The organism is Streptomyces sp. 2P-4 (genome assembly GCF_030167965.1).
Taxonomy (GTDB): domain Bacteria; phylum Actinomycetota; class Actinomycetes; order Streptomycetales; family Streptomycetaceae; genus Streptomyces; species Streptomyces globosus_A.
This window is the reverse complement of record NZ_CP095011.1, coordinates 6,137,756-6,194,126: the sequence shown is the minus strand read 5'-3', so window position 1 is coordinate 6,194,126 and position 56,371 is coordinate 6,137,756. Positions and strand designations below refer to the sequence as shown.

Sequence of the window (56,371 nt, the reverse complement as noted above, 5' to 3'; positions counted from 1 at the left end):
CGGTCATCACCGCGTGCAGCAGCCCCGGCCTGGCCTCGAACGCCGTCAGCATCCGCCGGCCGACGCCCATCTCCACGCCCAGCCCGGACTTGACGGCGAAGGCGTAGTTCAGCGCCTGCCGCCGCGCGTCCACGGCGTCCTGCGCCTCGGCGATCTTCGCCGCCCACTCCCCCGCGAGGCGGCCGGAGCGGAGCGCGAAGGAGATGCCCTCGCGGGTCCACGGCTCCAGCAGCCCGGCCGCGTCGCCCGCGACGAGGACCCGGCCGCGCGACAGCGGCGAGTCGGGCTTCCGGCAGCGCGTCAGGTGCCCGGAGGAGACGGCCGGTTCGAAGCCGGACAGGCCGAGGCGGGCGATGAAGTCCTCCAGGTACCGCTTGGTGGCCGCCCCGTCGCCCTTCGCGGAGATGACGCCGACCGTCAGGGTGTCGCCCTTGGGGAAGACCCAGCCGTAACTGCCGGGCAGCGGACCCCAGTCGATGAGCACCCTGCCCTTCCAGTCCTCGGCGACCGTGGGCGGGACCGGGATCTCCGCCTCCAGGCCCAGGTCGACCTGCTCCACCTCGACGCCGACGTGCGCGCCGATCCGGCTGGCGCTGCCGTCCGCGCCGACGACCGCCCGCGCGAGGAGGGTCTCGCCGTCCGCGAGGACCACCGCGACCGTGCGCCGGTCCGGGACGGCCGCGCCGTGCTGCTCGACCCGGGCGACCGCCGTGCCCGTGCGGACCTCAGCGCCCGCCTTCTCCGCCTCGGCGACCAGGGCCGCGTCGAACTCGGGCCGGTTGACCATCCCGAACAGCATGCGCCTGGAGCGGCGGGTGCGGGCCAGCCTGCCGTTCAGGGAGAAGGTGACCGCGTGGATCCGGTCCTTCAGCGGCAGTGCGAAGCCGGGCGGGAGCGCGTCCCGGGAGGGGCCGATGATGCCGCCGCCGCACGTCTTGTAGCGGGGCAGCTCTGCCTTCTCCAACAGCAGCACGCGGCAGCCCGCGACCGCCGCCGCACGGGCGGCCGAGGCGCCGGCCGGGCCCGCCCCGACCACGACCACGTCCCAGACCTCGCCGGTCCCCCCGGCCACCCTGTCCCCCGCCCCCTCCGCGGCCTGCCCTGCGTTTGCGTCCTGTACGTCGTCGCTGCTCACGATGTGCCGATGCTCCTGATCATGCGTTGCTCCGATGCCGGGGAAATCCTACGGCGCGCCTCCCGCCCGTCCTGCTGTGCGAGGATCGGAGCGACCTGCGCCTACCCCGGCAGCCGCCCACCAAGCGGGTGCCGGAGGCGTACAAGCAGAACAACGTCGCACCCAAGAGGAGCGTGCCCATGACCCCGAATCCGATCGCCGCGACGGTCGCCTCGCTGATGCCCCGCGCCAAGCAGGAGCTGACCGAGCTGGTGGCCTTCCGGTCGGTGGCGGACTGGGCCCAGTTCCCGCGGAGCGAGAGCGAGGGCGCGGCCGCCTGGGTCGCCGACGCGCTGCGCGCGGAAGGCTTCCGGGACGTGGCCCTCCTCGACACGCCAGACGGGACGCAGTCCGTGTACGGGTACCTGCCCGGCCCGGAGGGCGCCCCGACCGTCCTGCTGTACGCCCACTACGACGTGCAGCCGCCGCTGGACGACGCCGCCTGGATCTCCCCCGCCTTCGAGCTGACCGAGCGGGACGGCCGCTGGTACGGGCGCGGCGCCGCCGACTGCAAGGGCGGGTTCATCATGCACCTGCTGGCGCTGCGCGCGCTGAAGGCCAACGGCGGCGTCCCCGTGAACGTGAAGGTGATCGTCGAGGGCTCGGAGGAGCAGGGCACCGGCGGCCTCCAGCAGTACGCCGAGGCCCACCCGGAGCTCCTGGCCGCCGACACGGTCGTCATCGGCGACGCGGGCAACTTCCGCCTCGGCCTGCCCACGGTGACGGCGACCCTGCGCGGCATGTGCCTGGTGAAGGTGAAGATCGACACACTGGGCGGCAACCTGCACTCCGGCATGTTCGGCGGTGTCGCCCCGGACGCACTGGCCGCCCTGATCCGGCTGCTGGACTCGCTGCGCGCGGAGGACGGTTCGACCACCGTCGACGGCCTCGCCGCAGACGCGGTGTGGGAGGGCCTGCAGTACCCGGAGGCGGACTTCCGGGCGGACGCGAAGGTCCTGGACGGCGTCGGCCTGATCGGCGAGGGCACGATCGCCGACCGGCTGTGGGCCCGCCCGGCCGTCACCGTCCTCGGCATCGACTGCCCGCCGGTCCTCGGCGCCACGCCGTCGGTGCACGCGAGCGCCGGAGCCCTGATCAGCCTGCGCGTCCCGCCGGGCGTGGACACGGCGGAGGCCATCAAGCTGCTGGAGGCCCACCTGGTGGCGCACACCCCGTGGGGCGCGCGCCTGGAGGTGGAGGTCGTCGGCCAGGGCCAGCCGTTCCAGGCGGACACCTCCAGCCCCGCGTACGCGTCGATGGCGGCGGCCATGGAGATCGCCTACCCCGGCCAGGAGATGCAGGTCAGCGGCATGGGCGGATCGATTCCGCTGTGCAACACGCTGACCTCGCTGTACCCGGACGCGGAGATGCTGCTCATCGGGCTGAGCGAGCCGGAGGCGCAGATCCACGCGGTGAACGAGAGCGTCTCCCCGGAGGAGCTGGAACGGCTGTCGGTCGCCGAGGCGCACTTCCTCGTCAACTACGCGGCGTCCAAGCGCGCCTGACGCACGTACGGCCCCTGCGGGCCCGGTGCGCCGGCCGGCGTACCGGGCCCGCAGGCGCGGAGGGGCCGGCTCCGCACAGTGCGCTGCGGGCGGACTCCGCTCCCGGTGAAAGGCGTTCCGGCCGGCGGGCGGCCGCCCTACGGTCGGACCCGTGGACTTCGTCGAGATACTTCCCGGGCGGCTGCACCTGCTCCGCTTCCCGATCGGCCAGGCGTACCTGTGGCAGGACGCCGACGGCTCGCTGACCCTCGTGGACGCCGGCCACGCCGGCCGCGCCGCGGACGTGGAAGGGGCCCTGCGCTCACTCGGGCGGGATCCGGAGCGGCTGGAGCGGATCGTCCTGACGCACTGCCACCGCGACCACGTGGGCGCGGCGGAGGAGCTTGCCGGGCGCTGGGGCGCCCGGGTGGCGGCACACCGCCTGGACGCGCCGGTGATCCGCGGCGAGCGGCCCGTCCCGGAGCCGGTGCTGCTCGACTGGGAGGTGCCGCTGTACCGGCACGGGCTGGCGGTCCCCGAAGCGCCGCCGACCCGGGTCGACCGGGAGGTGGAGGACGGGGACGTGCTCCCGTTCGGCGGCGGCGCCGTCGTGGTGCACGCCCCCGGCCACACGCCCGGCAGCATCGGCGTCCACCTGCCGGAGTACGGGGTGCTGTTCACGGGCGACTGCGTCGCCGCGGTGGAGCGGGTGATGCCCGGCGTGTTCAACACCGACCGCGGGCAGGCGCTGGCCTCCTTCCGGCGCCTGGCCGCGCTGGAGCCGGCCGTGGCCTGCTTCGGGCACGGGGACCCGCTGACCCGGAACACCGCGGCCGCCCTCCTGGCCGCGGCGGCCGCAGAACCCGTCCTGCCCTGAGGCCCGCCACCGGCCGCCGGAGTCTGTCCGGCGGATCACGGCCGGGCGGGCCGCGGCGTCCGGTGCGGTGCACCGCGAGGCGCCGTGCCGGACGCCGCGGACGCGGCCCCGGACTCGCCCTACGGCGTGGGGCGGCCGGCCTCCAGGTACAGCGGGCGGCCGCGCTCGCGGGCCCTCAGCGCCCAGCGCAGCCGTTCGTAGCGGACCGGCGGCAGGAGTCGCGCCGCCTCGGTCTCCGTGACGAACCGCCAGGCCCGCAGCTCCGGCCCCGGCAGCCGCAGCCGGGCCGCCTCCGCGGCAGCGAGCCTGCCGCCGTCGAACAGCAGCCGCAGGCCGCCGTATGCGGGGGGCGCCGGCGGCTCCCAGTCCACGACGAGCAGCCCCGGCATCCCGGCGAGTTCGACGCCGAGCTCCTCCGCCACCTCGCGGACGCCCGCGCACGCGGGCGCCTCGCCCGGCTCCACCACTCCCCCCGGGAACTCCCAGCCCGCCTTGTACGTCGGATCCACCAGCAGGACCCGGTCCGCGTCGTCGAAGAGGAGCACCCCGGAGGCGACCGTCTCCCGCGTCGGCTCCGGCGTCTGGACGATGTCGCAGACGCCGGCCGCCTCGGTGCGGACGGCCTCGGCGATCTTCTCGGCCGTCTCGCGCACGCTGAGCGCGCCGTTGTCGACGACGTGGGCGTCGCCCTTGAGCCAGTCGAGCGCCTGCTGGTAGGCGGGGATGTGGTCGTACGCCCACTGCCGCACCCGGAGGTCGGCCGCGGCCGTGTCCCCGGGCTCCTCACGGGTGGCGATCCTTCGGCGCAGGATCGTTTCCTCAGGGGCCAGGAGCACGTGCCGCACCGTGATCCGGCGGGCTGCCAGCCCGCCGAAGATCTCGTCCCGGTACTCCTGGCGCAGCAGCGTCATCGGAACGACGAGCACACCGCCCGCCTCGGCCAGGAGCGCCGCCGCGGTCTCCACGACCAGGCGCCGCCAGCCGGGCAGGTCCTGGTAGTCCGCCACCTCCGCGCGGCGTTCGGGCGGCAGCAGCCGGAGCAGCCCCTCCCCGACGCGCTCGGGGTCGAACAGGGTGCTGCCCGGCAGGAGGCCGATCAGTTCGCGGGCCGTGCTGGTCTTCCCGGCGCCGAATGTGCCGTTGATCCAGACAATCACGTCTACCCCTTTTCCCCTTGGCTCGTCCGGAGCCCCCAGTGGCCTGCCCGCACCACCCTGCCACGGAAACCCGGGGGCACCGGGAGGCTTGTCCCCGGGACCGCGGCGCGCACCGCCGGCGGGGCCGCCGAGCCATCAGACCGCCGCGGGCCCCCGGAGGCCGGGTTCCGCGCCGCAGATCCTCCGCACGCACGAACACCGCGGGCCCGGTCAGGGCCCGCGGTCGGGTCGGCGCCGTCGGGAGGTGGCCGTCAGGACGTGGCCGTCAGGGTGGCCGAGCGGCGCGGGATCGCGAAGGCGTCGAGCTCGGCACGGGTCAGGCCGGTGAGCGCGGTGACCTCCTCCGCGCCGACCGCGCCGCAGTCCAGGCCGCGGACCAGGTACCCGGCCAGGGCCTTCGCGGTGGCCGGCTCGTCCATCACGTCGCCCTCGACCCGGGCCACGTACGCCTTCAGGCGCGCGGCGGCCGCTTCCAGGCCCTCGCGGTAGAAGGTGAAGACGGCGGCGTAGCGCGTCGGGAGGTGGCCCGGGTGCATGTCCCAGCCCTGGTAGTAGGCGCGGGCCAGGGCGCGGCGGGTCAGCCCGTAGTGGAGCCTCCACGCCTCGTGGACCTTCTCGGTCGTGCCGACGGGCAGGACGTTCGTCGAGCCGTCGGAGACGCGTACGCCGGTGCCGGCGGCGGCGACCTGCATGACGGCCTTGGCGTGGTCGGCAGCGGGGTGGTCGCTGGCCTGGTAGGCGGCCGAGACGCCGACGCAGGCGCTGTAGTCGAAGGTGCCGTAGTGCAGGCCGGTGGCCCGCCCCTTCGCGGCTTCGATCATGCGGGCGACGGTGGCGGTGCCGTCGGAGGCCAGGATGGACTGGCTGGTCTCGATCTGGATCTCGAAGCCTATGCGGCCCGGGCGCAGGCCGCGGGCGGTCTCGAAGGCCTCCAGCAGCGCGACGAAGGCGGAGACCTGCTCGGCGTAGGTGACCTTGGGAAGGGTGAGGACGAGGCCGTCCGGGAGGCCGCCGTGCTCCAGGAGGCCCGACAGGAAGACGTCGGCGGTGCGGATGCCGCGGTCGCGGACGTTGGCCTCCATGCACTTCATGCGGATGCCCATGTAGGGGGCGTTGGTGCCGTTGGAGAAGGCCTGCGAGACGAGGCGGGCGGCGCGGGCGGCGGCCTGGTCCTCCTCCTCGTCGGAGCGGACGCCGAAGCCGTCCTCGAAGTCGACGCGCAGGTCCTCGATCGGCTCGCGCTGCAGCTTGGCGCGGACGCGCTCGTGGACGGGGCCGGCGAGCTCCTCGCGGATGCCGAGCACCTTGGCGAAGGCGGCGGCGTCGGGCGCGTGCTCGTCGAGGGCGGCGAGGGCCTGGTCGCCCCACGAGCGGATCGTGTCCGCGGCGAACGCGTCGCCGGGCACGTAGACGGTGTGGACGGGCTGGCGGGTGCCGGGGTCGCCCGGGTAGTGGCGGGCGAGCTCCGCGTCCACCGGGGCGAGGGAGGCGCTGATGCCCTCGCTGACCGCGCCGGCGAGGCTCGTCGCCACCTTCTCCTGCTGACCCATCGTGCACTCTCCTCTTTCCGCTGTACGGAAGCCTAGATCCGCATAGCAGAATTTAGTCACGGGGTTCCGCTCCGTCAATGGTCGCTCCGCGCTCCCCCGGATACGACTCGGGGCCGTGCGGTGACGATCACCACACGGCCCCGGGCGGGAGTCGGGCGCAGGTCAGCCCTTGCGCGCCTTGATCTCCTCGGTCAGCTGCGGGACGACCTCGAAGAGGTCGCCGACCACGCCGTAGTCCACGAGCTCGAAGATCGGAGCCTCGGCATCCTTGTTGACGGCGACGATGGTCTTCGAGGTCTGCATGCCGGCGCGGTGCTGGATCGCGCCGGAGATGCCGGCGGCGACGTACAGCTGCGGGGAGACCGACTTGCCGGTCTGGCCGACCTGGTTGGTGTGCGGGTACCAGCCGGCGTCGACGGCGGCGCGGGAGGCGCCGACGGCGGCACCGAGGGAGTCGGCGAGCGCCTCGATGATCGAGAAGTTCTCGGCGCCGTTGACGCCGCGGCCGCCGGAGACCACGATCGCGGCCTCGGTCAGCTCGGGGCGGCCCGTCGACTCGCGCGGGGTGCGCGAGGTGACCTTGGTACCGGTGGCCAGGGCGCCGAAGGTGACGGCCAGGGCCTCGACGGCGCCGGCGGCCGGGGCGGCCTCGACCGGGGCCGAGTTCGGCTTCACGGTGATGACCGGGGTGCCCTTGGACACGCGGGACTTGGTGGTGAAGGACGCGGCGAACGCGGACTGCGTCGCGACCGGGCCCTCGTCGCCGGCCTCGAGGTCCACGGCGTCGGTGATGATGCCGGAGCCGATGCGGACGGCGAGGCGGGCCGCGATCTCCTTGCCCTCGGCGGAGGACGGGACGAGCACGGCGGCGGGGGAAACAGCCTCGTGGGCGGCCTGGAGCGCGTCCACCTTCGGTACGACGAGGTACTCGGCGAACTCGGGGGCGTCGGCGGTGAGGACCTTGACCGCGCCGTGCTCGGCGAGCACGGCGGCGGTGCTCTCGGCACCGGCGCCCAGGGCGACGGCGACGGGCTCGCCGATGCGGCGGGCCAGGGTCAGCAGCTCGAGGGTGGGCTTGCGGACGGCGCCGTCCACGTGGTCGACGTAGACGAGGACTTCAGCCATGGGAGTGCTCCTGCGAATGCGAAGTAGTCAGGGGGCGATGTGGAGGGTGACGGCTGAAGCTCAGATGAACTTCTGGCCGGCCAGGAACTCGGCCAGCTGCTTGCCGCCCTCGCCCTCGTCCTTGACGATCGTGCCGGCCGTGCGGGCCGGACGCTGCGCGGCGGAGTCCACCGCGGTCCAGGCACCCTCGAGGCCGACCTCGTCCGCCTCGATCTCCAGGTCGGACAGGTCCCAGGACTCGACCGGCTTCTTCTTGGCGGCCATGATGCCCTTGAAGGACGGGTAGCGGGCCTCGCCCGACTGGTCCGTCACGGAGACGACGGCCGGGAGGGAGGCCTCCAGCTGCTCGCTCGCGGAGTCGCCGTCGCGGCGGCCCGTCACGGTGCCGTCCTCCACCTTGACCTCGGAGAGCAGGGTGACCTGCGGAACGCCCAGGCGCTCGGCGAGGATCGCCGGGAGGACGCCCATGGTGCCGTCGGTCGAGGCCATGCCGGTGATGACCAGGTCGTAGCCGGCCTTCTCGACGGCCTTGGCCAGCACCAGCGAGGTGCCGATCACGTCGGTGCCGTGCAGGTCGTCGTCCTCGACGTGGATCGCCTTGTCGGCACCCATGGACAGCGCCTTGCGCAGGGCGTCCTTGGCGTCCTCGGGGCCGACCGTCAGGACGGTGATCTCGGCGTCGTCGGCCTCTTCCGCGATCTGGAGCGCCTGCTCGACCGCGTACTCGTCGAGCTCCGACAGCAGACCGTCGACGTCGTCGCGGTCGACCGTCAGGTCATCGGCGAAGTGCCGGTCGCCGGTGGCGTCGGGCACGTACTTCACACAGACAACGATCCTCAGGCTCACGCCGGCTCTCCTACCGCATCGTCTTGTTTCTGATACCGCCTTGTGCAGGCAGCATAGGCGCCTTTCGAGGGCGGACCCCGGTCGGGGCGGCCCCCGCTCCGACCGGAATGTTACTCGTCAGTACACCGCGGGTCCTCCCAGGAGGCAAGGCCGTCGAACTGTGATCTGTCCAACGCCGCCCCAACCATCCCCAGCAGGGACGATTCAGTCACGCAGCGCGTTGAAGCGGCCCTGGTGGTACAGCAGGGGCCGGCCCTCGCCGCGCGGGTCCCCGGACACGACCTCGGCGATGACCACCCGGTGCGCGCCGGCCGGCACGCGGGCCACCACCCGGCACACCAGCCACGCCAGCACCCCGTCCAGCAGGGGAACGCCGTGCGGGCCGGGAGCCCAGCCGGTGCCCGGCCCGAAGCGGTCCGCTCCGCTGCGGGCGAACAGGCCGGCCAGCTGCTGCTGGTGCTCGCCGAGTATGTGCACCCCGAGGTGCTCGCTGTCGCGGATGCCGGGCCAGCTGGAGGAGCCGGTCCCGATGGTGAACGAAAGGAGCGGGGGGTCGGCGGAGACGGAGTTCAGGGAGGTCGCGGTGAAGCCGACCGGGCGGCCGCCGTCCTGGGCTGTGATCACGGCCACGCCGGCGGCGTGCTGCCGGAAGACCGAGCGCAGCAGCTCGGGCGAGCCGGGCAGGGCGGCGGCGGACGGCGCAGGCTCGGCCGCTGCGCGGGGCGCGGCGGGCCGGTCGGCGGTCGGGGGCGCGGCGGGATGCGGGAACTGTGCTGCGGTCCTGGTCGTTGGGCCCGTCATGAGGAGGCCTTTCTTCTGCTCTGCCGCGGAGGCGGCCGGCGCGGGCGCGCGGGATCGTCGTCGGGTGCCGGGGTCGTTCAGTACGCCCGACAGCGCGCGCTCGCGTGGCGGACGAGGTCCACGTGGACCCGCCCGTGAAGCAGGAGTTCGTACCGCATGCGGCCAGCCTGGCGATCTGCCGTGTACACAGTCAAGCCGGGGCGGCCAGATGCGAGGCGCGTCACGCTGTGTGCGGGCGCATGCACCGGCGCCGGGCTCACACCGCCTCGCCCAGTGCGGCGATCACGTCGGCCTTGCGGGGCATGCCGGCCGCGCGGCGGACGATCCGCCCGGCGGCGTCCAGGACCAGCACCGTGGGGGTCTTCTCGATGCCCAGGGCGCGGACCAGGCCGAGGTTGCGCTCCGCGTCGACCTCGATGTGGGCGACGCCGTCGACCATTCCGGCGACCTCGGCGAGGATCCGCCGGGTGGCCCGGCAGGGCTGGCAGAAGGCACTGGAGAACTGCACCAGGCTGGCCCGCTCGCCGGGCTCCGCACCGAGGTCGGCCGCGCCGAGCCGGTCCGCGGCCCCCGGCCGGCCGCCGTCCGCCGCGGGTCCGCCCCGTTCCCCCTGCACTGCCGCTCCCGTCACTGTGCCGTCCTCGTCCCCTGCGGGCGCCCGCCGTCGGCGGCGGGCATCCCGTCCCGCATCATTGCAGTACGTCCGTCCGCCCGTACGAGCGCGTCCGGCCCCGGGCGCATTCCCCGCGTGACGAGAATCTCGCCGGGGAAGGCCGTCCGGACTGGCCTCGCGCCCGCGGATGCGGCACCATCCCCATGGCCGCGTACCTACGCTGCCGTAACTTCCGGCCGGGAGCATTTCCCCAGGCAGAAAGCGGGGTCTCCCCAACATGGCTGAGCTCGTCTACCCCCCGGTGATCGGTGCAGCGCACGCGCTGTTCCGCGCCCTCGACATCCGCATCGACATGAAGGGCACCGAGCACATCCCGCGGCAGGGCGGTGCGGTCCTCGTGTCGAACCACATCGGCTACCTGGACTTCGTCTTCGCCGGGCTGACGGCCCGCCCGCAGAAGCGCCTGGTGCGCTTCATGGCGAAGGAGTCGGTGTTCCGGCACAAGGTGTCGGGCCCGCTGATGCGCGCGATGAAGCACATCCCGGTGGACCGCAAGCAGGGCGAGGCGGCCTACCGGCACGCCCTGGAGTCGCTGCGCTCCGGCGAGATCATCGGCGTGTTCCCGGAGGCCACGATCTCGCAGTCCTTCACCCTCAAGAGCTTCAAGTCGGGCGCCGCCCGCATGGCGCAGGAGGCCGGGGTGCCGCTGATCCCGGTGGCGCTGTGGGGCACCCAGCGGCTGTGGACCAAGGGCCGCCCGCGGGACCTGAAGCGCAGCCACATCCCGGTGACGCTGCGGGTCGGCGAGCCGATCGAGGCCCCGACCGACCACTACGCCGGCGCGATCACCCGGCGGGTGCGGGAGCGCGTGCAGGAGCTGCTGGACTCGGCGCAGCGCGCCTACCCGGCCGCCCCGAAGGACTCCTCGGACTCCTGGTGGCTGCCCGCACACCTGGGCGGCACGGCCCCGACCCCGGCGCAGGTCAAGGAAGCCGGCTGACCACCAGCCACCGGGACGGGTGAAAAGCCGCCGGCGGCCGCGAAGCCCCCACCCCCGTGCGTCCGGCCGGGCTCCGCACCGCCGGCGGCGGTGCGCGGCGCCCCGTTCGCGCGTGGCGCAGGCGGCCGAGCAGTAGCGGCGCGCGCTGCCGGTACCGGTACCGGGGAAGAGCCGACCACGGCCGCCGCGGCGCAGGCGCCCCAGGCGGTCCGCCCGTGCTCCGTGAGCAGGCGGGCCATGGCCGGCGCCCCGGGGGCCGGGAACCAGACGCCGTCCCACATCCGCCCCGGTCGGCGTGCAGGTGCGGGGCGCGGGCGGCGGCCGCCTTCCCCCCCTCCCTTGCGGTGGGGGCGGCACTGTTCGCCGCGGCCGGCGTGTGCGACGGGCCCCTGCGGACGGCGACGCTGCGGACCCGTGCGGAGCACACCCCCGAGGACGTTCGGGCGCAGGTCCTCGCCCTCGGCGCGGGCCTGAAGCCGACGGCCGCCTTCCTGGGCGCGGCGCCCACCGGGTTCGCGGCTCAGGCGCCACCGCAGTGGCTGCTGGCCGGGGTCGCGGCCAGTGCGCGGTGCGGCGCTGCCCGCGGGCGCGCGCGGCGCGGCGGCGTCGCTACAGGGCCTTCGGCAGGTTCTGCCACAGTTCGCGGCGGTCGGCGGAACCGCGGAGGGCCGTGAGGACGGCCGGGTGGGGGTCGGCGTACAGGTCGGGGTAGTCCGTCTCGCCGAGCCCGGGGCGGACGGGGAAGGCCAGCCGTTCGGCACCGAGCCGGAACTGGGCGTCCACGCCGGGCTTGTTGCCGCGCGGGTCCTGGCGGGCCCAGCCGCGGGAGCCGGGGAGGCGGAGGGCGGTGAGTCCGTGGACGAGGGGCTCGGTGCCGTCGTCCTCGGTCAGCCGCTGGTAGCAGAGGCCGGCCGGGATGCCCCGGGCCCGCAGGAGGGCGACGAGGGCGTGCGACTTGGCGTGGCAGATGCCGTTGCGGGTGGCGAGGACGTCGGAGGCGCGCCAGGAGACGCGCAGGTCGCCGGAGTCGGCGGAGTGCGGGACGGTGTCGCGGACGAACTCGAAGGCCGCCTTGGCGTATGAGTATGCGTCGCCGTGGGCGGACCACAGGCTGCCGGCCAGCTCCCGGACGTACGGATGGTCGTGGTCGATGGCTTCGCTCGCCGATGTGTACGCGCGCTCGTCCGGGCTCAGCGGGATCACCTGCATGGAGCGGAGCATAGCCATACCCCCGACCGCAATTCAATGAAATTACAGTCGGGGGTATATTCATTCACGCGGCGGTGTGCGGTCCGGTCAGCGGGCCAGCTCTTCCTTCAGCGCCTGGAGGAAGCCGTCGACGTCCTCCTCGGTGGTGTCGAAGCCGCACATCCAGCGGACGTGGCCGGCGGCCTCGTCCCAGAAGTAGAAGCGGTAGCGCTGCTGGAGCCTGCGCGACACCTCGTGCGGCAGCTTCGCGAAGACCGCGTTCGCCTGGACCGGGTAGAGGATCTCCACCCCGTCCGTCTCGCGGACGCCGGCGGCCAGCCGCTGCGCCATCCCGTTGGCCCGGCGGGCGTTGCGCAGCCACAGGTCCTTGGCGAGCAGCGCCTCCAGCTGGACGGAGACGAACCGCATCTTCGACGCGAGCTGCATCGACATCTTGCGGACGTGCTTCATCTGGCGCACCGCGTCCGGGTTGACCACGACGACGGCCTCGCCGAACATCATGCCGTTCTTCGTGCCGCCGTACGAGAGCACGTCGACGCCCGCCGCGTTGGTGAACGTGCGCATCGGCACGTCCAGGGAGGCGGCGGCGTTGGCTATGCGGGCACCGTCAAGGTGCACCTTCATACCGAGCGCGTGCGCGTGCTCGCAGATGGCCCGGACCTCGTCCACGGTGTAGACGGTGCCCAGCTCGGTGTTCTGGGTGATCGACACGACCTGCGGCATCGCCCGGTGCTCGTCCTCGAAGCCCCAGGCCTCCTGGTCGATGAGCTCGGGGGTGAGCTTGCCGTCCGGGGTGGGCACGGCCAGCAGCTTCAGGCCGGCCATCCGCTCCGGGGCGCCGCCCTCGTCCACGTTGATGTGGGCGGTCTTGGCGCAGATCACCGCACCCCAGCGGTCGGTCATGGCCTGGAGGGCCGTGACGTTCGCGCCGGTGCCGTTGAAGACCGGGAAGGCCTCCGCGTACGGGCCGAAGTGGCTGCGCATGACCCGCTGGAGGTTCTCGGTGTACTCGTCCTCCCCGTAGGCGACCTGGTGGCCGCCGTTGGCGAGGGCGAGGGCCTCCAGGATCTCCGGATGGACCCCCGCGTAGTTGTCGCTCGCGAAACCGCGCACCGCCGGGTCGTGCCGGCGGCGGGCGTCGGTCTTCACGGTTGCGGTGTGAGCCACAGACGCTGTCCGTTCACATCGATGGCGGACTTCTCCCAGACGCCGGCGATGGCCTCGGCCAGGTCCTTGACGTCGGTGAAGCCCGCGAACTTCGCATTGGGGCGCTCGGCGCGCATCGCGTCGTGCACCAGTGCCTTGATCACCAGGATCGCAGCCGCTGCTCCGGGACCGTCGTCGCCCCCCGCCTTGCGGAAGGAGTCGGCCATCGCGAGGGTCCAGGCCTCGGCGGCGGCCTTGCCCGCGTTGTAGGCGGCGTTGTTGGCGACGGGCTTGTGCGCGCCCGACTGGCTGACCAGGACGTAGCGCCCGCGGCCGCTGCGCAGCAGGGCGTCGTGGAAGGCCATCGACGTGTGCTGGACGGTGCGGATGAGGAGCTTCTCCAGGAAGTCCCAGTCCGCGAGGTCCGTCTCGGTGAAGGAGGTGCTGCCGCGCCAGCCGCCGACGAGGTGGACGAGGCCGTCGACCCGGCCGAACTCCTTCTCGATGCGGTCGGCCCACGCCTTGGTGGCCTCCAGGTCGAGCAGGTCCACGGTGTCGCCGGTGACGGTGGCACCGCCATGGGCGTAGCGGGCCGCGTCCACGGCCTCGGCGAGGCGCGCCGCGTCGGCGTCGGACGCGACGACGACGGCGCCGGCCTCGGCAAGGCGCATCAGGGCGGCCCGGCCCGCGGGGCCGCCGGCTCCGGCGACCGCGACGACGGCGCCCTTCAGCGGGGCCTCGGCGGTCCCGGCGTCCGCGGCGTTTCCGGTGTTCATCTGTGCAGCCTCCTGGGGGCGGGTGCTCACGCGGCGGCCTGCTCGGCGGCGTCCGCGGTCGGGGCGGTGATGCCCTTGGTGGAGGCGATCACACCCTTGAGCTTCTTCGCGAGGGCCTCGTAGAACATGCTGAGCGGAAACTCGTCCGGAAGCACGTCGTCCACGAGCTTGCGCGGCGGCTGCGTGAGGTCCAGGGCGTCGGGGCCCTTGGCCCACTTGGAGCCCGGGTGCGGGGCGAGGTAGGTGGAGACCAGCTCGTAGGCCTTGAACCAGTGGACGAGCTTCGGGCGGTCGATGCCGGCCCGGTACAGCTCCTCGATCTCGGCGCACAGCTGGTTGGTGACCTGGGGGGCGCGCATCCAGTCGATCTTCAGCTTGTTGTCCGTCCAGCGCACGACGTCGTGCTTGTGGAGGTAGGCGAAGAGCAGCTGGCCGCCGAGGCCGTCGTAGTTGCGGTTGCGGTCGCCGGAGACCGGGAAGCGGAACATCCGGTCGAAGAGGACGGCGTACTGCACGTCGCGGCCGTGCTCGTTGCCCTCGGACTCGAGCTTCACGGCCTCCTTGAAGGCGGTGAGGTCGCAGCGCAGCTCCTCCAGGCCGTACATCCAGAACGGCTGGCGCTGCTTGATCATGAAGGGGTCGAACGGCAGGTCGCCGTGGCTGTGGGTGCGGTCGTGCACCATGTCCCACAGGACGAAGGCCTTCTCGCAGCGCTCCTGGTCCTCGACCATGCGGGCGATGTCCTCGGGGAGCTCGATGCCCAGGATGTCGACGGCGGCCTCGGTCACCTTGCGGTAGCGGGCGGCCTCGCGGTCGCAGAAGATGCCGCCCCAGCTGAAGCGCTCGGGGGCCTCGCGGACGGCGATGGTCTCCGGGAAGAGCACCGCGGAGTGGGTGTCGTAGCCCGGGGTGAAGTCCTCGAAGGTGATGCCGAGGAAGAGCGGGTTGTCGTACCGGGTGCGCTCCAGCTCGGAGAGCCACTCGGGCCACACCATCTTCAGGACGACGGCCTCGAGGTTCCGGTCGGGGTTGCCGTTCTGCGTGTACATCGGGAACACGACCAGGTGCTGGCGGCCCTCGACGCGCTCCGCGGCCGGCTGGAAGGCGAGCAGCGAGTCCAGGAAGTCCGGCACGCCGAAGCCCTTGGAGACCCACTTGCGCAGGTCCGCGACGAGCGCCCGGTGGTACTCGGCGGCGTACGGCATCAGCGGCGACAGCGTCTCCACCGCGTGGACCACGCGCTCGACGGCGGCTTCGACGTCGGCCTTGGCCGGGGCGTCGGCGGCCTCGAAGTCGATGGAGCCGTCCTTGGCCTGCCAGGGGCGGATCTCCTCCACGGCGGCCTTGAGCTCAGGCCACGCCGGGTGGTCGACCACCCGCGCACCGGCGGTTATCACCGCACCGCCAGAACCCGGCACAAGAGTTTCCGTCATGTCACTTCCTCCACAGGAGAACCTCACGTAAACCCAGGGTATGCACGGGAGGGTGTCCCGCTCAAGAGGGGGCCAGGAAAATATTCGGCGTACCCCCCGGCGCGATCGCAATTCTTCCCGCCCTCGACTGCCACAGCAGACGCTTCGTCAGTTCGTCAAGGCCGCGGTGGCGCGCCCACCCGCGGGTGACGCGGCAGGGCCCGCCGGCACCGGGCGGGGGCGGACGGCCCTGGCGGGAACCGGCCCCCGGCGCCGTAGCGGTGCGTGCACGGGCGGTCTCATCGCGTGCGCGGCGCACTAGCATGCGTCCTCACCGCGCGCGCCGGACCTGGGACGCCGCGACCGCGCGGGCAGCCGCCGTCGACGGAAGCGAGAGAACCTTGACTTTCCTCACCATCGGTCACCGCGGGGTCATGGGCGTCGAGCCGGAGAACACGCTGCGGTCGTTCGTCCGCGCGGAGCGCTGCGGCATGGACGTCATCGCCCTGGACCTCCAGCTCAGCAAGGACGGCGTCCTCGTCGCCCTGCACGACCCCGGGGTGGAGCGCACCACCGACGGCACGGGCGCCGTCGCCGACCTGACCGCCGCCGAGCTGCGCGGGCTGGACGCCGGACAGGGCGAGCGGATCCCGCTCTTCGAGGAGGTCCTGGAGGCGGTGGGGACACCGCTGCAGGTGTCGGTACGGGACCTGCCGGCCGCCGCGGCGCTGGCGCAGCTGGTGGTGGAGCGGGACCTGGCCGGGCGCGTAGAGGTGGCGTCCTTCCACGACGCGGTGCTCGCCGAGGCCGCCCGGCTCGTCCCGGGCGGCCGGACCGTCCTCTCCTGCGACCTCGGCGGCGACGAGGCGGACGACGTCGTCGACCGGGCGCTCGCCGCGGGGGCGCGCACGCTGGCCCTGAACCTGCGGCGGCTCACGCTGGAGACGGTGGAGGCGGCGCACCGGGCCGGGCTGCGGGTCACCGGCTGGACGGTCAACTCCCTGGACCACCTCCGGCTGGCGCGGGCGCTCGAACTGGACGGCGCGGCCACCGACTTCCCGGAGATCCGCAGCACGGGCCGGTTCACGGCCTGAGCCCGCCCGCGGGCGGCGCCGCGCTACAGCGTCTTGACCAGGAGCTCGAAGGCGAGGTCGTCGCGGAGGGGGACGCCGAAGCGCTCGTCGCCGTACGGGAAGGGGCTCAGCTCGCCGGTGCGCCGGTAGCCGCGGCGCTCGTAGTAGGCGATGAGCTCCTCCCGGAGGCTGACCACCGTCATCCGCATCTCCTTGGCCGCCCACATCTCGCGGCAGCGGCGCTCGGCCTCGGCGAGGACCTCCTTGCCGAGGCCGCCCCCCTGGAGGCCGGGCCGGACCGCGAACATCCCGAAGTAGGCGTGGTCGCCGCGGTGTTCGAGCTGGCAGCAGGCGACGAGTTCGCCGTCGCGCTCCACGGCGAGGAGGACGCTGCCGGGGGTCCGGATGACGGCGCGGACCCCGTCCGGGTCGGTGCGCTGCCCGTCCAGGAGGTCCGCCTCGGTGGTCCATCCCGCGCGGCTCGCATCGCCCCGGTAGGCCGACTCGACGAGGGCCACGAGTTCCGGCACGTCGGCCTCGACGGCGGGGCGGAACTCCAGTTCGGCGGGCTGGGCGGTCGGCATCGGCGGGCTCCGTTCTGCGTGCTCAGCGGCATGCGGCATGCCGGTGGGGCGAGGACAGCCTAACCGGGCGCCGCGTGGGGGCCGTCCGGCCGGGGCATCTCTTCCCCTGACGCCGACGAGAACCGGGGGGCCAGCCGTGCACGGTCCAGCGATGTCCTCTTGGTCCTCTTTCGCCGCCGCGCTCCCCGCCTGGCTGACCGTGCTGGTGTGCGCCGTGAGCGGCGGCTGCTGCCTGCACCGGGCGTGCACGGCAGGGCGGCCGGAGCGCGGTCCGGCCGCGGGCGAGGCGGTGATGGCGGTGGGGATGGCGGTGATGGCCCTCCCGCCGGGGACGGCCCCGTGGGGGGCGCGGATCCTGCCGGTCCTGTGCTGCGGGGCCGCGCTGCACGCCGTCTGGCTGCTGCGGCGGGGCCTGCACCACACGCACCACCTGGTCGGGTCGCTGGCCATGGCGTACATGGCACTGGCCGTGTATGCGGGCGGCGGCCACGGGGGGCACGGGGGCGGCGGGTCCGCTGGGCCGCCGCTCGTCACCGGGGCACTGCTCCTGTACTACGCGGCGTACGTCCTGCTCGGCGGGGCGCGGCTGGTGGCCGCGGGGCCGGCCGTGTCCGCCGCGGTGGCGGGGCCGGGCGCGGGGCGCGGCCGGGAGGCCGGGGAGGTGGCGCGCGCCTGCCGACTCGCCATGGGGACCGGCATGTTGGCGATGCTGCTGCTGATGTGAGGGCGGGGAAACGTGTCCTGCGTCACCAATCGCCGCAGTGCGTACCCGGCGGTAGTCCGGCCCTCATAGGCTGGCGCCATGATGGTCCCCGCCGTTCTCCTGCTGCTCGGCGCCCTGACCGCGGTGCTCGCTCCCCGCCTGCTGGCCCGGGCCCAGTGGACCGAGCGCGAACCGGTCGTCGCGCTCTGGGCGTGGCAGTGCGTGGTGGGGGCGGTGCTCCTGTGCTTCGCGCTGTCGATGGTGTTCAGCGCGGCAGCCGCATGGCTGGCGGTCCGCGGCCGGCTCTTCGCGGCGGCCCCGCACGGGGTGGTCGACGCGTACGGTCTCGGCCCGACGGGCGGCCCGTGGGCCGTCGGCACCGCGCTGCTGCTGGCGGGCGGCGGGCTGTGGACCGGGGTGCGGCTGGCCCGGGAGGTCCTGCGGGCGCGGGCGGGGCGGCGGGCGCGGGGCGCCGAGCTGCTGGTGCGGGCGCCGCTGCTGCCGGGGGAGGCGCCGGCGCCGGGTGCCCGGCTCGTCGTCCTGGAGGGGCCGCGGCCCGATGCGTGGTGGCTGCCCGGCCCGGCGCCGCAGCTGGTGGTGACGACGGCTGCGCTCGGCAGGCTGAAGGGCAGCCAGCTGGACGCCGTCCTGGCGCACGAGCAGGGCCATGCGGCGGCCCGCCACGACTGGCTGCTGCACTGCTCGCGGGCGCTGGCCGGCGGGTTCCCGCAGGTCCCGGTGTTCGCGGCGTTCGAGGCGGAGATGCACCGGCTGGTCGAGCTGGCCGCGGACGACGTGGCGTCGCGCCGGTTCGGGCGGCTGACCATCGCGCTGGCCCTGGTGGGGCTGAACGAGGACCGGGGCGTCTTCGGCCCCTCGCCCGCCCCGCAACCGCACGTGCCGGAGCGGGTGCGGCGGCTGCTTTCGGCAACGCCCCGGCTGTCGCCCGTGCGCCGGCTGCGGCTGACGGCGCTGGCGACGCTCGTCCCGGCGGTTCCGCTGCTGGTGGCGTTCGTGCCGGGGCTGCGCGCGCTCGCCCAGTAGGGCCTGTATCGGGTTGCCCGGCTGTGCCTCGGGGCAACCCGATACAGGGCACGGGGCTGTGGCGCGACCGGCGGCGCGGGCGGGATGGTGCGAGGATCGCCGCATGCGATGCGGGTGGGTGCGGTGGACTGGCGTCGGCTGTGCGGTGCTCTGGGTGGTGCTGACGGTCCTGGTGGCGGTGGGATGGCGGCCGCTGCTGTCCGGTGACGGCGCGGTGGCGGTGCGGCTGCACGCGTACGCCGTCCGGAACCCTGAGGCCACCGCCGCGGTGCGGGTCCTCTCCGACCTGGTCTGGGACCCGTGGACGATGCGGGTCCTGGCTGTGGCGGCCTGCGTGTGGCTGTGGCGCCGCAGGCGCGGCGAGCTCGCCCTGCGGGTGGCGGCGGCGACGGCGGCGGCGGCCCTGGTGAACCAGGGGATGAAGTCACTGATGGGGCGCGAGCGGCCGGAGTGGCCGGATCCCGTGGATTCCGCTTCCTACGCCGCCTATCCGTCGGGCCATGCGGCGACCGCCGCGGCGGTGTGCCTGATGCTGCTGTGGCTGCTGCTGCGGCGGGTGCCGCGAGCGCCGGCGTGGGCCGTGGCTGCTGCGGCGGTCCTGGCAGCCGTCTCCGTGCTCGGCGTCGGCTTCACCCGGGTCTTCCTCGGGGTCCACTGGACGTCGGACGTGCTGGGCGGCTGGGCGCTGGGGGCGGGGCTGGCGGCCCTGGCGATCACGGTGCCCCTGCGGGTGCGCCGTACGGCGCCTGCGGAGGACGGGCGCCGGGAGCTCTCGGGCAGGACTTGACCTCAAGTGCGGTTGCGGTCGGAGGCTTCCTCCCATGCCGCCGCCGCAGCCCGGCGCGGCACTTCGTCTCGTGGAGGAGTCCCATGTCGAGCAGCACCGTTCCCGGCCCCGCCCCCGTCGCGTCCGCCGCCGCCCCGGCCCGCCGCCCCCGCCTCGCCTGGTGGAAGCTCCTGGCAGCCGGCGCGGCGGGATCGGCCGTGGTCAACCTGGTCGTCCTCGCCGTCGCCGGAGCGGCCGGCGCCTCGCTCACCGTCATGGACCGCGGGCAGGAGCACCCGGTCACGGCCGCCGGGGTCGTCGGGTCCTCGGTCGTCCCGCTGGTCGCGGGCGTGGGCGCCGCCCTGCTGCTCGCACTGTGGAAGCCGGTCTTCCTGCGGATCGCGCAGTGGGCGGGCGGCGGGCTGGCGCTGCTGTCGGTGGCGGGTCCGCTGATGTCGGACACCGACGGCGGCACCGTCGCGGCCCTGTCGCTGATGCACGTCACTCTCGGCGTGGCGGTCGTCGCCACCCTGGAGCTGCGACGCCGGCGCTGACGGTGTCCCGGCGCGGGCGTGCCCTGCGCGATCCCCCGCGTCGCGCAGAGCAGCCGGCGCCGTGCGCCGAGTATATTGGCTGGAAGCCAGTCAACGCAGGAGTAAGCATGTCGCCGCGCAGCGCATCGGTCAATGAAGAATTGCGGCGACGCTCCCGGGAGCGGCTTCTCCAGGCCACGGTGGAGCTGGTGGCCGAGCGGGGCTACGAGGCCACGACACTCGGGGACATCGCCGACCGGGCGGGCACCGCGCGGGGCCTCGTCTCGTACTACTTCCCGGGGAAGCGGCAGCTACTCCAGTCGGCGGTGCACCGCCTGATGCACCTCACGCTGGAGGCGGCCCTGGAGCGGGAGCCGCGCAGCGACGACGGCCGCGAGCGCCTCGCCCGCGCGGTCGACGCGGTGCTCGGGCTGGCCCGCGAGCGGCCGCTGCTGATGCGGACGCACATGGCGGGCATCCTGCAGGCCGAGGGCTTCGTGCAGTGCCCGGAGCAGCAGCGGCTTGCCGCGCTGCTCCGGGACACCGTCGAGCGCTACGGCTCGGCCGACGTGGACACCGACTACCCGCTGCTGCGGGCGCTGCTGATGGGGGCGGTGGTGGCGGTCCTGCTGCCGGGCGCGCCGATGCCGGCGGCCCGCCTGCGGGCCGAGCTGTTCCAGCGGTACGGCCTGGACTGGGAGCTGGGCTTCCCGCCGGAGGCGGCTCCGCCGGAGGGGATGCCCGCCGCCGCCCGGTGACCGGGGCCGGCGGCGGGCCGGGTCAGCGGTACTCGGGCTGGGTCTGGACGTTGAGCCGGTCGAGCCGGACCCGCGCGGCGCTGTCGGTGCGCCGGTCGTCGATCCGGAGCACGTCGAGGCCCTTGGCGATGTCGTTCGAGTAGATGTGGCCGTTGTAGTAGTACGCGGACCACGAGCCGCCGAAGGACAGCACGTCGGAACCGAGCGGGCCGCGCTCGAAGTAGCCGATCTCGCGGGGCTCGGCGGAGTCGGTGAAGTCCCAGACGGACACGCCGCCCTGGTACCAGGCCTGGACCATGATGTCGCGTCCGGCGGCCGGGACGAGCGAGCCGTTGTGGGCGACGCAGTTCTCGGTGTCGGCCTGGTGGCGCGGGATCTTGAAGTAGCTGCGGAAGGCCAGTTTGCGGTGGTCGCCGCGGCCGGTGATGTCGTAGATGCCGTTCGCGCCGCGGTTCGGGCCGGTGGCCTCGTTGCAGGTGGCGCCGCCGCCTCCGCCGAGCTCGTCGGTGAAGACGACCTTGTCCGCCTTCTCGTTGAAGGTCGCCGAGTGCCAGAACGCGAAGTTGGTGTTGTCCTGGACCCGGTCGATCACCCGGGGCCGCTCCGGGTCGCGGATGTCGAAGAGGATGCCGTCGCCCATGCACGCGCCGGCGGCGAGCCTCTTGGAGGGCAGCACGGTGATGTCGTGGCAGCCCGTGGTCTTGGAGACGCCCGGGTTGGTGGGCGCGCCCGGGTTGCCGCCGTCGGGGAAGAGCACGGGGAAGCCCACCACGGCGGCCCGGGTGGGGGCCTTGCGCGGGACCTTCACGACGGAGATGCCGTCGTGCGGCGGGCGGCAGTCGGGGAAGGCCTCGTTCGGGGAGTAGGAGGCGACGTACACGAAGATGTCCCGGCCGTTCGGCACGAGGGTGTGGGTGTGCGAACCGCAGGCGGTCTCGACGGACTTGATGTAGCGGGGGTTCTTCTTGTCCTTGATGTCGAAGATCTTGATTCCCTCCCAGGAGGACTTCTCGGTGGCGGGCTGCGAGACGCTGTTGCAGGAGTCGTCGCTGCGCGAGGAGTCGGTGGAGAGGAAGAGCAGGTCTCCGTGGACGGAGATGTCGTTCTGGCCGCCCGGGCACAGGACCGTGCTGACCGTCTTCGGGGCCTTGGGGTCGGCGATGTCGTAGATGGTGAAGCCGCCGTAGTTGCCGGCGTAGGCGTACCGGCCCTGGAAGGCCAGGTCGGTGTTGATGTCGTTCGGGAACGCGCGGGGGATGTTGGCCAGCGGTGTGATGTTGGGGCTGTGGACGATCTCGTCCTGGCCGGGGATCCCGCCGGGCGGGAGTACGCGGCCGGCCGGCGGGGCCGCACTGCGCGGGGCTCCTGCTCCGGGCGACAGGTCCCCGGGGTCGGGGGTGGCGGCCGCGGGGTGTGCGGCGAGCAGGGCGGCGAGGAGGCCGCCCGCCGCGGCGGCCGCCGTGCGGGCCCTCCTGCTGCCGCGGCCGGTGCGCCGGGGGTCTGCGGTGTGGTTCGGGGTCACTGTGCCCTCCCATGCTGTCCGGTCGATTCCGCTCTGGGTGGGAGTGGAATGCGGACGACCGCAGTATGTTCCTCATCATGGACATGGCAAAGGGCTTACCCGGTCGAATCCGCCGGCTCCTCGGTCCCGCCGCGGCGGGCGCCTGCATCCTCCTCACCCTCACCGGCTGTACGGGAGGAGGGGGCTCGGCTCCTTCCGGGGACGCGGCCCCCACCGACGACGCGGCCGCCGTCATCGCCCCAGGCCGGCCAGGCGAGAAGGCGCGCACCCTCTCCCCCGAGGAGGCCGCCCGCAGCCGGCCCGACGACAGCCCGAACGCCGCCGACCGGGCCTACATGCGGCACATGGTCGAACACCACGAACAAGCCATCCGGATGACCGCGCTCGCCCCGGACAGGGCCGCCAAAGACGCCGTCAAGCGGCTGGCCGAGCGGATCTCGGCGGCGCAGGCGCCGGAGATCGCCGTCATGCGGGCCTGGCTGGCCCGCCATCCCGGACCCGACGGCGCCGACGGCCACGACCACGGCGCGATGCCGGGCATGGCGACCGAGCAGCAGCTGAAGGACCTCGAAGCGGCCCGCGGCACCGACTTCGACCGGCTCTTCCTCTCCCTGATGACCCGCCACCACGAGGGCGCCCTCACGATGGCCGGAGAGGTCCTGAAGGGCGGCAACAACGCAGCCGTCGAGGAGCTGGCCAACGAGGTCGTGGCCACCCAGAGCGCCGAGATCCACCGGATGCGGGCCATGGGCTGACGGCCCGCTGCCGCAGTGCCATGCTGGAGATCCCTGCGGGAGGAGTACCGCCGTGCTTCGTGTCGCCGTCGTCGGATCGGGCCCGAGCGGGGTCTACACCGCCCAGACGCTGGTCGCGCAGCGGGAGGTGCCGGGCGTGCGCGTCGACGTCCTGGACCGGCTGCCGGCGCCCTACGGGCTCGTGCGGTACGGGGTCGCCCCCGACCACGAGAAGATCAAGTCGCTGCAGGGCAGCCTGCGCACCGTGCTGGAGGACGAGCGGATCCGCTTCCTCGGCAACGTCGAGGCCGGCGGGCCGCAGCTGTCCACCGCGCGGCTGCTGGAGCTCTACCACGCCGTCGTGTACTGCGTGGGGGCCGCCCGCGACCGGCTGATGGGGATCCCCGGCGAGGAGCTGCCCGGCGTGCACTCCGCGACGGAGTTCGTCGCCTGGTACAGCGGGCACCCGGACGTCGCGGACGGAGCCTTCGACCTGTCGGGGGTCCGCTCCGCGGTGGTCGTCGGAGCGGGCAACGTCGCCGTGGACGTCACCCGGATGCTCGCCCGCGGCGAACCGGAGCTCGCGCCCACCGACATGCCGCAGCCGGCGCTCGGCGTCCTGGCCGGCAGCGGGGTGCGCGCGGTGTCGATGGTCGCCCGGCGCGGCCCCTCCCAGGCCAGGTTCACCACCAAGGAGCTGCGCGAGCTGGGCACGCTGCCCGGCGTCGCGGCCCTGGCCGATCCCGCCGAGCTGGCGCTCGACCCCGCGTACGCGGCGGGGCCGGAGGGTGCCGCCGCCCTGCCCGCGGTGGCCCGGCGCAACCTGGAGGTGCTCCGCGGCTGGGCCGAGCCCGAGGGCGACCGCCCGGCCGGTCCCGCGGAACGCCGCATCACGCTGCGGTTCTACCTCCGCCCGGTGGAGGTGCTCGCCGGGCCCGGCGGGCGGGCCGCCGGGCTCCGCTTCGAGCGGACCGCCCCGGACGGCCGCGGCGGTGTCACCGGAACCGGCACGTACGAGGACGTCGAGGCGCAGCTGGTGCTGCGCTCGGTGGGCTACCGGGGCGTGCCGGTGCCCGGCCTGCCCTTCGACCCGGCGAAGGCGACCGTCCCGCATGCGGCCGGCCGGGTCCTGCGGGACGGCCGCGCCTCGGTCGGGGAGTACGTGGCCGGCTGGATCAAGCGCGGCCCGACCGGGGTGATCGGCACCAACCGGCCGTGCGCCAAGGAGACGGCCTCCTCCCTCCTCCAGGACGCGGGCGCCCTGGCCCGCCGCGAGCTGCCCGGCGACCCGCTGGACGCGCTGCGCGCGGCCGGGCTGCGGCCCGTGGAGTGGCCCGGGTGGCTGGCCATCGAGGCCGCCGAGGCCGATCTGGGCCGGTCGCTCGGCCGCCGCTCGGTGAAGATCCCGGACTGGGCGGGGCTGCTCGCCGCCGCGGAGGGGCGGGCGGCCGCCGGCGCGGAGGCGCGCGCCGCCGCCCCGTCCGCCTGAAGCCTGTACTGAGTTGCCCCGCGGCGCCGCGACGCCGCGGGCAACCTCGGCGCGCACCGAACGCCGCTCCTTGCTCCACGGGGCAGTACACCCGGCCCGGCCGCCGCGCCCGGGCCGTCCGGGCCCGGCGCGGCGGCCGGGCCCGGACGGGGCGTCAGGACACCTCGCGGACGAGGTCCTCCAGCTCGGTGCGCAGCGCCTCGGCCAGCGCGGCCAGGTCGGGGACGGCCTCCGCGTCGGCGACGAGCCCGTAGTGGACGGTGTCCTTGTACGTGGACACCGCGACGGCGAGCGCGTGCCCCTGTGCCAGCGGCGCCAGCGGGTAGACCTCCCGGACCCGGCTCCCGCCGAGGGAGAAGGTGAACCCGGGCAGGGGGACGCTGGTGACCAGGATGTCGAAGAGCAGCCGCGCCGCCTGCGCCACCAGCGGGCCGCCCAGCCGGTGCCCCAGCGGGTGGACGTGGTCGGCGAGGAGGGCGACCGCCCCGGCCCCGCGGGACGGGCCGGCGTCCTTGTTGCGGTCCATGCCGCTGCGCACGCGCTGGAGCCGGCGGAGCGGGTCGGGCTCGTCGAGCGGGAGCCGGAGCAGGTAGCCGGAGAGCCGGTTGCCGTACTTCGCGCCCACGCCGGGCCTGCGGCGGGAGACCGGTATCAGCGCCCTCGGCCCGGCCCCGGGGGCGGCGGGGCTGCCCCGGTCGGCGAGCCACCGCCGCAGGGCTCCCGCCACGAGGGTGATCAGGACGTCGTTGACGGTGCCGCCGGCGACCTTGCGGATGCGGTTGACGTCGTCGAGGTCGAGTGCCAGGGCGGCCACCGCGCGGGTGCCGCTTCCGCCCGCGGTGGCCGTCAGGGCGGCGGGGACGCCGATCGGCAGGCCCGAGCGGGCCACCGCGGCACCGATCTCCAGCGCCTGGCCGACGCCCTGGAGGCGCGCGGCGAGGGCGCCTTGGAGGCTGCGCAGGGACCCGGCCGGGGCCTGGGCGGGGACGGGCCGCGGGGCGCTCCGGCCGGGCGGCGGCCCCTCGTCGAAGAGGTGGGCGGCCAGGACCAGGGCGGCGAGCCCGTCGGCCAGCGCGTGGTGGAACTTGAACAGGACGCAGAAGGAGCGAGGGTCGGGGCCCGCCAGGACGTGCGCCTCCCAGGGAGGCCGGTCCCGGTCCAGCGGTCTGGCCATCAGCGGGCCGGCGGCGGCCGGCGGGTCGTCGGTGCGGACGAGGAAGACGTGCCGGGCCGGGTCGAAGTCGGCGTCCGGCGCCCAGGCGGCCGCGCCCACCGGGAGGAGCACGTCGTGGATGCGGCGGCGCAGGCCGGGGACGCGGGCGCAGCGGGCGGCGAGGAGTTCGGCGGCGCGGGCCGCCGGGTCGGGGAGGGCGGCGGTGGCGGGAGGGGTGTCGGAGCGGGGGCCCGGCGGGGCGGAGTCGAGCACCGCGAGGGCGCCGAGATGCATGGGGTGGCCGGCTGAGTCGATCCGCCAGAAGGCGAGGTCGAGCGGGGAGAGGTGCTCTGTGACCACGTATTGCCTCTCGCGAGCAGTGGCTGAGGCTGGAAGTCAACCCCTTTCGGCCTCCTACGATCAAGTAGCCACACTTTTGCCGCGCCGGTCGATCGCCGACGGTCAGCCGGTCAGGGCCACGGCCACGCCGCCGGGCCGCAGCCAGGGCGCGGGTGCAGACTGGCCGGAAGGCGACCGGCGGGACGAGCGGAAGTGCGGCCGGGCCGAGGACGGCCGGAGGTGTCGATCATGGCAGAGGTGCTGCTCCTGGCGGGGACCCGCAAGGGGCTCTTCGTCGGCCGCAGGAGGGACGGCGGGCCGTGGCGGTTCGAGGGGCCGCATTTCCACGCCCAGGCCGTCTACGCGGTGGCGGTCGACCGGCGCCGCACGGTGCCCCGGCTGCTCGTCGGCGGGGACAGCTCGCACTGGGGGCCGTCCGTGTTCACCTCCGACGACCTCGGGGCGACGTGGCGGGAGCCCGCCCGGCCGGCCGTGCGCTTCCCCGAGGACACCGGGGCCTCCCTGGAACGGGTCTGGCAGCTGCACCCGGCCGGGCCCGAGGCGCCGGACGTGGTGTACGCGGGGACCGAGCCGGCCGCGCTGTTCCGCTCGGCCGACCGCGGCGAGTCGTTCGAGCTGGTCCGCCCGCTGTGGGAGCACCCGACCCGCGGGGACTGGATGCCGGGCGGCGGCGGCGAGGGCCTGCACACCGTGCTGACCCACCCGGCCGACCCGGCGGCCGTCACGGTCGCGGTCTCCACCGCCGGGGTCTTCCGTACGCAGGACGGCGGCGGCAGCTGGGCCCCCTCCAACCGCGGCGTGTCGGCGGTGTTCCTGCCGGACCCGCAGCCGGAGTGGGGGCAGTGCGTGCACAAGGTCGCCCGCGACGCCGGCGACCCGGACCGGCTCTACCTCCAGAACCACTGGGGCGTGTACCGCAGCGACGACGCCGGCGGAAGCTGGACCGACATCGGCGCCGGGCTGCCCTCCGACTTCGGCTTCGCCGTCGCCGCGCACCCCCGCCGGCCCGGGACGGCGTACGTCTTCCCCCTGAACGCCGACTCGGACCGCGTCCCGGCAGAGCGCCGGTGCCGGGTCTTCCGCACCTCCGACGCGGGCGCCACCTGGGAGCCGCTCACCCGCGGCCTGCCGGACGGCGACCACTACGGCACCGTGCTGCGCGACGCCCTGTGCACCGACGACGCCGACCCGGCCGGCGTGTACTTCGGCAACCGCAACGGCGAGTTGTACGCCAGCCGCGACGAAGGGGACAGCTGGGAACTGCTCGCGGAGCACCTGCCGGACGTGCTGTGCGTGCGGGCCGCGGTGCTGCCCGCCTGAACGGCCCTCACGGGGAGTGCGGCGCACGGGGCCGGGCGTTGGGCCAGTAGAGTGACTCCCCGTGGCTGCACGACCGTTGAAAGAAATCGTCGAGCCGGGCTGGGCCCGTGCTCTGGAGCCGGTGGCGGCGCAGATCGCCGCGATGGGCGACTTCCTGCGCGCGGAGATCGCGGCCGGCAGGACCTACCTGCCGGCGGGGGCGAACGTGCTGCGCGCGTTCCAGCAGCCCTTCGACGAGGTGAAGGTGCTCATCGTGGGGCAGGACCCGTACCCGACGCCGGGGCACGCGATGGGCCTGTCCTTCTCGGTGGCCCCGGAGGTCCGCCCGGTTCCCCCGAGCCTGGACAACATCTTCCGCGAACTCCACGCGGACCTGGGCGTCCAGCGCCCCGCGAACGGGGATCTGACGCCGTGGGCCCGGCAGGGCGTGCTGCTGCTGAACCGCTCGCTGACCACGGCGCCGCGCAAGCCCAACGCCCACCGCGGCAAGGGCTGGGAGGCCGTCACCGAGCAGGCCATCCGGGCGCTGGCGGCGCGCGGCAGGCCGCTGGTGTCGATCCTGTGGGGCCGCGACGCCCGCAACCTGCGGCCGCTGCTGGGCGACCTGCCGGCGGTGGAGTCCGTGCACCCCTCCCCCATGTCCGCCGACAACGGGTTCTTCGGCTCCCGGCCGTTCAGCAGGACCAACGACCTGCTGGCCCGGCAGGGCGCCCAGCCGGTGGACTGGCGGCTGCCTGCCGGGGTCTGATCCGTCCGCAAGTGGATCTTTCGGTTGAACCGTATACGACATTCATCGGATAAATACGGACAGATGCCGCCCGGCCGGACCCTGCCCGAACACCTGCTTCCGATAAGCCAGTAGCATGCGGCGCCATGAGCTCCCCCACTGGGCCCGCAAATGGCCTGCCCGTACGAATGCCGCGACCCCGCCAGACGGGACGCCACCGCCGGCCCGAGCCCGCGGTGGCCCCCGAGGGCGCGCCGACGCTGGTGCTCGCCGTGCCCGGCGCGCCTTCTGCCGCCTCGCGCGGGCTCGCGGAAGAGATCATCAGCATGGGCCGCTCCGAGCTGCCCGGCCTGGAGGCCCGCATCGGCTTCCTGGAGGGTGACGGCGCCGAGTTCCCGGCCCTGTCGGGCGTGCTGAGCGCCGTCGCGGCCGAGCGCGTCGCGCGCGCCGAGTTCGCGCGCGCCGCGGGGCACGAGGTTCCGGAGCAGTCCGGCCCGGACGCCGTGGTGGTCCCGCTGCTCGCCGGCCCCGACGCCGACCTGCTGCGCCGGATCCGCCAGGCCGTCATGGACTCCACGGCCGCCGTGGAGCTGGCCGAGGTGCTCGGGCCGCACCCGCTGCTCGCCGAGGGCCTGCACGTGCGGCTGTCGGAGGCCGGCCTGGCCCGCGCCGACCGCGCGCGGCTGTTCACGGTGACCACCGCCGCCGACGGCATCATCGTCGCCACCACCGGCGGCGAGGAGGCAGTGCAGGTCGCCGGCGTCACCGGCATGCTGCTGGCCGCCCGCCTCGCGGTGCCGGTCAAGGCCGCCGCCCTGGACCAGGAGGGCGCGGTCGCCGCCGTCGCCGAGCAGCTGCGCAGCGAGGGCTCCACGCAGCTCGCGCTGGCGCCGTACCTGATCGGCCCCGAGGCCGCCGAGGGCCTGCTGGACACGGCGGCCAAGGAGGCCGACTGCGCGGTCTCCGAGGTGCTCGGCGCGTACGGCGCGCTCGGCAAGCTGGTCGTCACCCAGTACGCCGCCGCCCTCGGAATCCCGCAGGGCGCCACCGCCCGCTGACCCCGGCCGGCGCGTCCGTACGAGGGCCCGCACCCCGCGAAGCCGGGGTGCGGGCCCTCGCCGCGTCCCGGGCGCGGGCGGGGCCGCCGGTCAGGCGAAGACGACGCAGGTGGCCGCCGGGACCGCGACGGCGCCGGCCCGGTGCGGCTCGCCGGTCGCCGGGTCGGTGTCGAACCAGGTGACGTCACCGGAGCGCTCGTTGGCCGCGTACAGGCGGAGCCCGGCAGGGTCGGCGGCCAGGTCGCGCGGCCAGGTCCCGCCGCAGGGGGTGCTGAAGGCGGGGCGGGGCCGGCGCGGGCCGTCTGCCAGGGAGAGCGTCGCGATCGCGTCGGCGCCGCGCACCGCGACCCGGACGAAGCGCCCGTCGGGCGAGGCCAGCACCGCCGACGGATAGGCCCGTACGCCGCCGGGCGCGGCCGCCGGGGCGAGCGGCACCTCGCCGAGCGGCTCCAGGCGCCCGGAGCGCGGATCCCAGCGGCAGACGGTCAGCAGGGGCTCCAACTCGTGCACGACGTACGCGGTCCCGCCCTCCGGATGGAAGGCCAGGTGCCGCGGCCCGCTGCCGGGGCGCAGCCCGACCTCGGCATGCGGGAGCAGGGCGGCGGCGGCCGCGTCGCCGAGGCGGCACACCCGCACGGAGTCGGTGCCGAGGTCGACGGCGAGGACCCAGCGGCCGCTGGGGTCGGGCAGGACCTGGTGGGCGTGCGGCCCCTCCTGGCGGTCCGGGTCGGGCCCGCCGCCCCGGTGGGTGAGGACGGCGGCGGGGCCGGCGGGGCTGCCGTCCGGGGCGAGCCGGAGGCTGCTGATGCTGCCGGAGGTGTAGTGGGCGGTGAGCAGGGTGCGCCCGGCGAGGCTGACGTGGGTGGGGCCCGCGCCGCCGACGGGGACGGCCGGCCCGAGCGGGGCGAGGCCGCTTCCCTCGGGGCGGAACGCCCGGACGGCGCCCCGCTCCGTCTCGCTGACGGCGTAGAGCAGGCCGCTGCCGTGGTCGACGGCCAGGTAGGAGGGGTCGGCGAGGGCGTCGCCGGTGGTGGCGAGCGGGGTGAGCGCGCCGGTGGCCGGGTCGACGGCCGCGGTGGTGATCCCGCGGCCGCCGGCCGAGGTGAACGAGCCGATGTGGACGCGCGGCGGGGCGGAGCCCGTCCCTGCCGGGGTCCGGGGTTCTCCGCCGGTGCCGCGGACGCCGTCCGCCCCGCCCGCGCCTGCCGTGCCGTCCACGGATGCCCCTTTCCGCCGCTGCCCGCTTCCTCGGGCCGACGGTAACAGAAGGTCTAGACCAAGTCGCGGCCCTGGGCCCGCTCCTGGGCGCCCGGGTGGTGCACGTAGGCGGTCGCGCTCGGCCGGTCGTCGTACGTGCGGTGGAAGACCGGCGTCGCCGCGCCGGAGATGGGCGGGACGATCCACGACCAGTCGGCGCCGACCTCCCGGCCCTTGCGCTCCTCGCGCGCCAGGTGCGTCAGGAACCGCCGGGACTCGCTGTGGTGGTCCGCGATGGTGACGCCCGCCCGGTCGTAGGAGTGCAGCACCGCCCGGTTGAGTTCGACCAGGGCGCGGTCCTTCCACAGGGACCGGTCGCTGGAGGTGTCGAGGCCGAGACGGCGGCCGACGGCGGGCAGCAGGTTGTAGCGGTCGGTGTCGGCGAGGTTGCGGGCGCCGATCTCGGTGCCCATGTACCAGCCGTTGAACGGGGCGGCCGGGTAGTGGATGCCGCCGATCTCCAGGCACATGTTGGAAATGGCCGGAACGGCGTGCCAGCGCAGCCCCCACTCGGCCCAGCCTGGGTCGTCGGGGTGTTCGATGGGCACCTCCAGCACCGCGTCGGCGGGGGTGTCGAACCAGCGCGGCTTGTCGTCGACGCCCTGGACGACCAGCGGGAGGAGGTCGAAGGGGGTGCCCGCCCCGCCGCGCCAGCCGAGGGCGAGCAGCGCGCTGGTGAGCGGCGCGTTCCGCGGGTCGCCGACGGTTATCGAGGGGTGGTCGCCGTAGCCCGCGTACCGGATCAGCTGCTCGCTCCAGATCAGCGGGCCCGGGCGGTCGGGGGTGTCGGGGGCGAAGACGGTGATGGTGGGTCTGATCCGTCCGCCGTTGGTGGCCTCGCGCAGGTGCGCGAAGCACTCCTCGGCGAGCGCGTCGGCGTCGCCGATGTGTCTGCGGTCGCGCACGCGCAGCGAGTTCCAGTAGAGCCTGCCTATGCAGCGGTTGCTGTTGCGCCAGGCCACGCGGGCCCCGTGGGCGAGTTCCTGCGGCGTGTGCCGGTAGGTGCCCGTCTCCGCGATCTCGGCCCGCACGGCGGCGAGCCGCGCCTGCGGATCGCCTGCCTGCGGGTTCTCCCGGTGGAAGAGGCGGACGAACTCCTCAGCCGCGGCCCACACCTGCGTCGTGGTCGAGCGTTCCCGAAGTTTTTCCATCCCGGGCCGTTACCCCCTGTCCGGACAGATCCACCCTGTGCGTGGCGGATGCACACGCAGTGAACAGTGACCCGTTGTACAGGCCGCAGGTGGGCGGAGTCAGCGCCCCGGGTGCCGGAACACACCGGCGAGTGATCTTCGACCGAACCTCCTGCGCGGCGGCCTGACGGGGCGTAGGATCCGCCCCGGTCACCGGCCGGGTCTGGCCGGTGACCGGGCCCGCCTCCGGCCGCAGGCGGGGACGCCCCGGGAGCCGGATCCGGTCAGGCGCTGATGACGAGCGGGGAACGCGGGTCGGTGCGCAGCGGGGCGTGCAGCGCCACGAGGGCGTGCTCCAGCCCGTGCAGGTGGGCCAGGGCAGGCTCGGCGGCCGCAGGCCGGCCGTGGGCCCGCGGCCCGCCGGCGGTCTCGGCCCCGGCGGCGCCGTGCGGCGCGGTCAGGGCCTCGACGGCGGCCTCGACGCGCCAGCAGGCGGCGGCCAGACGGGCGTCGTGGGAGGCCTGCGGGTCGGCGGCGACGGCCACCAGCCCGCGGACCTCGCGCGCGCAGTCGTCGAGGAGGGCGAGGACCTGGCGGGCGCGGGCCTTGCGGGCGCGCAGCGGGCTGAGGGGGTGGACCAGCGGGGCGAGCGCGGTACGGGCGCGTCCCAGCAGCAGTTCCAGTTCGGCGGCGTGCGGCGCGGGGTCGGCGGCGGCGTCGCCGGCGAGCCGGTCGAGGGCGGCCGCGGTGGCCGCCCGCACGCAGTGCAGGGCGCGCTGGATGAACGCGTCGTTCACGGCATGGGTGGTGACGGGGAGGATCAGGACGACGGCGAGCGCCGCGCCGAGCGCCCCGACGGCGGTCTCCTGGAAGCGCAGGAGCAGCAGGCCCGGGTGGAGCACGCCGAGGAGCCCGTAGAGCAGGCCGGCCATGACGGTGACGAAGAACATCATCCAGGAGTAGGAGGGCGCGGCGGTGTAGAAGATGCCGAAGACGCATACGGCGACCAGGGCGGCGGTGGGGGCGGGCGCGCCGTCCAGCGGTACGGCGATCAGCAGGCCTGCGGCGATCCCGACGACAGTGCCGAGGACCCGCCGGAAGCCGCGGACGAGGGTCTCGCCGCGCGAGGCGGTGTTGACGAAGATCCACCAGGCGGTGCCGACGGCCCAGTACCACCGCTCGTGCGAGAGGGCCTGGCCCGCGAGCAGGGCGAAGGCGCAGGCGGCGGTCGCCTGGACGGCCTGCCGGGTGGTGGGCCGGGCCAGCCCCCGGCCGGGGAGGGCGGGCGGCGCGGGCGCGGGCGGGGTGCGCCGCTCGATCGGCCACAGCAGGAAGCGCACGGCGCCGGCGGCGAGCAGCGCCAGGCCGACCGCGGCGTACAGCTCGGGCAGCTGCGCGGGCAGCGCGTGCAGGAACTGCGTGACGAAGAACATCATGAAGGCGAAGATGCCGAGGGCGTGCCCGCGCGGCCCCCAGCGGCGGGCGTACACCCCGGCGAGGACGACGGCAAGGAAGGCGGCGTCCCGGACGGCCGGCATGCCGTGGAGCGTGGTGGCCAGGGCCAGGACGGGGAAGCCGGCGACGGGCAGCAGGGCGGTCGTCACGCGCTGGGCGCGGACGCTCGTGTCGAGCACGGTGAACAGGGCCAGCAGCGCCGCGAGGCCGCCGGTGATGGAGGCGGTGAGGGAGAGCCCCGACAGCTCCGCCGCGGCCACGGCCGCGCAGACGCCGATCACGGCGCGCAGCGAGTTGCGCAGTCTCAGACGCCCCGGATCCGGAGCAGTGAACATCCTCTTCACGGCGGTGTGCCGCCCCCCTCAAGGTGGTGCGCGCCGGTCCGGCGGCCGGCCCGGGGGTGGTGGGCGGGCGGACACAGCGAAGGCACCGCGCTCCGGGACCGGCCTCGTTGCCGCCCGGCGCCGCGCGGCGCCTGAGTACATGGATAGGCCACAGATAACCATCCGGAGGCCCGCTGGCTCAACACGGCCCCGGATCACTGGGCCAATGGCCCGGTCCGGGGACGGTGGGACGGGCCGCTTCCGGGCCAGCGGACCAGCGTCAGGGGCGGGTGTTCCAGGCGGCGATCACGGGGAGGCCGTGCTCGGTGGAGAGCGCACTGACGGTACCGGTGCGCAGCAGGAAGAGGCGGCCGTCCTGCGGCGGCAGGCCGAGGTAGCGGGCGGTGAGCACGCGCAGGAAGTGGCCGTGGGCGACGAGGACGGCCGGGCCGCGGCCCTCGGCCAGGACGGGGGCCACGCGGGCCAGGACGCGGTCGGCGCGGGCGCCGACCCCGGCGGCGTCCTCACCGGGGCGGCCGTCGCCGCCCGGCGGCACGCCGTCCGTCCACAGCGACCAGTGGGGCCGCGTGCGGTGGATGTCCGCGGTGGTGACTCCCTCGTAGCCGCCGTAGTCCCACTCGTGCAGGTCGGGGTCGGTGGCGGCGGGCGGCAGGCCGGCGAGCTCCGCGGTGGCGACGGCCCGGCGCAGCGGGCTGGCCAGCACCAGGGCGGGGCTCAGTGCGCTGAAGCAGGGGGCGAGCGAGGCGGCCTGCTCCTCGCCCGCCTGGGTCAGGGGGATGTCGGTGCGCCCCGTGTGGCGCCCGGAGGCGCTCCACTCGGTCTCGCCGTGCCTCACCAGCAGCAGGTCGCTCACTCTCCGGACGATAGCGGGTCGAAGGGGTGCGGGCCCGGTGCCGCGGGGGACGGCGCCCGAGTACGGGGCAGCGGATATTCGCTGCGAAAACGATGCGAGTGGCCCGGACGGCCGCCTGACCGGGAGGCTCTGCCCATGGATGCAGCGGAGCACGACGAGCGGTTGGCAGCCGGTTTCGCAGCCGGTGACGAGCGGTGCATGGAGGCCGTCTACCGGCGCTGGCGGCCCCTGGTCCACGCCCTCGCCCAGCGGAGCCTGGGCGACGAGCGCGAGGCCGAGGACGTCACGCAGCAGGTGTTCCTCGCGGCCTGGCGCGGGCGGCACGGCTACCGGCCGGGACCGGGAGGGCTGGGGGCGTGGCTGACGGGCATCACCCGCCACAAGGTGGCGGACGCCCTGGAGGCCCGGACCCGGCGGGCCCGGGCGGCGGCCGCGGCCGCGCGGGTGGCCCCGGCCCCGGACAGCGCGTGGGGCGCGCCGCGGCCCGTCGCGGAGCAGGCGGTGGACCGGCTGGTGGTCCTCGGGGAGCTGGCCCGGCTGCCGTCGGCGCAGCAGCGGGTACTGCGGCTGGCGTTCTACGGCGACCTGACGCAGGTGCAGATCGCGGACCGCACGGGGCTGCCGCTGGGAACGGTCAAGAGCCATATGCGCAGGGCGCTGCACCAGCTGCGGCGCTCCCTGCCGGAGGCGGCGCCTGCGCTCCGATGACGGCGAGGGCGGAGCGCAGCCCGTGCAGCCGCACCGTGCCCGGTACGGGTGTGCCCGCGCCCCAGCCGGGGCCCGCGAGCAGCAGCGCCGACTGCGTGCGCGCCCCCCGGAGCCCCCACTCGATGCGGGCCAGGGACCGGACGAGGGCCTGGTCCGCGGTCGTACGGGACTGGGCCCACAGGACGACGGCCCGGGGGCCGGTGCGCCGTACGGCGTCGTGCAGGGCCTCTGCGGGGAGCGCGGCGCCGAACATGCGGGTCGGGATGCCGCGCTCGCCGAGGGCCGCGTTCAGTGCCTCGACGGGCAGGGTGTGCTGCTCCCCGGGAACGCAGGCGAGGAGGACGGGCGGGGTGTGCGGGGGCGCGGGCCGGGGCCGGACCCGGTGCAGGGCCTGCGAGACGTGCCAGGACAGCAGGTGCTCGACCTCCACGTACCGCTCCCCGGCGGTGGCCCACTTGCGGCCCACCGCGTGCAGGGTGGGCGCTATCACCTCCTCCCAGGCGGTGACGAGGCCGTGCTCGGCCAGGGCCGCGTCGAGCAGCTCCGCCACGGTCGGCGCGTCCAGGCGTACGGCCGCCCGGGACAGGCCGCGGCACTCCGGCCGGACCGCCCCCAGCGGCAGGCCCCCGCCGGGCCCTCCCGGGGCCTCCTCCGGAGCGGGGGCCGGCGCCGCGGCGGGGCGGGTGGGCCCGCCGGCGCCGCCGAGCGCGGTGCGGGCGGCCTCCGCCGGCGGGACGCCCTGCGCGGTGAGCCGGCACATCAGCTCCAGGCGGGCGATGTCCTGCGGGGTCCAGCGGCGGTGCCGGCCGTCCTCGCGGTGGGCCGGGCCGATGGCGTAGCGGCGCTCCCAGGAGCGGACCGTCGTCGGGGAGACGCCGAGGCGGCGGGCCACCGCGCCGGTGCTCAGGGCGGCCTCGGGCGGGGCCGGCCGCGGCGCCTCCGCCGCCCCCTCGGGCGGCGGGGGTGCGGGCTGCGCCGGGGATGCCGGGGGCGTGGCGTCCATCTCCCTCACGATACGGCCCGCCGGTTCACTCGGAGCCCCGGCCGCGGCGGAAGCGGTCGAGGCCGTCGGCGAGCCCGATCAGGGGCGCGGGATAGTCGTACCGGGCCCGCTCGGCCTCCGGGAGCCGCCACGGCTCGTGCACCTGCGGCGCGGGCAGGCGGGCGAGCTCGGGCACCCAGCGGTGCACGTACCGGCCCTCGGGGTCGAAGCGGAGCCCCTGGCGGACCGGGTTGAGGACCCGGTTGGGCCGGGTGTCGGTGCCGGTCCCGGCGACCCACTGCCAGTTGAGCTGGTTGTTGGCGAGGTCGCCGTCGACGAGGAGGTCGAGGAAGTGCCGGGCGCCGATCCGCCAGTCCACGTACAGGGTCTTGGTGAGGAAGCTCGCGGCGAGGAGGCGGCCGCGGTTGTGCATCCAGCCCTCGTGGCGCAGCTGGCGCATCGCCGCGTCCACGACCGGGTAGCCGGTGCGGCCCTCCTTCCATGCCTCGGTCTCCTCCTCTGCGTCCCTGCCGGTGCGCCAGCGGTCCCCGCGCGCCCGGTAGTCGCGCCAGGCGCAGTCGGGGCGGGCGGCCAGCACCTGGTGGTGGAAGTCGCGCCAGCACAGCTGGCGGACGAAGGCGTCCGCCCCGGTCCCGCCGGCCGCGCGGGCCCGCTGGACGGCCTCGGTGGCCGAGAGGGTGCCGAAGTGCAGGTGCGGGGAGAGACGCGAGGTGGCGTCGCCGGCGAGGTCGTCGTGGGCCTCCTCGTAGCGGGCGGCGCCGCTGCGGAGCCAGCGCGTCAGGAGGGCGCGCGCCTCGCGCTCGCCGCCGGCGGCCAGGCCTGGGGAGACGCCCGCGACGCCACTGCGGCGGGGCAGCGGCTCCGAGCCCGGTCCGTCGGGGACGGGCACCGTGCGCGGGGCGGCGAGCACCGGGCGCAGCGGGAGGTCGGCCCAGCGGCGGAAGTAGGGGGTGAAGACGGCGAAGTGGTCCGAGGAGGCGGGCAGCACCGCCCCGGGGGCGGCGGCGGTGATGACCGCCTCGTGGACGTAGAGCCGGCGGCCCTCCGCTTCGAGGGCGGCCCGCAGGCGCTCCTCGCGGGCGCGGGCGTGGTTGCTGACCCCGGCGGCCATGTGGACCTCGTCGGCGTCGCACTCGCGGACCAGGGCGCACACCTCGCGGGTCACGTCGCCGGAGCGCAGGACGAGGCGGCCGCCGCGGTCCCGGAGGGCGGCGTCGAGATCTGCCAGGCAGTCGGCGAGGAAGGCCAGCCGGTTGGGGGCGGCGAAGCCCGCGGCGTCGACGGCGCGGTCGCGGACGAAGAGCGGGACGACCCGGTCACAGGAGGAGAGGGCCGCGCGCAGCGGCGGGTGGTCGTGCAGGCGCAGGTCGGAGGTGAACAGGACCACCGCGACGTTCATGGCTTCGGGCTCCGCTCCGGGTCGTGCGGGGATCCGGGAGGATTCCCCTCGCCCCCTCCTTCGGCCGGGGCGCGGCCCGCGGATGCGCCGGCCGGGGCGGCGGGCTGCTCCTCCAGGCGGCTCGCGGCGTTGGCGATGTTGCGGGCCATTCCGCCGAAGACGACGGCGTGGAAGGGGGAGACGCCCCACCAGTAGAGGTGGCCGAGCAGGCCGTGGGGGTGGAACAGGGCGCGCTGCCGGTAGCGGGACCGCCGGCCGGCGGGCGTCCCGGCGGGGCCGGCCGGCTCGGCGTACATCTCCAGCCAGGCCAGTCCGGGCAGCCGCATCTCGGCGCGCAGCCGCAGCAGCCGGCCCGGCTCGATCTCCTCCACCCGCCAGAAGTCGAGGGAGTCGCCCACCCGCAGCCGGGCCGCGTCGCGGCGGCCGCGGCGGATGCCGACGCCGCCGACGAGCCGGTCCAGCCAGCCCCGTACCGCCCAGGCCAGGGGGAAGGAGTACCAGCCGTTCTCGCCGCCGATCCCCTCCACCACCCGCCACAGCGCGGCCGGGGAGGCGTCCACGTCCCGCTCGCGCTCGTCGGTGTAGAGGCTGCCGCCCGCCCAGTCCGGGTCCGTGGGCAGCGGGTCGCTGGGGGCGCCCGGGGTGCCGGCCGAAGACCAGCGGGTGGCGACGCGGGCCTCCTTGACCTGGGTGAGGGCGAGCGTCAGCGCCTGGTCGATGCCGATGGGCGAGCCCGGCGGATCGGGGACGAAGCGGGCGATGTCGTGCTCGGCGCAGACGACCTCGTGGCGCAGGGACTCGGCGAGCGGGCGGGCCAGGGCCCGCGGCACCGGGGTGACGAGCCCGATCCAGTGGCTGGACAGCCGCGGGGTCAGCATCGGCACGCGCAGGATCAACCGCGGCGGGAGGTGGGCCACGACGGCGTAGCGGTGCATCATCTCCTCGTACGTGACCACGTCGGGCCCGCCGATGTCGAAGGCCCGGCTGACGTCGGGCGGCATGGCGGCGCTGCCGACGAGGTAGCGCAGCACGTCGCGGACGGCGATGGGCTGGACGCGGGTGCCGACCCAGCTGGGCGTGACCATGACGGGCAGCCGCTCGGTGAGGTAGCGCAGCATCTCGAAGGACGCCGAGCCGGAGCCGATGACGACGGCGGCGCGGAGCACGGTGGTCGGGACGCCTGAGTCGAGGAGGATGTCGCCGACCTCGGCGCGGGAGCGCAGGTGCGGGGAGAGGCCGCGGACGGGGACGCCCGCGGGGGTCAGGCCGCCCAGGTAGACGATGCGGCGGACGCCGGCCGCGCGGGCGGCGTCGGCGAAGATCCGGGCGGCGGCCCGGTCGCGGTCCTCGAAGCCGGAGCCGCCGCCCAGCCCGTGGACGAGGTAGTAGGCGACGTCGACGCCCTGCATGGCCGCCGCGACGGAGGCGGCGTCGCCCACGTCGCCGCGGACGGCCTCCACCCGCCCGGCCCAGGGGTGGTCGCGCAGCTTCTCCGGGGAGCGCGCCAGGCAGCGGACGCGGTGGCCCGCGTCCAGGAGCTCGGGTACGAGGCGGCCGCCGATGTAGCCGGTGGCGCCGGTGACCAGGCAGTGCAGGCCGGCCATGGTTCTCCTTCCGTCGTCCCCGCCGCTTCCTCGGCCCCGCCGCGGAAGTCCTCCGCGGCGCGGTCCCGTACGGGATTCGGCCGCTCCGGTCCGCGCGGATGCGCCGGCCGCGGCGGGGGCGCGGCCGGGCGGCGGGCCGTTGGTACAGTCGCCGCATGGCGGTGGACGAACTCGACACCCGCATCCTGCGGCTCCTGATCGAGCAGCCGCGTACCAGCATCCGCGAGTACGCCCGGATCCTCGGGGTGGCGCGCGGCACGCTCCAGGCCCGGCTGGACCGTTTGGAGCGCACCGGGGTGATCACGGGGACGGGGCCGGTGCTGTCGCCGGCCGCGCTCGGGCATCCGGTACTGGCGTTCGTGCACGTCGAGGTCACCCAGGGGCACCTGGACGAGGTCGGCGAGGCGCTCGCCGCCGTCCCCGAGATCATCGAGGCGTTCTCCATCACCGGCGGCGGGGACCTGCTCACGCGGGTCGCGGCCCGCGACAACGAGCACCTGGAGGACGTCATCCAGCGGCTGATCCGCCTCCCGGGCGTGGTCCGCACCCGCACGGAGGTGGCGCTGCGCGAGCGGGTCCCGCACCGGCTGCTGCCGCTGGTGGAGGCGGTCGGACGGGCCGCCCGGAAACCCTGACCGGGTCCGCCGGACGACAGTGTGTTCTCGGCCCAACCCTCCCCGCACATGGCCGGATTGGGCCGACGGGGATCTGGTGGGGCGGGCCGTCCGCTGCCACGATGCGTGCGTGACAGCCACCCTGACGCCCCCGGGCGCCGAGCGCGGACCGCGCCGGTGGCCCCTCGTGGGCAACCTGCCGGCCTTCGCCCGCGACCCCCTGGCCTTCTTCGAGTCCCTGCGCGACGGGCACGGCGACTGGGTGCCCTGGGCGCTCGGCCCCAAGCGCAACGTGCTGGTCTCCCGGCCGGAGCACGCGGGCGAGCTGCTGGGCGCCGTCGAGAAGACGTTCCGGCCGATGGAGTTGGGCTGGGCGTTCCACCAGCTCCTCGGGGACGGCGTCGTCGTCGCCACCGGGGAGGAGTGGCGGCGCAAGCGCGCCCTGGTGCAGCCGGCGGTGCGGCCCCGCCAGGTCCGCTCGTACGCCGCGACGATGGTCGAGTGCGCCGACGCTCTCGTCCGCGGCTGGTCCGACGGGGACCGCATCGACGTGCACCGTGAGATGGCCGGGCTCACCCAGCGGATCGCCGTGCGCACCCTCTTCGGCAGCGACGCCGCGGGGCGCGAGGCGCCCATCAGCGCGGCCATGGCCACGGCCCAGCGGGAGCTCGGCGCGGAGTTCCGCGGGGTGACGCTGTTCCTGCCGCCGTGGGTGCAGACGCCGGGGCGGCGCCGGCTGCGGCAGGCCGTCGCCGTGCTGGACCGGGAGATCGACCACGTCATACGCGAGCACGAGGCGGCCCGCGCCGGCGGCACGGAACGCGACGACCTGCTGAGCCGGCTCCTCGCCGCCCGCGACGACACGGGGGCGCCCCTGACGCGCAAGGAGCTGCGGGACGAGTCGATCACCCTGTACATCGGGGGCCACGAGACCACCTCGACCACCCTCACCTGGGCCTGGCAGCTGCTGTCCGGGGCGCCCGCGGCGCGGGACCGGCTGACGGAGGAGCTGGACCGGGTGCTGGGCGGCCGGCTTCCCGCGTACGAGGACTACGAGCGGCTGCCCTTCACCCGCCAGGTGGTCAAGGAGGCGCTGCGGCTGTACCCGCCGGTCTGGCTGATCTCCGCGGTCGCCGGGGACGGCGCGGCGATCGGCGGACGGGCGGTGCCGGCGGGGACCGCCGTGTGGACGAGCCCCTGGTCGATGCACCGCGACGGGCGGTGGTTCCCGGAACCGGAGGCGTTCCGGCCGGAGCGGTGGGACGCCGGCGCCGAGGGCCAGGCCGACGAGCAGGCGTGGATTCCGTTCGGCGGCGGGCCGCGGGCCTGCCTCGGGGCGCGGTTCGCGCTGGTGGAGGCCGCGCTGGTGCTGGCCGTGCTGGCCCGGCGCTTCCACCTCGACACCGGGCCCGAGCCGGTGCCGGTCTTCCCCGGGCTGACGCTCCAGCCCGCGCGGCCGGTCCCGGCGCTGCTGCGGCAGCCCTGACCGGCCCGGGAGCCGGTCGGGAAGATCCCGGCCGGCAGGTCGGTTGGTAGAACCGTGAACGACATCATGCGCGGTGTGCGGGCCGGGGCGTCCGGCGGGGACGTCGACGTCGTGGTCGTGGGCGCCGGGCAGGCCGGCCTGTCCACCGCCTACCACCTGGCCCGCGCCGGGATCGGGCACGTCGTGCTGGACCACGCACCGCGCCCCGGCGGGGCCTGGCAGTTCCGCTGGCCCTCCCTCACGTACGGCAAGGTCCACGGCCTGCACGCCCTGCCCGGCATGGAGCCGGGGGGCACCGACCCGCTGCGCCCCTCCTCCGAGGTGATCAGTGCGTATTTCGCCGCCTACGAGGAGCGGTTCGGACTGGACGTGCGCCGGCCTGTGCACGTCACCGCCGTACGGGAGGGGCGGGCCGGGCGGCTCCGCGTGGAGTCCCCGGCGGGCACCTGGTCCGCACGGGCCCTCGTCAACGCCACCGGGACCTGGGACCGGCCGTTCTGGCCGCGCTACCCGGGCCAGGAGTCCTTCCGCGGACGGCAGCTCCACACGGCGCAGTACCCGGGGCCGCAGGCGTTCGCCGGGGCCCGGGTCGTGGTGGTCGGCGGCGGCACCTCCGCGGTGCAGCACCTGTTGGAGATCGCGGAGGTGGCGGCGGAGACCACCTGGGTGACGCGCCGGCCGCCGGTGTTCCGCGCGGGGCCGTTCGGGGAGGCGGAAGGGCGGGCCTCGGTGGCGCTGGTCGAGGAGCGCGTCCGCAGCGGCCTGCCCCCGCAGAGCGTGGTCAGCGCGACCGGGCTCGCCCTGAACGAGGCCGTGCGCGCCGGGCTGGCCTCCGGGGTCCTGGAGCGGCAGCCGGTGTTCGACCGGATCACGCCGAGCGGTGTGGCCTGGGCGGACGGGCGGCATCTGGAGGCGGACGTGATCCTGTGGGCGACCGGCTTCCGGGCAGCGGTCGACCACCTGGCGCCGCTGCGGCTGCGCGAGCCGGGCGGCGGCATACGGCTCGACGGGACCCGTGCGGTCCGGGACGAGCGGGTCCACCTGGTCGGCTACGGGCCGTCGGCGTCGACGATCGGGGCCAACCGGGCGGGCGGCGCCGCGGCCCGGGAGATCCGCCGCCTGCTGGCCCGCGAAGGCGCCGCCGGCGACGGCGGCCGCGCAGGGGAGCCGGTCCCCGCGGAGGCCTCCTGAGCGTCCGTGTCCGGTGCCGCGGCCGGAAGGGTCCACCGTGGCGCGGCGCCCGGCACGGCACTAGCCGGTGCGCGCTCCGGGCTGCTGCTGGGCGCGGTCGGCCACCATGCGCGTGCCGGCGTCGGCGGTGCGGAGCCGGTTGAACTCGGCCACGTGCTTGCGGTGCTCCTCGTAGGTCGCCGAGAAGCGGGTGTCCCCGGGTTTGACGGTGACGAAGTACAGCCACTTGCCCGGGGTGGGCGCGACCGCCGCGGCCATGGCCCGGAGTCCGGGGCTGTCGATGGGGGTCGGCGGGAGGCCCTGCCTCCGGTAGGTGTTGAAGGGGCTGTCGATGCGCGTCTCGCTGAGCTTGGTGTCCACCGTGTGCCGGTTCAGCGCGTAGTTGAGGGTGGAGTCCATCTGGAGCGGCATCGACCTGGCCAGCCGGTTGTGCACGACCCGGGCGACCTTGCCCATGTCCGCGGCCGAGTCGGCCTCCGCCTCGATGATGCTGGCGAGGGTGGCCGTCTGGTACGGGGTCATGCCGTGGGCCCGGGCGCCGTCGGCGACGGCCTTCGTGGCGAGCTTCTCGTTGGCCGTGCGGACCATGGCCGTGAGGAGTTCGGCGGGGGTCGTGCGGGAGGTGACCGGGTACGCGGCGGGGAACAGGAAGCCCTCCGGATTGCCCTTCGCCTCGGCGGGCAGGTCGAGCACCGCCGTCGCGGCGGCGGTCTTGGCGGAGCCGGCGGGCAGGCCGAGGACGCGGTCGATCGCGGCGTAGACCTCGGGGGCGCGCCGGCCTTCCGGAATCAGGAGGTGGCGGGGCTTCTCGGCGGCCTCGTCGGCGCCCCGCAGCATCGGGACGGCGATGAGCGCGCCGGTGGCGAGCAGCATGCCGAGGAAGAGCGCCAGACGGCCCCGGCGGGTCAGCCGGGAGCGGCGCCGTGGCGGACGGTACTCATGACGACGCATGCCGGCACGCTAACCCGGCAAGGGCGACATTCCCGGCACCACACCCCGCAGCCTGTCATACGATCACACGTTCACCGGCGCGGAGGGGGCCAGTTCCCCCTCGGAGGCGCCGGACCCGCCGGGCCCGCCGACTTCGCTCGGCTCCTCGGGCGGGGGCGGCCCCAGAGGTGCGCGGGCGGTCTCGCGGTCCCGCCGAAGCAGGGCCGCATATCGGCCGCCGGCTGCCATGAGTTCGTCGTGGGTGCCGCGCTCGGCGATGCGGCCCTGGTCCAGGACGACGATCTGGTCGGCGTCGCGGACGGTCGAGAGGCGGTGCGCGATGGTGATGGTGGTGCGGCCCGCGGAGAGCTCGTCGATCGCCTGCTGCACCGCGTGCTCCGTCCGGGTGTCGAGGGCGCTCGTCGCCTCGTCGAGGATGAGCACCGGCGGGTCGCGCAGGATGGTCCGGGCGATGGCCAGGCGCTGCTTCTCCCCGCCGGAGAACCGGTAGCCGCGCTCGCCGACCAGGGTGTCGTACCCCTCGGGGAGGGACGCGATGTGGTCGTGTATCTGAGCGGCGCGGGCGGCTTCGGCGATCTCCTCGTCGGTGGCGTCCGGCTTGGCGAAGCGGAGGTTGTCGGCGACCGAGGCGTGGAAGAGGTAGGTCTCCTGGGAGACCACGCCTATGGAGCGGGCCAGCGAGTCGAAGTCGAGGTCCCGCACGTCCACGCCGTCGATCGCGACCCGCCCGCCCGTGACGTCGTACAGCCGGGGCACCAGGTAGCTGAGGGTGCTCTTGCCGGAGCCGGTCGGACCGACCACGGCGAGGGAGCCGCCGGCCGGGACGGTGATGTCGATGCCCTTCAGCGCGGGGCCGCTGCGGTCGTCGTAGGCGAAGTCCACGCCCTCCAGCCGCACCTCGCCCCGGGCCCGGCCCAGGCGCACCGGGTGCTCCGGCTCCGTGATCTCCACCGGCAGGTCGAGGTACTCGAAGATGCGGGCGAACAGCGCGAGGGAGGTCTGTACCTGCACCCCGGTCGACAGCAGGCTCACCGCGGGCCGGAACAGCGCCTGCTGGAGCGTCACGAAGGCCACGAGCGTGCCGACGGAGAGCGAGGGCGCGCCGGACTGGAGGGCGATGCCCGCCGCCCAGTAGATCATCGCCGGCATGGCGGCCATGACGATGCCGATGGTCGACATCCGCCAGCGCCCGGCCATGCTGGCCCGCACTTCGAGCGCGACGAGCTTCTCGGACTCGTCGGCGAAGGAGCGGGTCAGGGAGTCGGCGCGGCCCATGGTGCGCCCCAGCAGGATGCCGCTGACCGACAGGGACTCGGTGACGGTCGCGGCCATGGCGGCCATCTGCTTCTGCCGCTGCGCGGTGACCTGCTTGCGCTCGTTCCCGACGCGGCGGCTGATCCACACGAAGACCGGCAGCAGGAGCAGCGACACCAGCGTGAGCCGCCAGTCGAGGGCGAGCATCGCGACGACGGTCGCGATCACGGCCGTCAGGTTGGAGACGAGCGAGGTCGCGGTGGAGGTGACCGTGGCCTGCATGCCGCCGATGTCGTTGGCGATGCGGGACTGCACCTCGCCGGTGCGCGTACGGGTGAAGAAGGCCAGCGGCATCCGCTGGAGGCGCGCGTAGACGGCGGTGCGCAGGTCGTGCATGACGCGCTGGCCGACCGTGGTCGAGACGAACGTCTGGACGACGCCGAAGACGCTGGTGACGACAGCGGTCAGGATCATGCCGAGGGCGAGCAGGCTGAGCAGACCGGTCCGCCCCTGCGGGATGGCGACGTCCAGGATCTCCCGCAGCAGGAACGGCGAGGCGACGCCGACCAGCGAGGAGGCGCAGACGAGCAGCCCGACCACGGCGAGCCGGCCGCGGTAGGGGCGGAAGAGGCCGACGATCCGGCGCAGTTCGCGCGGCCGCTCCTGCGGGCCGGGGCGGCGGGGGTCGAGGGGCTCCTCGGGCGGTGTCCAGTTCGGTTCCTCGGGGCGCATGGGCCTCCTTCTGGCGGGACTCCCACTGAGCATAGGTCATTGTTACCTAGGTTCACAATGAGCCCGGTCCTGGTACTGTTTCCCAGTATGAGCACCGCTCCCGAGACCGACAGCACGGACGGCGTCCTCGCCGAGCAGCTGCTGCGGCTGACCCGGCGCCTGCACCGGATCCAGAAGCGCCATCTGGAGCCGCTGGGCATCACCCCCGCGCAGAGCCGGCTGCTGCGCCTGGTCTCGTACGCCGAAGGCGACCGGCCGCCCCGGATGGCGGACCTCGCCGCCCGCCTCGAAGTGGTGCCCCGCGCGGTGACGACGCTGGTGGACGGGCTGGAGGCCGCCGGCTGCGTGCGGCGCGCACCCGACCCCGCCAACCGGCGCGTCATACGGATCGAGCTCACGGACACGGGGCGCGAAACGCTGCGCCGGCTGCGCAGCGCGCGGACCGACGCCGCGGAGGAGATCCTTGCCCCGTTGACCGCCGAGCAGCGGGACCAGCTCGGCGGCCTGCTGGACGCGCTGACGGACGCCCCGCGGGGGCGCGACTGCTGACGGGAGCGAGGGGTCGCCGATGCCGCTGCTGGAACCCGAGCCCGGGGCCCTGCGCCCCGCCGGCATCCGGGGCCCCTCCCCCGACCGGCTGCCCGACCGGCTGGCGGCGGGCACGCCGGAGCCGCTGAGGGGCGGCCTGACGGAGCTCCTCGGGCCGCGGAAGGTGCTGTGGAAGGCCTCCGACCTGGTCCGCTATGCCTCCGACGCCTCCCCGTACCGGTTCGTGCCGCAGGCCGTCGTCCTCGCGGAGGACCTTGACGACGTCTCGGCCGTGCTGTCCTACGCCCGCGGCCACGGCAGGGACGTGGTCTTCCGCGCCGCCGGCACGTCGCTGAACGGCCAGGCGCAGGGCGAGGACATCCTCGTCGACGTGCGCCGCCACTGGACGGGCGCGGAGGTGCTGGAGGAGGGGCGGCGGATCCGGATCCGGCCGGGAACGACCGTCGCGCGCGCCAACGCCGCCCTCGCCCGGTACGGCCGCGTCCTCGGCCCCGACCCGGCCAGCGCGGCGGCCTGCACGGTGGGCGGGGTCGTCGCCAACAACGCCTCCGGCATGACAGCCGGAACGACGCGCAACGCCTACCGCACCCTGTCCTCGCTCACGTTCGTCCTGCCGAGCGGCACCGTCGTCGACACCGCCGACCCCCTCGCCGACGAGGAGCTGGCCCGCGCGGAACCCGCGCTGTGCAGGGGGCTGGCCGCCCTCAAGCGGGAGGTCGAGGCCGATCCGGAACTGGTCGCCCGCATCCGGGCCAAGTACGCGATCAAGAACACCACCGGCTACCGGCTCGACGCCTTCCTGGACGGCTCCACCCCGGTGGAGATCCTGCGCGGCCTCATGGTCGGCTCGGAGGGCACGCTCGGCTTCCTCGCCGAGTTGGTCTTCGACACCCTGCCGCTGCACCGCGCGGCCGCCGCCGCCCTGCTGTTCTTCCCCTCGCTGCCCGCCGCGGCGGCGGCGGTTCCGCAGTTCAACGACGCCGGGGCCGCCGCCGTCGAGCTGATGGACGGCAACACCCTGCGCGCCTGCGCCGGCACCGCCGGAGCCCCAGCCGACTGGGCCGGCCTGCCGAAGGACACCGCCGCCCTGCTGGTGGAGTTCCGCGCCCCGGATGCGGCCGCGCTCGCGGAGTGCGAGCACCGGGCCGCCGGCGTGCTGGCAGGGCTGGACCTCGCCGCCCCCGTTCCCTCGGCCGCGGGTGCCTTCACCCGCGACCCGGCGGTCATCGCCGGGTTCTGGAAGGCCCGCAAGGCCTTCGTCACCGCGGTCGGCGGGGCCCGCGCGGCCGGCACCACCCTGGTCACCGAGGACTTCGCCGTGCCGCCGGCCCGGCTCGCCGAGGCCTGCGCGGCCCTGCTGGACCTCCAGGCCGAGCACGGCTTCGACACCGCCGTCGCCGGCCACGCCGCCCACGGCAACCTGCACTTCCTCCTCGCCTTCGACGCGGCCCGGCCGGCCGACGTGGAGCGGTACGGCGCGTTCATGGACGCCTTCTGCCGGCTCGTGGTGGAGCGCTTCGACGGCTCGCTGAAGGCCGAGCACTCCACGGGCCGCAACATGGCCCCCTTCCTGGAGCTGGAGTGGGGTCCCGCCGCGACCGCGCTGATGTGGCGCACCAAGCGGCTCGTCGACCCTGAGGGCGTCCTCGCCCCCGGCGTCCTCCTCGACCGCGACCCGCGGGCGCACCTGCGCGGCCTGAAGACGATCCCGCGGATCGAGGCCGTCGCCGACCCGTGCATCGAGTGCGGGTTCTGCGAACCCGCCTGCCCCAGCGCCGACCTGACGACCACTCCGCGCCAGCGCATCGTGCTGCGCCGGGAGATGGTCCGCCAGAAGCCCGGCTCCCCCGTCCAGGAGGCCCTCCTCGACGCGTACGGGTACGACGCCGTCGACACCTGCGCCGGCGACTCCGCGTGCAGGCTGGCCTGCCCGGTCGGCATCGACACGGGCGCGCTGATGAAGGACTTCCGCCGCCGTCGGCACGGCCTCCTGGAGGAGCGGGCGGCGGAACTCGCCGCCCGCGGCTTCCGGGCCGTCGAGGCTGCGGCGCGGCTCGCCGCGGCCGCCGCCGACGGTACCGCCGGCGCCACCGGGGGCCGGCTCCCGGCCGCGGTGACCGGGGCGGCGCGGCGGCTCGTACGGCCCGACCTCGTGCCCGCCTGGCTGCCCCAGCTGCCCGGCGCTGCGGCCCGCAAGCCCCCTGCGACACGCCGCAGCGGGGCCGCCGCGGTCTACTACCCGTCGTGCGTCAACCGGATCCTAGGCGGCCCGCCGGGCGATCCGGGCCTCTCGGTCCGGGAGGCGCTGGTCGCCGTTTCCGAACGGGCGGGGAAGCCGGTGTGGATCCCCGGCGACGCGGCCGGCACCTGCTGCGCGACCATCTGGCACTCGAAGGGCTACGGGGCGGGCACCCGCCTGATGGCCAACCGGATCGTGGAGGCCGCCTGGGGCTGGACGGCTGGCGGGCTGCTCCCCCTCGTCGTGGACGCCTCCTCCTGCACGCTCGGCATCGCGCAGGAGGTCGTCCCCTACCTGACGGACGGGAACCGGGCGCTGCACGCGGAGCTCACGGTCGTCGACTCGGTCACCTGGGCGGCGCGGGAGCTGCTGCCCGGCCTGCGGATCCTGCGCACGGCCGGCTCGGCCGTGCTGCACCCCGCCTGCTCCATGAACCGGCTCGGCACGGACGGGCACCTGCGGGAGGTGGCCGCCGCCTGCGCCGCGGAGGTGGTCGTCCCGGACGACGCCGGCTGCTGCGGTTTCGCCGGCGACCGGGGCATGCTCCACCCGGAGCTGACGGCGGCCGCGACGGCGCGCGAGGCGCAGGAGGTGGGAGGCCGCGCGTTCGACGCGCACCTGTCCGCGAACCGGATGTGCGAGGTGGGGATGGAGCGGGCCACCGGACGGGCCTACCGCTCGGTGCTCGTCGAACTGGAGCGGGCGACGCGCCCCTGACCCGGCCTGCGCGGCCCCCGGCCGGAAGGCCCGGGGGACCGCGCCGGGCCTGGGGGAACGCGCCGGCGCAGCGCCGGTGCAGGCACTGCGGGTGAGGCTCTGGCCGACGCAAATTCGATTGCCCCGGAGGGCTGCGCGAGGCGAACCTTGCACGGTTTGAACTCCTCGACCAGTCATGGGGCGTCATGCAGATCAGCGATCTTCCGTATCCGGATCCCGGAGTGCCCGACGCCCGCTCCGGTCCGCGCCTCCTGCTGTGGCTGGGGCGCGGCCAACTCGGCGGGCAGGCCAGGAGCCTGTGCTGGGGCCTGGTCCACTTCGGCGGCATCGCCGGGCTGCCCTACGCGGTCGGCTCGGGCGTCGGCGCGGTCGTCGAACGGGACGGCGCCGGGCTGCTCCGGGCCGGCGCGCTGCTGCTGCTGGCCGGCGTGGCGATCTCCGTCGGCGACGCCATGCTCCACCGCACGGCCGTCACCAACTGGATCACCGCGGCCGCGCGGGTGCAGCAGCTGCTGGCCCGCAAGACTGCCGAACTGGGCTCCGCCCTGACCCGGCAGGTCGCCGCCGGCGAGGTCGTGGCGGTTTCGACAAGCGACGTGGAGAAGATCGGCTGGTTCATCGAGGCCGTCTCCCGGTTCCTGGCCGCCGCCTGCGCCATCGTCGCGATCTGCGTCGGGCTGCTCTTCCTCGCCCCGTCGATCGGCGTGGTCGTCGCCGTCGGGGTGCCGGTGCTCGCCCTGTCCGTCCTGCCGCTGCTGCCGCACGCCACCCGGCGCGCCGACGTCCAGCGGGACAAGGCCGGCAAGGCGACCGAACTGGCCTCCGACACCGTCGCGGGCCTGCGCGTGCTGCGCGGCATCGGCGGCGAGGAGCTGTTCCTCGGGCGCTACCGCGAGGCCTCGCAGCAGGTCCGCGAGGCCGCCGTGCGCAGCGCGAGCATGTGGGCGCTGATTGCGGCGGTCCAGGTGCTGCTGCCCGGCGCCCTGCTGGTCACGATCGTCTGGTACGGGGCCTCGCTCGTCCAGGAGGGGCGACTGGAGGTGGGCGGGCTCGTCGCCGCGTTCAGCGCGGTGGCCACGATGCTCTACCCGCTGCGGAACGTGGAGGAGATCGCGATGGCGTACTCCTTCTCCCGCCCCTCCGCCCAGCGGGCCGCCCGGGTCCTGTCGCTGACGCGCACCGGCCCCGGCCGGGCGGATGCCGGAGGGGAGGGCGGCGGGGGCCCCGATCCGGTCGGCGACCTCCACGACCCGGCCACCGGCCTCGTGGCCCCCGCGGGCCGGCTCACCGCGGTGGTGTGCGGAGACCCCGACGCCGCGGGCCGGCTGGCGGAGCGGCTCGGCGGGCACGCCGCGGACACCGGGCAGGAGGACGGCGCCGCCCCCGACGGCGTCGCGGCGCTGCTGGGCGGGGTCGCCCTGGACGGGCTGCCGCTGGACACCGCGCGCCGGCTGGTGCTCGTCCAGGACAAGGACCCGGTGCTGCTGTCGGGGACCCTGCGGGAGCTGTTCGACGTCCCTTCCTCCGGGAAGGTGGAGCCGGCGGCCGCCCTGGCCGCCGCACACTGCGGAGACGTCCTGGACGCACTGCTCCAGGCGGCCCCCGACGGGGTGGACGACCCGATGGACGCCCGGATCACCGAGCGCGGGCGGTCCCTCTCGGGCGGGCAGCGCCAGCGGCTGGCCCTCGCCCGGTCCCTGGCCGCCGACCCGGAGGTGCTGGTCCTGGACGAGCCGACCTCGGCGGTCGACTCGCACACGGAGGCGCGCATCGCGGAGGGGATCGCGGCCCTGCGGGCCGGGCGGACGACCGTGGTACTCGCCTCCTCGCCGCTGCTGCTGGACCGCGCCGACCACGTGGTGCTGGTCGACGGCGGCACGGTCGCCGCGACCGGCACGCACCGCGAACTGCTGCGGTGCGAACCGCGCTACCGGGCCGTCGTCACCAGGGAGACGGAGGAGGAGCAGCGCGTCGCCCGCCTCGGGCCGGCCCGGCTCGGGAAAGAACTCACAGGGATCGAGGAATCAGCATGATCGGCGTGGCGCCGCCGGCGCACGACCCGGCGGCCCCGGAGTCGGCCGCGACCCTGCCCGTGGGCTCGCCGGCGACCGTACGGGGGTACGTGCGGGGGCTGCTGCGGCGGCACCGGCGGGCGTTCGGCGTCCTGGTCGGGGTCAACGCGGTCGCGGTGACCGCCTCCATGGTGGGCCCGTACCTGCTGGGCCGGGTCGTGGACGGGCTCGCGGCGGGATCGCGCGAGCTGCACCTGGAGCGGACGGCGCTGCTGTTCGCGGCGGCGCTCGTGGTGCAGACGGTGTTCGTGCGGCTCGTCCGGCTGCGGGGCGCGATGCTCGGCGAGGAGATGCTCGCCGACCTGAGGGAGGACTTCCTCGTCCGGTCGGTGGGGCTGCCTCCCGGCGTGCTGGAGCGGGCCGGAACCGGCGACCTGCTGTCGCGTGTCACCACCGACATCGACCGGCTGGCCAACGCGATGCGGGAGGCCGTGCCGCAGCTGGCCATCGGCGTGGTCTGGGTCAGCCTGCTCTTCGGGGCGCTGACGGTGACCGCTCCGCCGCTCGCCCTGGCCGCGCTGGTGGCCCTGCCGGTTCTGGTGGCCGGCTGCCGCTGGTACTTCCGGCGGGCCCCGTCGGCGTACCGCTCGGAGGCCGCCGGGTACGCCGCGGTCGCGGCGGTGCTGACGGAGACGGTGGACGCCGGGCGAACGGTCGAGGCGCACCGCCTCGGCCCGGCGCGGATCGCGCTGTCGGACCGGCGGATCAGGGAGTGGACGGCATGGGAGCGGTACACCCTCTTCCTGCGGACGGTCCTCTTCCCCGTCGTCAACACCACCTTCGTGACGATCCTCGGGTCGGTGCTGCTGGTCGGCGGCTACTGCGTGCTGCAGGGTTGGCTGTCGGTGGGGCAGCTGACGACGGGTGCGCTGCTCGCGCACATGATGGTCGATCCGATCGGCCTGATCCTGCGCTGGTACGACGAGCTCCAGATCGCCCAGGTGTCGCTCGCCCGCCTGGTGGGCGTGCGGGAGATCGAGCCGGACGCGGGCGACGCCGCCGTCCGCCCGCAGGGTCGGGACGTCCGCGCCGAGCAGGTCCGGTTCGGCTACCGGGAGGGCGTGGACGTGCTGCACCAGGTGTCGGTGGCGGTGCCGCCGGGTACCCGGGTGGCGCTGGTCGGCCCGTCGGGCGCGGGCAAGTCCACCCTCGGGCGGCTGCTCGCGGGCATCTACGCGCCGCGGACCGGCGAGGTGACCCTCGGCGGGGCGCAGCTGTCGCGGATGCCGGCCGAGCGGGTCCGCGAGCACGTGGCCCTCGTGAACCAGGAGCACCACGTGTTCACGGGCTCGCTGCGGGACAACCTGCGGCTGGCCCGGGCGCACGCCGAGGACGCCGAGCTGTGGGCCGCGCTGGGCGCGGTCGACGCGGACGGCTGGGCGCGGGCCCTGGGCGACGGGCTCGACACGCAGGTCGGCTCGGGCGGCACGGCGCTCACGCCGGCGCAGGCGCAGCAGGTGGCGCTGGCCCGGCTGGTGCTGGCGGACCCGCACACGCTGGTACTGGACGAGGCGACGTCGCTGCTGGACCCGCGGGCGGCCCGGCACCTGGAGCGCTCGCTGGCCCGGGTGCTGGACGGGCGGACGGTCATCGCGATCGCCCACCGGCTGCACACGGCGCACGACGCCGATGTGATCGCCGTCGTCGAGGCCGGGCGGATCAGCGAGCTCGGCTCACACGACGAGCTGGTCGCGGCCGGGGGCGCGTACGCGGCGCTGTGGCGATCCTGGCACGGATGACCGGGGCGCACCGCGGCCTCCGCGGGACGCCCGGTCCGGGCCCGGGGCAGGTAGGCGGGGCAGGTGGGCGGGGTCAGATGAACCCGAGGGCGGAGGCTCCGCCGATACCGCCGAGCAGCATGAACGCGGGCATGAGCACCTTCAGCTCCACCCAGCTGCCGGCCCGGAAGCGCATCCCCTTGGGCGGCCCGACGGGATACCAGCGCTTCCCGGCGATGGGCAGCGGCCACAGGATCGGGCAGCCGGACACCGTCAGGGCGTCGCCGATGTCGTGGACCAGGGCGCCGAGGACGACCGGCAGGCCCAGCCACACGTAGGCGTACTCGGGGCCGAACAGCCAGTCGGCGCCGTTGCCGGGCTGGTCGAGGACTCCGGCGAGGATCCAGGCGCTCGTCGCCCCGAGCAGCCAGACGAGGATGTCGCTGGACATCCTGGCCGCCCGCCACAGCAGGCCCTCCACGGCCAGCACCAGGTGGACGAAGAGCAGGACGAGGACGCCCCACCGGTCGGTGGCGGCGGCCAGGACGGAGGAGCCGGCGCCGATCAGCACCGCCCACAGCCAGGTGTGGGTCAGGGTGCGGTGGCCTCCGGATCGGCGGGCGTCCTTGCGGGAGCGCGTGGACTTGTAGACGGAGTACGAGAGCTTGTCGACGACCTCGCACAGGCCGCGGGAGAGCGGGCCGAAGGCCCGCGAGATCGTCGCGGACTTGTGGTCGAGGTCGGGGGCGAGGGCGGCGCCGGCGCAGATCAGCGCGCCGACGACGAGGACCGGCCAGGGCATCGGATGCCCGGCGGCCGCCGTGGCCGCGCCCACCCCCAGCCAGGCGGCCGCCCCGGACAGCGAGTGCGCCGGACCCATCATGCTCGTTACCCCACCCCAGGTCGTGTGCCCGCGGGCCCCGCCGAACGCCTCGCGCGGTCCCGATCGACGGCTCAGCGTACCTGCGATGATCTTCTTTCCTTCCGCCGGTTCCCTCATCCGGGCGGAAGGCAGGCAAGATGGGGGGTGTGACCCTCATTGATCAGCTCCCGCCGAACGCCGACCCCGACGCGCTCTTCGAGGCCTTCTCCTCGTGGGCGGAGGACCAGGGCATCACCCTGTACCCGGCCCAGGAGGAGGCGCTGATCGAGGTCGTCTCCGGAGCGAACGTGATCCTGTCCACCCCGACGGGCTCCGGCAAGAGCCTCGTCGCGGCGGGCGCGCACTTCACCGCGCTCGCCCAGGACAAGGTCACCTTCTACACAGCGCCCATCAAGGCGCTGGTGTCGGAGAAGTTCTTCGACCTGTGCAAGCTGTTCGGCACCGAGAACGTCGGCATGCTCACCGGCGACGCCTCGGTGAACGCCGACGCCCCGGTGATCTGCTGCACCGCCGAGGTGCTGGCGTCCATCGCGCTGCGGGACGGCAAGTACGCCGACATCGGCCAGGTCGTGATGGACGAGTTCCACTTCTATGCGGAGCCGGACCGCGGCTGGGCCTGGCAGATCCCGCTGCTGGAGCTCCCGCAGGCGCAGTTCGTCCTGATGTCGGCCACCCTCGGCGACGTGAAGCGGTTCGAGGAGGACCTCACCCGCCGCACCGGCCGACCGACCTCGGTGGTCCGCTCGGCGACCCGGCCCGTCCCGCTGTCGTACGAGTACGTCACCACGCCGATCACCGACACGATCACCGAGCTGCTGGAGACGCGGCAGGCGCCCGTGTACATCGTGCACTTCACGCAGGCGCAGGCGGTCGAGCGGGCGCAGTCGCTGATGAGCATCAACATGTGCACGCGCGAGGAGAAGGACAGGATCGCCGAGCTGATCGGCAACTTCCGCTTCACCACGAAGTTCGGCCAGAACCTCTCCCGCTACGTCCGGCACGGCATCGGCGTGCACCACGCGGGGATGCTGCCCAAGTACCGGCGCCTCGTGGAGAAACTGGCCCAGGCGGGCCTGCTCAAGGTGATCTGCGGCACCGACACCCTCGGCGTCGGCGTCAACGTCCCCATCCGCACCGTGCTGTTCACGGCGCTGACGAAGTACGACGGCAACCGGGTGCGCACGCTGCGCGCCCGCGAGTTCCACCAGATCGCCGGCCGGGCCGGCCGGGCGGGCTTCGACACGGCGGGCTTCGTCGTCGCCCAGGCGCCGGAGCACGTCATCGAGAACGAGCGGGCGCTGGCGAAGGCGGGCGACGACCCGAAGAAGCGCCGCAAGGTCGTCCGGAAGAAGGCGCCCGAGGGCTTCGTCGCCTGGTCGGACACCACCTTCGAAAAACTGATCGCCGCCGAGCCGGAGCCGCTCACCTCCCGGTTCAAGGTCACCAACATCATGCTGCTGTCGGTGATCGCCCGCCCCGGTGACGCCTTCCAGGCGATGCGCAGCCTCCTGGAGGACAACCACGAGCCGCGCAAGGCCCAGCTGAGGCACATCCGGCGGGCGATCGCGATCTACCGCTCGCTCCTGGACGGCGGGGTGGTCGAGCAGCTCGACACCCCGGACGCCGAGGGCCGCACGATCCGGCTGACCGTCGACCTCCAGCAGGACTTCGCGCTGAACCAGCCGCTGTCGACGTTCGCGCTGGCCGCCTTCGACCTGCTGGACCCGGAGTCGCCGTCGTACGCGCTGGACATGGTGTCCGTCGTCGAGTCCACCCTGGACGACCCGCGCCAGATCCTGGCCGCGCAGCAGAACAAGGAGCGCGGGATCGCGGTCGGCGCGATGAAGGCGGACGGGATCGAGTACGAGGAGCGGATGGAGCGGCTCCAGGACATCACCTATCCCAAGCCCCTCGAGGAACTCCTGCTCCACGCCTACGACGTGTACCGCAAGAGCCACCCCTGGGTCGGCGACCACCCCGTCTCCCCCAAGTCGATCATCCGCGACATGTACGAACGCGCGATGACCTTCACCGAGTTCACCTCCTTCTACGAGCTCGCCCGCACCGAGGGCATCGTGCTGCGGTACCTGGCGAGCGCCTACAAGGCGCTGGACCACACCATCCCCGACGACCTCAAGTCGGAGGACCTGGAGGACCTCATCGCCTGGCTGGGCGAGCTGGTCCGCCAGGTGGACTCCAGCCTGCTCGACGAGTGGGAGCAGCTGGCGAACCCGGAGCTGGAGACGGCGGAGGAGGCCCAGGAGAAGGCCGACCAGGTCAAGCCGGTCACCGCGAACGCGCGCGCCTTCCGCGTCCTGGTCCGCAACGCCATGTTCCGCCGGGTCGAGCTGGCCGCCCTGGACCGGGTCGACGAGCTGGGCGAGCTCGACGGCGACTCCGGCTGGGACGCGGACGCGTGGGGCGAGGCGATGGACGCCTACTGGGACGAGTACGACGACCTCGGCACCGGCCCGGACGCACGCGGGCCGAAGCTGCTGCAGATCGAGGAGGACCCGGCCCACGGCCTGTGGCGCGTCCGCCAGACGTTCGCCGACCCGAACGGCGACCATGGCTGGGGCATCAGCGCCGAGGTCGACCTGGCCGCCTCCGACGAGGAGGGCCGGGCCGTGATCCGGCTGACCTCGGTCGGCGAGCTCGGCGCGCGCTGACCGACACCCGCGGCCGACCGGACCCGCCGGACCCGCCGGACCCGACAGTGGAGAGGCTCTGATGACGAACCCCGCCGAGAGACTGGTCGACCTGCTCGACCTGGAGCAGATCGAGGTCAACATCTTCCGCGGCGCGAGCCCGCAGGAGTCCCTCCAGCGGGTCTTCGGCGGGCAGGTCGCCGGCCAGGCCCTCGTCGCCGCCGGCCGTACCACCGAGGGCGACCGGCCCGTCCACTCACTCCACGCGTACTTCCTGCGCCCCGGCATCCCCGGGGTGCCGATCGTGTACCAGGTGGAGCGGGTCCGGGACGGGCGGTCCTTCACCACCCGGCGCGTCACCGCCGTCCAACAAGGCAAGACGATCTTCAACCTCACCGCCTCCTTCCACCATCCGGAGGAGGGCAGCATCGAGCACCAGCTGCCTCCCCGCCTCGACTTCCCCCACCCGGACACGCTGCCGAAGGTCGCCGACGAGATCCGCGCACACCTCGGCGCACTGCCCGAGGCACTGGAGCGGATGGCCCGCCGCCAGCCCTTCGACATCCGGTA

At 74.9% G+C, this 56,371-nt stretch carries 48 protein-coding genes (2 of these 48 cut by a window edge); 24 read left to right on the top strand and 24 right to left on the bottom strand.

What is annotated here, in order from left to right:
• Positions 1-1,072: the 5' portion of a geranylgeranyl reductase family protein gene (locus MUK52_RS27630; protein WP_246042847.1), read on the bottom strand. 137 nt of this gene lie to the left of the window's left edge; the window shows 1,072 of its 1,209 coding nt (coding positions 1-1,072); its start codon is at positions 1,070-1,072; its stop codon lies off the left edge, out of view.
• A 242-nt stretch (positions 1,073-1,314) separates the two neighbouring features.
• Here MUK52_RS27630 and MUK52_RS27625 point away from each other — a divergent pair, with 242 nt between their 5' ends.
• Together MUK52_RS27625 and MUK52_RS27620 are read left to right on the top strand one after the other, a co-directional pair.
• Complete coding sequence (locus tag MUK52_RS27625) at positions 1,315-2,679, top strand: dipeptidase (RefSeq protein ID WP_114056423.1); 1,365 nt, start codon at positions 1,315-1,317, stop codon at positions 2,677-2,679.
• A gap of 151 nt (positions 2,680-2,830) precedes the next feature.
• The gene (locus MUK52_RS27620) at positions 2,831-3,535 is read left to right on the top strand and encodes an MBL fold metallo-hydrolase (protein ID WP_284580996.1); all 705 of its coding nucleotides are present in this window, start codon (positions 2,831-2,833) and stop codon (positions 3,533-3,535) included.
• 119 nt (positions 3,536-3,654) lie between these two features.
• On the opposite strand, the gene MUK52_RS27615 is transcribed toward MUK52_RS27620, so the two are convergent.
• From MUK52_RS27615 to MUK52_RS27590, 6 genes are all read right to left on the bottom strand, one after another.
• Complete coding sequence (locus MUK52_RS27615; RefSeq protein WP_114056425.1) at positions 3,655-4,692, bottom strand: NUDIX hydrolase; 1,038 nt, start codon at positions 4,690-4,692, stop codon at positions 3,655-3,657.
• Between the two features lie 251 nt (positions 4,693-4,943).
• Positions 4,944-6,242 carry a DUF6986 family protein gene (locus MUK52_RS27610; RefSeq protein WP_284580994.1) on the bottom strand — a complete coding sequence of 433 codons (1,299 nt, stop codon included), beginning with the start codon at positions 6,240-6,242 and terminating at the stop codon, positions 4,944-4,946.
• A gap of 162 nt (positions 6,243-6,404) precedes the next feature.
• Positions 6,405-7,367: an electron transfer flavoprotein subunit alpha/FixB family protein gene (locus tag MUK52_RS27605; protein WP_114056427.1), complete on the bottom strand. Its 963-nt coding sequence runs from the start codon at positions 7,365-7,367 to the stop codon at positions 6,405-6,407.
• A 60-nt stretch (positions 7,368-7,427) separates the two neighbouring features.
• Entirely contained in the window at positions 7,428-8,213 is a 786-nt protein-coding gene (locus MUK52_RS27600; protein WP_114056428.1) for an electron transfer flavoprotein subunit beta/FixA family protein, read from the bottom strand.
• Between the two features lie 204 nt (positions 8,214-8,417).
• A complete protein-coding gene (locus MUK52_RS27595; RefSeq protein WP_114056429.1) occupies positions 8,418-9,014 on the bottom strand; it encodes a flavin reductase family protein in 597 nt (198 codons plus the stop codon).
• 256 nt (positions 9,015-9,270) lie between these two features.
• Complete coding sequence (locus tag MUK52_RS27590; RefSeq protein WP_284581790.1) at positions 9,271-9,630, bottom strand: thioredoxin family protein; 360 nt, start codon at positions 9,628-9,630, stop codon at positions 9,271-9,273.
• 274 nt (positions 9,631-9,904) lie between these two features.
• Here MUK52_RS27590 and MUK52_RS27585 point away from each other — a divergent pair, with 274 nt between their 5' ends.
• Positions 9,905-10,627, top strand: coding sequence for a lysophospholipid acyltransferase family protein (locus MUK52_RS27585; RefSeq protein WP_114056431.1), 723 nt, complete (start codon positions 9,905-9,907; stop codon positions 10,625-10,627).
• A gap of 609 nt (positions 10,628-11,236) precedes the next feature.
• Here MUK52_RS27585 and MUK52_RS27575 read toward each other — a convergent pair.
• From MUK52_RS27575 to MUK52_RS27560, 4 genes are all read right to left on the bottom strand, one after another.
• On the bottom strand, positions 11,237-11,836 hold the full coding sequence (locus MUK52_RS27575) for a transglutaminase-like domain-containing protein (protein ID WP_114058777.1): 600 nt from the start codon (positions 11,834-11,836) through the stop codon (positions 11,237-11,239).
• Positions 11,837-11,923: 87 nt separating this feature from the next.
• Entirely contained in the window at positions 11,924-12,985 is a 1,062-nt protein-coding gene (locus MUK52_RS27570) for a threonine aldolase family protein (protein ID WP_284581789.1), read from the bottom strand.
• Positions 12,982-13,758: an SDR family NAD(P)-dependent oxidoreductase gene (locus tag MUK52_RS27565; protein ID WP_114056433.1), complete on the bottom strand. Its 777-nt coding sequence runs from the start codon at positions 13,756-13,758 to the stop codon at positions 12,982-12,984. Before MUK52_RS27565 ends, MUK52_RS27570 begins: the two co-directional genes overlap by 4 nt.
• Before the next feature lie 26 nt (positions 13,759-13,784).
• Positions 13,785-15,191, bottom strand: coding sequence for a DUF6421 family protein (locus MUK52_RS27560; protein ID WP_284580986.1), 1,407 nt, complete (start codon positions 15,189-15,191; stop codon positions 13,785-13,787).
• Between the two features lie 380 nt (positions 15,192-15,571).
• On the opposite strand from MUK52_RS27560, the gene MUK52_RS27555 reads away from it, so the two are divergent.
• Positions 15,572-16,264, top strand: coding sequence for a glycerophosphodiester phosphodiesterase (locus MUK52_RS27555; RefSeq protein ID WP_284580983.1), 693 nt, complete (start codon positions 15,572-15,574; stop codon positions 16,262-16,264).
• Between the two features lie 23 nt (positions 16,265-16,287).
• Here the strand turns inward: MUK52_RS27555 and MUK52_RS27550 are convergent, their stop codons facing one another.
• On the bottom strand, positions 16,288-16,827 hold the full coding sequence (locus tag MUK52_RS27550; RefSeq protein ID WP_114056436.1) for a GNAT family N-acetyltransferase: 540 nt from the start codon (positions 16,825-16,827) through the stop codon (positions 16,288-16,290).
• A gap of 151 nt (positions 16,828-16,978) precedes the next feature.
• Here MUK52_RS27550 and MUK52_RS27545 point away from each other — a divergent pair, with 151 nt between their 5' ends.
• The 5 genes from MUK52_RS27545 (at position 16,979) to MUK52_RS27525 (ending at position 20,631) form a co-directional block, all read left to right on the top strand.
• Positions 16,979-17,551 (top strand): DUF5134 domain-containing protein, encoded by a 573-nt coding sequence (locus tag MUK52_RS27545; RefSeq protein ID WP_284580980.1) that lies wholly within the window; start codon positions 16,979-16,981, stop codon positions 17,549-17,551.
• 78 nt (positions 17,552-17,629) lie between these two features.
• A complete protein-coding gene (locus MUK52_RS27540; protein WP_284580978.1) occupies positions 17,630-18,574 on the top strand; it encodes a M56 family metallopeptidase in 945 nt (314 codons plus the stop codon).
• 118 nt (positions 18,575-18,692) lie between these two features.
• Entirely contained in the window at positions 18,693-19,361 is a 669-nt protein-coding gene (locus MUK52_RS27535; RefSeq protein WP_342777118.1) for a phosphatase PAP2 family protein, read from the top strand.
• Positions 19,362-19,444: 83 nt separating this feature from the next.
• Complete coding sequence (locus MUK52_RS27530; protein WP_114056440.1) at positions 19,445-19,894, top strand: DUF6069 family protein; 450 nt, start codon at positions 19,445-19,447, stop codon at positions 19,892-19,894.
• A gap of 107 nt (positions 19,895-20,001) precedes the next feature.
• Positions 20,002-20,631, top strand: coding sequence for a TetR/AcrR family transcriptional regulator (locus tag MUK52_RS27525; protein WP_114056441.1), 630 nt, complete (start codon positions 20,002-20,004; stop codon positions 20,629-20,631).
• A gap of 22 nt (positions 20,632-20,653) precedes the next feature.
• Here MUK52_RS27525 and MUK52_RS27520 read toward each other — a convergent pair whose 3' ends face one another.
• Positions 20,654-22,153 (bottom strand): LVIVD repeat-containing protein, encoded by a 1,500-nt coding sequence (locus MUK52_RS27520; RefSeq protein ID WP_502963603.1) that lies wholly within the window; start codon positions 22,151-22,153, stop codon positions 20,654-20,656.
• A 77-nt stretch (positions 22,154-22,230) separates the two neighbouring features.
• On the opposite strand from MUK52_RS27520, the gene MUK52_RS27515 reads away from it, so the two are divergent.
• Positions 22,231-22,908 carry a DUF305 domain-containing protein gene (locus tag MUK52_RS27515; RefSeq protein ID WP_284580972.1) on the top strand — a complete coding sequence of 226 codons (678 nt, stop codon included), beginning with the start codon at positions 22,231-22,233 and terminating at the stop codon, positions 22,906-22,908.
• 52 nt (positions 22,909-22,960) lie between these two features.
• Positions 22,961-24,376, top strand: a complete 1,416-nt coding sequence (locus MUK52_RS27510) for an FAD-dependent oxidoreductase (protein ID WP_284580970.1) — start codon at positions 22,961-22,963, stop codon at positions 24,374-24,376.
• 154 nt (positions 24,377-24,530) lie between these two features.
• Here the strand turns inward: MUK52_RS27510 and MUK52_RS27505 are convergent, their stop codons facing one another.
• Positions 24,531-25,889 (bottom strand): wax ester/triacylglycerol synthase family O-acyltransferase, encoded by a 1,359-nt coding sequence (locus MUK52_RS27505; protein ID WP_284580968.1) that lies wholly within the window; start codon positions 25,887-25,889, stop codon positions 24,531-24,533.
• Positions 25,890-26,117: 228 nt separating this feature from the next.
• On the opposite strand from MUK52_RS27505, the gene MUK52_RS27500 reads away from it, so the two are divergent.
• The 3 genes from MUK52_RS27500 to MUK52_RS27490 all read left to right on the top strand — a co-directional run bounded on the left by MUK52_RS27500 (position 26,118) and on the right by MUK52_RS27490 (position 28,994).
• A complete protein-coding gene (locus MUK52_RS27500) occupies positions 26,118-27,209 on the top strand; it encodes a WD40/YVTN/BNR-like repeat-containing protein (RefSeq protein WP_162793266.1) in 1,092 nt (363 codons plus the stop codon).
• 61 nt (positions 27,210-27,270) lie between these two features.
• A complete protein-coding gene (locus MUK52_RS27495) occupies positions 27,271-27,957 on the top strand; it encodes a uracil-DNA glycosylase (RefSeq protein WP_284580965.1) in 687 nt (228 codons plus the stop codon).
• Positions 27,958-28,082: 125 nt separating this feature from the next.
• Positions 28,083-28,994, top strand: a complete 912-nt coding sequence (locus MUK52_RS27490; RefSeq protein ID WP_114056447.1) for a sirohydrochlorin chelatase — start codon at positions 28,083-28,085, stop codon at positions 28,992-28,994.
• 90 nt (positions 28,995-29,084) lie between these two features.
• Here the strand turns inward: MUK52_RS27490 and MUK52_RS27485 are convergent, their stop codons facing one another.
• From MUK52_RS27485 to MUK52_RS27470, 4 genes are all read right to left on the bottom strand, one after another.
• Positions 29,085-30,110, bottom strand: coding sequence for a lactonase family protein (locus MUK52_RS27485; RefSeq protein WP_284581787.1), 1,026 nt, complete (start codon positions 30,108-30,110; stop codon positions 29,085-29,087).
• 155 nt (positions 30,111-30,265) lie between these two features.
• Positions 30,266-31,402, bottom strand: coding sequence for a nitric oxide synthase oxygenase (locus tag MUK52_RS27480; protein ID WP_114056448.1), 1,137 nt, complete (start codon positions 31,400-31,402; stop codon positions 30,266-30,268).
• A gap of 263 nt (positions 31,403-31,665) precedes the next feature.
• Positions 31,666-33,171: an FUSC family protein gene (locus MUK52_RS27475; RefSeq protein ID WP_284580961.1), complete on the bottom strand. Its 1,506-nt coding sequence runs from the start codon at positions 33,169-33,171 to the stop codon at positions 31,666-31,668.
• Positions 33,172-33,439: 268 nt separating this feature from the next.
• The gene (locus MUK52_RS27470) at positions 33,440-34,033 is read right to left on the bottom strand and encodes a histidine phosphatase family protein (RefSeq protein WP_114056450.1); all 594 of its coding nucleotides are present in this window, start codon (positions 34,031-34,033) and stop codon (positions 33,440-33,442) included.
• A gap of 135 nt (positions 34,034-34,168) precedes the next feature.
• Here MUK52_RS27470 and MUK52_RS27465 point away from each other — a divergent pair, with 135 nt between their 5' ends.
• Positions 34,169-34,741 (top strand): RNA polymerase sigma factor, encoded by a 573-nt coding sequence (locus MUK52_RS27465; RefSeq protein ID WP_284580959.1) that lies wholly within the window; start codon positions 34,169-34,171, stop codon positions 34,739-34,741.
• On the opposite strand, the gene MUK52_RS27460 is transcribed toward MUK52_RS27465, so the two are convergent.
• The 3 genes from MUK52_RS27460 to MUK52_RS27450 are packed head-to-tail and all read right to left on the bottom strand — an operon-like array spanning position 34,668 to position 38,747.
• Positions 34,668-35,744 carry a MerR family transcriptional regulator gene (locus MUK52_RS27460; RefSeq protein ID WP_284580957.1) on the bottom strand — a complete coding sequence of 359 codons (1,077 nt, stop codon included), beginning with the start codon at positions 35,742-35,744 and terminating at the stop codon, positions 34,668-34,670. The genes MUK52_RS27465 and MUK52_RS27460 overlap by 74 nt on opposite strands.
• A gap of 25 nt (positions 35,745-35,769) precedes the next feature.
• Entirely contained in the window at positions 35,770-37,143 is a 1,374-nt protein-coding gene (locus tag MUK52_RS27455) for a cryptochrome/photolyase family protein (RefSeq protein WP_284580954.1), read from the bottom strand.
• A complete protein-coding gene (locus MUK52_RS27450) occupies positions 37,140-38,747 on the bottom strand; it encodes an SDR family oxidoreductase (RefSeq protein WP_284580952.1) in 1,608 nt (535 codons plus the stop codon). Before MUK52_RS27450 ends, MUK52_RS27455 begins: the two co-directional genes overlap by 4 nt.
• A gap of 155 nt (positions 38,748-38,902) precedes the next feature.
• On the opposite strand from MUK52_RS27450, the gene MUK52_RS27445 reads away from it, so the two are divergent.
• From MUK52_RS27445 to MUK52_RS27435, 3 genes are all read left to right on the top strand, one after another.
• Positions 38,903-39,382, top strand: a complete 480-nt coding sequence (locus MUK52_RS27445) for an Lrp/AsnC family transcriptional regulator (RefSeq protein WP_114056455.1) — start codon at positions 38,903-38,905, stop codon at positions 39,380-39,382.
• A gap of 109 nt (positions 39,383-39,491) precedes the next feature.
• Positions 39,492-40,847 carry a cytochrome P450 gene (locus MUK52_RS27440; RefSeq protein ID WP_114056456.1) on the top strand — a complete coding sequence of 452 codons (1,356 nt, stop codon included), beginning with the start codon at positions 39,492-39,494 and terminating at the stop codon, positions 40,845-40,847.
• Positions 40,848-40,913: 66 nt separating this feature from the next.
• On the top strand, positions 40,914-42,038 hold the full coding sequence (locus tag MUK52_RS27435; RefSeq protein ID WP_284581786.1) for an FAD-dependent oxidoreductase: 1,125 nt from the start codon (positions 40,914-40,916) through the stop codon (positions 42,036-42,038).
• 60 nt (positions 42,039-42,098) lie between these two features.
• Here MUK52_RS27435 and mltG read toward each other — a convergent pair whose 3' ends face one another.
• A complete protein-coding gene (mltG, locus tag MUK52_RS27430; protein ID WP_284580948.1) occupies positions 42,099-42,989 on the bottom strand; it encodes an endolytic transglycosylase MltG in 891 nt (296 codons plus the stop codon).
• Positions 42,990-43,052: 63 nt separating this feature from the next.
• Positions 43,053-44,975 (bottom strand): ABC transporter ATP-binding protein, encoded by a 1,923-nt coding sequence (locus MUK52_RS27425; protein WP_284580946.1) that lies wholly within the window; start codon positions 44,973-44,975, stop codon positions 43,053-43,055.
• A gap of 87 nt (positions 44,976-45,062) precedes the next feature.
• On the opposite strand from MUK52_RS27425, the gene MUK52_RS27420 reads away from it, so the two are divergent.
• The 4 genes from MUK52_RS27420 (at position 45,063) to MUK52_RS27405 (ending at position 52,291) form a co-directional block, all read left to right on the top strand.
• Entirely contained in the window at positions 45,063-45,524 is a 462-nt protein-coding gene (locus tag MUK52_RS27420) for a MarR family winged helix-turn-helix transcriptional regulator (RefSeq protein WP_114056459.1), read from the top strand.
• Between the two features lie 19 nt (positions 45,525-45,543).
• On the top strand, positions 45,544-48,480 hold the full coding sequence (locus tag MUK52_RS27415; protein WP_284580944.1) for an FAD-binding and (Fe-S)-binding domain-containing protein: 2,937 nt from the start codon (positions 45,544-45,546) through the stop codon (positions 48,478-48,480).
• Positions 48,481-48,665: 185 nt separating this feature from the next.
• Positions 48,666-50,513: an ABC transporter transmembrane domain-containing protein gene (locus MUK52_RS27410; RefSeq protein ID WP_114056461.1), complete on the top strand. Its 1,848-nt coding sequence runs from the start codon at positions 48,666-48,668 to the stop codon at positions 50,511-50,513.
• Positions 50,510-52,291, top strand: coding sequence for an ABC transporter ATP-binding protein (locus MUK52_RS27405; protein ID WP_284580941.1), 1,782 nt, complete (start codon positions 50,510-50,512; stop codon positions 52,289-52,291). The genes MUK52_RS27410 and MUK52_RS27405 overlap by 4 nt, the downstream gene beginning before the upstream one ends.
• Before the next feature lie 73 nt (positions 52,292-52,364).
• Here MUK52_RS27405 and MUK52_RS27400 read toward each other — a convergent pair whose 3' ends face one another.
• Positions 52,365-53,153: a metal-dependent hydrolase gene (locus MUK52_RS27400; RefSeq protein ID WP_114056463.1), complete on the bottom strand. Its 789-nt coding sequence runs from the start codon at positions 53,151-53,153 to the stop codon at positions 52,365-52,367.
• A gap of 146 nt (positions 53,154-53,299) precedes the next feature.
• On the opposite strand from MUK52_RS27400, the gene MUK52_RS27395 reads away from it, so the two are divergent.
• Complete coding sequence (locus MUK52_RS27395) at positions 53,300-55,822, top strand: DEAD/DEAH box helicase (RefSeq protein ID WP_114056464.1); 2,523 nt, start codon at positions 53,300-53,302, stop codon at positions 55,820-55,822.
• 61 nt (positions 55,823-55,883) lie between these two features.
• On the top strand, positions 55,884-56,371 hold the 5' portion of the coding sequence (locus MUK52_RS27390) for an acyl-CoA thioesterase (RefSeq protein ID WP_114056465.1). 430 nt of this gene lie beyond the right edge of the window; only the first 488 of its 918 coding nucleotides appear in the window; the start codon lies at positions 55,884-55,886; its stop codon lies off the right edge, out of view.

Excerpts from the sequence above, each read along its gene's own strand:
- MUK52_RS27595 (WP_114056429.1), bottom strand. The coding sequence starts at position 9,014 with ATGACGGGCCCAACGACCAGGACCGCAGCACAGTTCCCGCATCCCGCC.
- MUK52_RS27530 (WP_114056440.1), top strand. The coding sequence starts at position 19,445 with ATGTCGAGCAGCACCGTTCCCGGCCCCGCCCCCGTCGCGTCCGCCGCC.
- MUK52_RS27585 (WP_114056431.1), top strand. The coding sequence starts at position 9,905 with ATGGCTGAGCTCGTCTACCCCCCGGTGATCGGTGCAGCGCACGCGCTG.
- MUK52_RS27415 (WP_284580944.1), top strand. The coding sequence starts at position 45,544 with ATGCCGCTGCTGGAACCCGAGCCCGGGGCCCTGCGCCCCGCCGGCATC.
- MUK52_RS27540 (WP_284580978.1), top strand. The coding sequence starts at position 17,630 with ATGATGGTCCCCGCCGTTCTCCTGCTGCTCGGCGCCCTGACCGCGGTG.
- MUK52_RS27420 (WP_114056459.1), top strand. The coding sequence starts at position 45,063 with ATGAGCACCGCTCCCGAGACCGACAGCACGGACGGCGTCCTCGCCGAG.
- MUK52_RS27565 (WP_114056433.1), bottom strand. The coding sequence starts at position 13,758 with ATGAACACCGGAAACGCCGCGGACGCCGGGACCGCCGAGGCCCCGCTG.
- MUK52_RS27435 (WP_284581786.1), top strand. The coding sequence starts at position 40,914 with ATGCGCGGTGTGCGGGCCGGGGCGTCCGGCGGGGACGTCGACGTCGTG.
- mltG (WP_284580948.1), bottom strand. The coding sequence starts at position 42,989 with ATGCGTCGTCATGAGTACCGTCCGCCACGGCGCCGCTCCCGGCTGACC.
- MUK52_RS27515 (WP_284580972.1), top strand. The coding sequence starts at position 22,231 with ATGGACATGGCAAAGGGCTTACCCGGTCGAATCCGCCGGCTCCTCGGT.
- MUK52_RS27490 (WP_114056447.1), top strand. The coding sequence starts at position 28,083 with ATGAGCTCCCCCACTGGGCCCGCAAATGGCCTGCCCGTACGAATGCCG.
- MUK52_RS27425 (WP_284580946.1), bottom strand. The coding sequence starts at position 44,975 with ATGCGCCCCGAGGAACCGAACTGGACACCGCCCGAGGAGCCCCTCGAC.
- MUK52_RS27605 (WP_114056427.1), bottom strand. The coding sequence starts at position 7,367 with ATGGCTGAAGTCCTCGTCTACGTCGACCACGTGGACGGCGCCGTCCGC.
- MUK52_RS27500 (WP_162793266.1), top strand. The coding sequence starts at position 26,118 with ATGGCAGAGGTGCTGCTCCTGGCGGGGACCCGCAAGGGGCTCTTCGTC.
- MUK52_RS27480 (WP_114056448.1), bottom strand. The coding sequence starts at position 31,402 with ATGGAAAAACTTCGGGAACGCTCGACCACGACGCAGGTGTGGGCCGCG.
- MUK52_RS27475 (WP_284580961.1), bottom strand. The coding sequence starts at position 33,171 with ATGTTCACTGCTCCGGATCCGGGGCGTCTGAGACTGCGCAACTCGCTG.
- MUK52_RS27455 (WP_284580954.1), bottom strand. The coding sequence starts at position 37,143 with ATGAACGTCGCGGTGGTCCTGTTCACCTCCGACCTGCGCCTGCACGAC.
- MUK52_RS27405 (WP_284580941.1), top strand. The coding sequence starts at position 50,510 with ATGATCGGCGTGGCGCCGCCGGCGCACGACCCGGCGGCCCCGGAGTCG.
- MUK52_RS27445 (WP_114056455.1), top strand. The coding sequence starts at position 38,903 with ATGGCGGTGGACGAACTCGACACCCGCATCCTGCGGCTCCTGATCGAG.
- MUK52_RS27625 (WP_114056423.1), top strand. The coding sequence starts at position 1,315 with ATGACCCCGAATCCGATCGCCGCGACGGTCGCCTCGCTGATGCCCCGC.
- MUK52_RS27400 (WP_114056463.1), bottom strand. The coding sequence starts at position 53,153 with ATGATGGGTCCGGCGCACTCGCTGTCCGGGGCGGCCGCCTGGCTGGGG.
- MUK52_RS27525 (WP_114056441.1), top strand. The coding sequence starts at position 20,002 with ATGTCGCCGCGCAGCGCATCGGTCAATGAAGAATTGCGGCGACGCTCC.
- MUK52_RS27545 (WP_284580980.1), top strand. The coding sequence starts at position 16,979 with ATGTCCTCTTGGTCCTCTTTCGCCGCCGCGCTCCCCGCCTGGCTGACC.
- MUK52_RS27575 (WP_114058777.1), bottom strand. The coding sequence starts at position 11,836 with ATGCAGGTGATCCCGCTGAGCCCGGACGAGCGCGCGTACACATCGGCG.
- MUK52_RS27550 (WP_114056436.1), bottom strand. The coding sequence starts at position 16,827 with ATGCCGACCGCCCAGCCCGCCGAACTGGAGTTCCGCCCCGCCGTCGAG.
- MUK52_RS27450 (WP_284580952.1), bottom strand. The coding sequence starts at position 38,747 with ATGGCCGGCCTGCACTGCCTGGTCACCGGCGCCACCGGCTACATCGGC.
- MUK52_RS27410 (WP_114056461.1), top strand. The coding sequence starts at position 48,666 with ATGCAGATCAGCGATCTTCCGTATCCGGATCCCGGAGTGCCCGACGCC.
- MUK52_RS27560 (WP_284580986.1), bottom strand. The coding sequence starts at position 15,191 with ATGACGGAAACTCTTGTGCCGGGTTCTGGCGGTGCGGTGATAACCGCC.
- MUK52_RS27610 (WP_284580994.1), bottom strand. The coding sequence starts at position 6,242 with ATGGGTCAGCAGGAGAAGGTGGCGACGAGCCTCGCCGGCGCGGTCAGC.
- MUK52_RS27460 (WP_284580957.1), bottom strand. The coding sequence starts at position 35,744 with ATGGACGCCACGCCCCCGGCATCCCCGGCGCAGCCCGCACCCCCGCCG.
- MUK52_RS27465 (WP_284580959.1), top strand. The coding sequence starts at position 34,169 with ATGGATGCAGCGGAGCACGACGAGCGGTTGGCAGCCGGTTTCGCAGCC.